Below are 55,500 nucleotides of genomic sequence, written 5' to 3'. Positions count from 1 at the left end.
TGCGAAAACGAAGAAGGCGGTCTCGGTCGGCCTGCTCGGCAATGCCGCGGAGATTTTTCCGGAGCTGGTGCGCCGTGGCGTCAAACCCGACATCGTCACCGATCAGACCAGCGCGCATGATCCGATCAATGGCTATTTGCCGAAGGGCTGGACATTAGCCGAATGGGAGACGAAGCGCGCCGCCGATCCGAAGGCGGTCGAGCGTGCGTCGAAGACATCCATGGTCGAGCACGTTCAGGCGATGCTGGACTTCCATGCGCAGGGCATTCCGACGCTCGACTACGGCAACAACATCCGCCAGATGGCGCAGGACATGGGCCTGAAGAACGCCTTCGATTTCCCGGGCTTCGTTCCCGCCTATATCCGCCCCTTGTTCTGCCGCGGCGTCGGGCCGTTCCGCTGGGCCGCGCTATCAGGTGATCCCGAGGACATCTTCAAGACCGACGCCAAGGTCAAGGAGTTGATGCCTGATGACAAGCATCTGCACAATTGGCTCGACATGGCCAAGGAGCGCATCAAGTTCCAGGGCCTGCCGGCGCGGATCTGCTGGGTCGGACTTGGCGATCGTGATCTTCTGGGTCTCGCTTTCAACGAGATGGTGGCGCGCGGTGAATTGAAAGCGCCCATCGTGATCGGCCGCGATCATCTCGACAGCGGCTCGGTGGCAAGCCCCAACCGTGAGACGGAGGCGATGAAGGACGGATCGGATGCGGTGTCCGACTGGCCGCTGCTCAATGCGCTGCTCAATTGCGCCAGCGGCGCGACCTGGGTGTCGCTGCACCATGGCGGCGGCGTCGGCATCGGCTATTCGCAGCACGCCGGCATGGTGATCGTCGCCGACGGCACGCCGGAAGCCGCAAAGCGCATCGCACGTGTGCTCTGGAACGATCCGGCCTCCGGCGTGATGCGCCATGCGGATGCGGGTTACGAGACCGCGATCGACTGCGCCCGCGATAAGGGGCTGGATCTGCCGAGCCTGCAGAAATAGCCGCGCCTCAGGCCACGACCTTGGCCCCGCGTGGAGAAGGCGTCGAACTGCGCGCGCGTCAGATCCGGGGCGACCGGCACGCGGAACAGCCGCATGGCCACGGCAAGGTGCGCTTTCAAATCGACGGCAGGCATAGCAATACGCGCCCCAAATCCCTTCAAAACGAAGGCGATCTCGCACGGCGGGGATAAAGAGCGCGTTAGATGGGCTTGACGCGGAACGGCCAGCGCAGGTTGCACGCTACCGCGGGATTTTCCACCCGCGTGCATTGGTGAGGGCCTGTTAAAGATGTGACGCGGAAGCGGGAAAGTCTCGCACAGTAGATCGTCCGAAATGACCTTGGTGGCGTTCTGCTAACCATAGGCATCCTCAACCGCGCGGCGCAACCGATTGCCGCGGCGGCCGTCGGTGACGACCGTCGCGCGCTTCATCTCAGGTACAGACGGCGTCCGTTTTGCGGGCTGAAGCGCGGCCGTCGACGGCACGCATCATCGCAGAGGAAAAGGATCAGGCGAGGGCGGCCTGGCGTTCCCGCACTGGCTCGCGGCTTCGATCGGCCCCACGCGGGTCGGCGAGCCGGGTAAAGCTTCGCTGGCTCGCATGCGCGGGCGCCTCGACGATCACGCCTTCGCAGATGATCTGCCCACCGAGCATTTTGAATTCGAGCTTGTCGTAGCGCGGCATCGTCTCGCCGGGCTCGGGCGGCAGTAACTCGATGCGCCCCTGGATGTTCAGCGTCGCATCGCCCGTGCCGTGAAGCCGCGGATTCCACATCCTGATGCCGGTCTCTGTCCAGCGCTGCCGGATCAGCGCGGCGCGGTTGACAGGCTCGGCGGCTTTCGCGCGCGGCTTCGCTGCGCTGCGGATCTCCGGAGCGGACGACGCGGGCGCCGGCTCGACCTCTGTCGCGACGCTGGGAGCGGGATCGCTGTGGGAGCTGGCCTCGATGACCGGTTCGATCTCCGCGGAAACGGCGGATGCGGGTTGGTCTTCAATGACGAGCTCGGAGAGCTCGACCGAAACCGTCTCAGCGTCGGTAGGCGCAATGAAGACCAGCTCTGCGGCGGCAGGTGCAATTTCCACAGGTGCATCCGGGCATGCATCTTTGCCGACGATGAGATCGGAGATTTCAACCGGGCTGCTTTCGTCCTCGATGGATGAGACCGCCGCCTCTTCCAGGAATTCGGGTTCGACATTCGTGAGGTGCTCCGCAGGCGTATCGCTGCTGAAGAATAGAGCATCAACCGGCTCGCTCTCGACCTCAAAAGAGATCGAACTCTCCTCCAGGACGACCGGCTCACCCTCTGCCGGAATCACCAAGGATGAGTCCTCGCTAAGGCCGATATCGGTCGGCGCCGCGGACGGACCCTTCGCGATGACGGAAGTAGCGGTATGGTCCTCGACAACAGGCGTTGCAGCCGTCTCGGCGTCGCGATGCGACGGTTCTGCGCTGATGCTGTTGAGCGCCGGAGCTGCGTCCGTGATGTCGACAATGACCGCAGGCTGCTCATCCGCGGCGATCGGCGCCACGTCGATGCTGCCGCCGTGCGGCGGAGGCCGAAGCCGGGTGAACGCCCATTTCACCGCAGGAATGCGGCTCAGCAACGATATCAGTCTCGAAAGCACTGGGAGTTGTCCAAGAGGTACTCAGGCCGTAGGCAATCGCTGATTCGCCAGCAATGTGAAAAACTGCCCCGGCCGTCACACCCCTGTCAATCTGGGCGGGACCAATTGCAGAACATCTGCACAGTCCCGCACGGCGGCTGCGTTCATTCGAAATGCATCGATGCGAGCGGGTCTTCCTCGCGATCGGGAAGGTGTGTCGGAGCAAGCGGGATGGCCGCGTGCTCCGTTCTGCGGATGTGCGGATGCGCGTGCTTGCGGACGAGCGTCGCGGTCAGCACATCGCATTCCATTTGTTCAATGCTCCCGGTGCAACCGATGCCTGACGACTGCCCAGGCCAGGCTTGCGCCGGGCCGGTGATTGCGAGAGAGAGGATCAGCCGCAGGGCTACAACGATGCTTGTCTTTGTCATGAGAGGCTCCAAACGGTCCTATGAAGGTATCGCGCGAGGCGGGCAATATTCCGCGCCGCCGCACGCTCTCGCGCCGGCTCACGCAGGGTTCAAAAGCCGTGAGGCGGGCGTGAGAGGTGTTCCGGCCACGCCCGCGCCGTTCCCGACGGACGACACACCTTGCCGCTGGCGCTGCCTCGAAAAGTCAAGGCTTGCTCACAAAAATATTCTTCTTTACCGAAATTCGGAATTGGCGTATGTGTCGTTGCATCTCACCCGGCACGAGGGACGGATCGCGAGTCGTCCGGTACGTGGGTGAGTTGCGGTGGACGCGGGCTTGCGTCGGCACGCAAGGGTCGGGAGCAGGGCGAGCGGAGGATTGAGCCGAACCTCGTGAGCTACCGGCCGCGTGTGACGAACGGCGCAAGCGGCGTACGGCAAAACCGTGTGGTCCTGACTGTCGTCGCTACAGTCAAACCTTGCGAAGACGGTATCGGGCCAACCGGCCCAGACCGCCAACTTTTCGCAAGGCCACGGAGGCCAAAGGAATTCGGCTCCGGGGAGGGCACGGCATAAGCCGTCAAACCACTCGCGCAGGGAAGGTCGGGATGTCTCGGCTGCCCTGTACGTCGCTGTGCAGTTCTTTACTGCGCTACACACGCACAGCGAACCGCGGGTGCCAGCCGGCGCCCGGCCTTCCCTGCGCCCTCGGCATTCCCGGGGGCGGAACGAGCCGCAAAACTCGGGCCGAAACGGCCGCGAGACCGCGAAATCGCGCCCCTGACGAGGGGAAGGCGACTTTATTCTCGCCACGGATGCGCTAAGGAAGAGCTTGATGCGGCGCAGCACTCGGGCGGCCGCGGATCGGAATTCAGGTCAAATCGGGCATGCCGCCGTCGCGGCCGGGCTCGCTCAACGAGAAGGACGTCAGGCCATGATCAATACTGTTGGCATCATCGGAGCAGGAACCATGGGCAACGGCATCGCTCAGATCTGTGCCGCGGCCGGGCTTTCGGTCGTCATGGTCGACATCTCCGATGCGGCGGTGAACCGCGGGATTTCGACCGTCGGCGGCAGCCTCGAGCGCCTGGTCAAGAAGGAGAAGATGTCGGCGGCCGATCGCGATGCGACGCTCAAGCGCATCACCGGCACGACCGATCGCGCCAAGCTTGTCGATTGCGATCTCGTCATCGAAGCCGCGACCGAGAACGAGGAGCTGAAGGTCAAGATCCTGAAGGATCTCTGCGCGACGCTGTCGCCGCGCACGCTGCTCGCGACCAACACCTCGTCGATCTCGATCACCAAGCTTGCGGCTGCGACCGATCGTCCCGATCGCTTTATCGGCATGCACTTCTTCAATCCGGTGCCGGTGATGGCGCTGCTGGAACTCATCCGCGGCCTGCAGACCTCCGACGATACCCATGCCAAGGCGCTCGAGTTCGCGCAGCGCGTCGGCAAGGTGGCGATCACGGCCAAGAACAGCCCGGGCTTCGCCGTCAACCGCATCCTGTGCCCGATGATCAACGAGGCGATCTTCGCACTCCAGGAGGGCATCGCGACCGCCGAGGAGATCGACGCCGGCATGAAGCTCGGCTGCAACCATCCGATCGGGCCGCTGGCGCTGGCCGATCTCGTCGGCCTCGACACCATGCTGTCGGTGATGGAGGTCTTTTACAAAGGCTTCAACGACCCCAAATACCGTCCGGCCCCCTTGCTCAGGGAAATGGTTGATGCCGGCCATCTCGGCCGCAAAACCGGGCAGGGCTTCTATACCTACGGCGCCTGATCATGGCGCAGGCGGCCGGCATGTAACGCCCGCCGCTCAATCCCGCAATTTGCGCTGCGACAAAGACGCCGCGCGCAATTGGCCCGACAATGTCGAACGGGCGGCTCGCGAGAACAACGGAACGGATAGCGAAGGATATGTCGGATCGACTGAAGGCCGAGCGGGAAGCTGCGGCCGAGCGGCGGAACCTGCTGACCCAGGATGCGATCGAGCGCACCGGGATCACCGAGGAGATGATCGGGGAACTCGTGACCCGCTTCTACGGACGCGTGCGCGAGGATGCGTTGCTCGGGCCGGTGTTCGCGATCGTGCAGAATTGGGACGAGCATCTCGCGAAGCTCAGGGATTTCTGGTCGTCGGTGGTGCTGATGAGCGGCCGCTATCATGGTTCGCCGATGCGGGCACATATGCCGCTCAACCTGGTCGGCGATCATTTCGACCGCTGGCTCGACCTGTTCGAGCAGACAGCGCGGGAAGTCTGCCCGCCGCCGGCAGCTAGCCTCTTCATCGACAAGGCGCGGCGCATCGCCGATAGTTTCGAGATGGCATCGGCCACCATCGCCGGCCGCATCGCCGCGCCGCGTCACGTGCTCAGATCCTGAACGCGGCCAACAGCGCGCTGCACCAATTCCCGCATCATCGGTCTGATCTGCAAAATCGTCATGCCGATCGCGCGCCATGACGTTGAAATGGCAAAAACGCGTTTGAACGCGTTCGATCGCGTTCGCTCACAGCGAGCAAAGCCATATTGATGCACTGCGGTGCCAATTCTTCGCCTTCATTTCGGCAGAGTTCCAGCGCCTGCTAGCATGCATGTCGCGCACATCGTTCAACATCGCATCGTCATCCTCCGACAACATTGCGGAAACTGAATCCTGCGCGGAGCAAACGCGGCGAACGCTATTGCTCGGTGCGCTCGCGACTACCGCCTGTGTCGGCTGTTCCACGCGCACACGCGCGGGCGAAGATCCGCCCGGCTCCGACGAGCGGCCGCAGAAGGGCGATCGGCTGGTCTTCTCCGAAGGCGACAGCGAAGGAAAGCTCATCACGGCGGCCGATCTGACGCCTGGTGGTCCGCCGGTGCACGCCTGGCCGCAGGATCCCAAGACGTCGGTGGTGCGTAGCGCCTCGCGGCTCAACGAGATCCTGATCATCCGGCTCGATCCCGCCGAGCTCGACGAGCAGACCAAAGCTCGTGCTGTCGACGGCATCGTCGCCTATTCGGCGATCTGCGCCCATGCCGGCTGTCCGGTCACCGCCTGGGTCAAGAGCGATGTCGGCGACAAGGAGGTCTTCAAGTGCATGTGCCACAACTCCGAATACGATCCCCGCGCCGGCGCGCAGGTGGTGTTCGGACCGGCGCCGCGGCGGCTCGCCGCGCTGCCGCTGGCGCTCGCTGACGGCTCGCTCAGTGTCGCGGGCGGCTTCATCGGAAAGGTAGGTGCCGTGCAGCAGGGATGACGGTGCGGGTGATGCCCGCGTCACGAGAGGCCGCATCCGCCGAGGGGCGGACCACGGGACGAACGACAAGAATTCAAAACAAGAATTCAAACGGATGAAAAAGGGGAACGTCCATGAAAACTTCCAAGAAAACGTCGCTCATGAAGCAATCGTACCTGTCCGGCTTCGTCGCCGTCACGTGTCTTGTCTCGACCGCCGCAATCGCTGGCCCGATCGAGAACTACGCGCCAGTTACCCAGCAACGCCTGGAAAATCCGGAACCAGGCAACTGGATGCTCTATCGCCGCACCTACGACGGGCAGGGCTATAGCCCGCTCGACCAGATCAACACCACCAACGTCAAGAATCTCACGCCGGTCTGGACGTTTGCCACCGGCGTGGTCGAAGGCCACGAGGCGCCGCCGATCGTCAACAACGGCGTGATGTTCGTGGCAACCCCGATGGGGCAGGTGATCGCGCTGAACGCGAAAACCGGCGACGAATACTGGCGCTACAAGCGGCAGCTCCCCGACGATCTGTTCCAGCTGCATCCGACCAGCCGCGGCGTCGGCCTGTGGGAGGACAAGCTCTATCTCGCCACCACCGACGACCATGTCGTCGCGCTCGACGCCAAGACCGGCAAGGTGGTGTGGGACACCAAGGTACAGGATTACAAGAAGGGTCAGTATATGACCCTGATGCCGCTGATCGTCGACGGCAAGGTCATCGTCGGCGGCTCCGGCGGCGAGTTCGGCGTGCGCGGCTATGTTGCCGCCTACGATGCCAAGGACGGCAAGGAGCTGTGGCGGACCTTCACCATTCCCGGCGAAGGCGAGCCCGGCCACGACACCTGGCAGGGCGACGACTGGAAGAACGGCGGCGGCTCGGCCTGGATGACGGGAACGTACGACAAGGACACCAAGACGGTCTATTGGGGCGTCGGCAACGCCGCGCCGTGGCCCGGAGAGATGCATCCCGGCGATAATCTCTACACCTCCTCGGTGCTCGCGCTCGATCCGGGCAACGGTAAGATCAAGACCTATCACCAGTACCACCAGAACGATTCCTGGGACTGGGACGAGGTCGACGCGCCGATGCTGGTCGATTTGCAGCGCGACGGCCGCAGCATCAAGAGCCTGATCCATCCCGGCCGCGACGCGATCTTTTGGGTGCTCGAGCGCACGCCGACCAAGATCAACTACATCGCCGGCTGGCCGTTCGTCGCAACCGACGTCTGGAAGGGCATTGACGAGAACGGCAAGCCGATCCTCGATCCCGCGCACAAGCCGGTCGTCGGCAAGCGCGTGGAGTTCTGCCCGTCACTGTGGGGCGGCAAGGATTGGCCGTCGGCGGCCTACAGCCAGAAGACCGGTCTCGTCTACGTGCCCGCCAACGAGAATTTCTGCGGCGGCTTCACCGGCGAGAAGATCCCGCTCAAACCCGGCGAGCTCTGGCTCGGCACCAAGCCGGAGGATATCGGCCTCAAGACGAAGCCGGGTGCCGATCATTTCGGCGAGCTCCAGGCCTGGGATCCCGCGACCGGCAAGAAGGTGTGGCAGCACAACTTCCCGAAGTCGCAGATGTTCGGCTCGGTCACGGCAACTGCGGGCGATCTCGTCTTCGCCGGCGGCACCAACGACCGCAACTTCCGCGCCTTCAATGCCAAGACCGGCGAGCTGTTGTGGGAGCAGAAGACCAACTCCGGCATCATGGGTATGCCGACGTCCTATGAGATCGACGGCACGCAATACATCGCGATCCAGTCGGGCTGGGGCGTCGATGCGCAGCGCATCCAGGACGCGCTCGCGACCAACAATATCGGCATCGAGTCCAACGTGCCGCAAGGCGGCGTGGTCTGGGTGTTCGCGCTGAAGAAATAAGCTCCGCGGCGGATCGAAGTAGGCGGAGCGTATGGGGGCAAATGCGGCGGACGCCAACGTCCGCCGCATTTTGCGTGCGGAGCCTACTTCCCCTCGCGCTCGACCTTGTCCTTCGCCTTCTGGTTCATCTCCCGAACCTTGGGATCTGTGTTGCCCTGCCCAGTGGTCTGGGTGGCCGAGGTGGGCGGAGCGTTGGCGTTGGGAAGCGAGCTCTGGTCCGGCGTGGTGGGACGCGTCGCCGTGGTCGGCGGCGTGGTGTTGTTGCTCTGGGCGAACGCGCAGTTGGTCGTCCAAAGACTGGTCGTCAAAAGAAAGGCGCTCGACAGCAGCGAGACTGCGAGCGCCCTTGGAATGTTGGTCATCGATCTGCTCCTGTCAGATCGAAGAGAAACGGCGCGAGGCCGCTTGCGTTCCGTTACGCCTCCAATTGCTTGCCGATCGGAAGCGCGCGGATGCGCTTGCCGGTCGCGGCGAAGATCGCGTTCATCAGCGCCGGTGCGAACGGCGGCACGCCGGGCTCGCCGACGCCGCTCGGCGGCGTGTCTGATGCGGGCGGCACGATGTAGACATTGGTCACCACGGGTGACTCGTCGATCCTGACGACCGGGAAGTCGCCAAAATTCTTCTGCTCCACCTTACCGTCCTTGAAGGTGACCTCGCCATATTTGGCGAGGCTCAAGCCCATGATCGCCGCGCCCTCGATCTGCGAGGCGATGCGCTCGGGGTTGACATAGGTGCCGCAGTCGATCGCGGTATCGACCCGCGGCAGCGTCAGCTTGCCCTTGTCATCGACGGCCACCTCGACGATGGTCGCGATGTAGCTGACGAAGCTCCGATGCACGGCGATGCCGAGGCCATGGCCCTTGGGGACCTGGCGGCCCCATTCGCCCTTCTCGGTAACCAGCTCGACCACCTTGCGCAGGCGCGCGGTGTCGATCGGGTAGCTGTCATAGGGCTCGCCGTAGTTCCAGAGGTCCTTGACCGCAGGCTTGACGATGCGCGGGCTGCCGATCAGCGCGAGCAGCGTCTCCTTTTGGTCGCGTCCCGTCGCCTGCGCGATCTCGCCGACCATCGACTGCACCGCGAAGGCGCGCGGGATGTTCGAGACCGAACGGAACCAGCCGATACGGGTGAACGCCGCGGCTTCAGGGTTCTCGCAAGAGATATTGGCGATCTCAAAGGGCATGTCGACGAGACCCATGCCGAGTTCGAACGCCGCCGCGTGCTTTGCACCGGCAGCGAAGGTCGAGGCGATGGTCGGCGCCACGCTGCGATGGCGCCAGGCAATCACCTTGCCGTCCTTATCGAGTCCCGCCTCGATGCGCTCGACCGACACGGTGTGCAGGAAGTCGTGGCGGACGTCGTCCTCGCGCGTCCATTGCACCTTCACCGGCGTGCCGAGCTCCTTGGACAAGAGCGCCGCCTCGAGCGCGAAATCGCATTTCGACTTGCGGCCGAAGCCGCCGCCGAGCAGCGTCACGTTGACGGTGACATTGTCCTCGGGAATGCCGAGCGTCTTGGCGACGTCCTCGCGGGTGCCGCCGGCGCTCTGCACCGGCGCCCAGATCTCCGCCTTGTCACCCTTGACGTCGGCGACCGCGACCGGCGGCTCCATGCTGACATGGGCGAGGTGCGGCAGATAATATTCGCCGACGACGACCTTGTCGGCCGCCTTCAGCGCGGCATCGGCGTCGCCCTCCTTGCGCACGACGAGGCCGGGCTTGCGCGAGGCCTCCTCGAGCTCCTTGCGGTAGGCGACCGAGTCGTATTTGCCGTTGGCGCCGTCGTCCCAGACCAGCTTCAGCGCATCGCGGCCCTTGATCGCGGCGCCGGTATTGCGCGCGATCACGGCAACGCCGCCGAGCGGCTGGAATTTCGACGGCCACGGCCAGCCGCGGACCTGCATCACCTTCTCGACGCCGGGCACCTTCAACGCCGCGTCCGGATCGAACGAGGTGAGCTTGCCGCCGGTCACCGGTGGGCGCGCGATCACCGCGTATTTCATATTGGGCAGACGCACGTCAGCGCCGTAACGCGCCTTGCCGGTGGTGATGTCATGGAGATCGACGATTCCGATCTGGCCCTTGCCGAGATAGCGGAAGTCCTTGGGGTCTTTCAGCTTGAGGCCTTCGATGCTCGGCACCGATTCCTTGGCAGCGTCGGCGGCGAGCTCGCCGAAGCCGAGCTTGCGTCCGCTCGCGCCATGGATCACCTCGTGATTGACCGCCTTCACCTCAGTCGCCGGCACGCCCCAACGCTTGGCGGCGGCTTGCTCCAGCATGGTGCGGGCGGAAGCACCGATCTGACGCATCGGGATCAGATAATGACGCGTGCTGCGCGAGCCGTCGGTATCCTGGTTGCCGTACTTGACCTCGTCGCCATGGGCCTGCTCCACCTTCACCTTCGACCAGTCGGCCTCCATCTCCTCGGCTACGATCAGCGGCAGACTGGTGCGCACGCCGGTGCCCATCTCCGCGCGATGTGCGAGGATGGTGACGGTGCCATCGGGCGCGACCGCGACGAACACGCGCGGATCGACCACGACGCCGTGCGGCATCTTTCCGGCGCCGGTCTCATAGGCAAAGGCCTGGCGCGACATCACGGGGGCGGCGAGCACGAAGCCGCCGGTGATTCCGAGCCCCTTGAGGATGCTGCGGCGCGAGACCTTCTCGACCTTCAGACTCTTTTCGAAGCCACGAAGCTTGCGGGGATTGTCGATGAAATTCATGTCACACTCCCGTCGATGCGAGGTGGATGGCGTTCTCGATGCGCTGGTAGCAGCCGCAGCGGCAGATGTTGCCGGACATCGCCTCGCGGATCTGGTCGTGCGACGGTTTTGGATTGTCCATCAGGAGTGCAGCGGCCTGCATGATCTGGCCGGCCTGGCAGAAGCCGCACTGGGGAACATTGACCTGGCGCCAAGCCTTCTGGACGGGGTGATCACCATCCGGATGCAGCCCCTCGATCGTGGTGACCTCGCGTCCGGCGACGTCGTTGATCGATGTGATGCAGGAGCGCACCGCCTCCTTGTCGACAATGACGGTGCAGGCGCCGCACAGGGCCTGGCCGCAGCCGAATTTGGTGCCGGTCAGCCCGGCTTCGTCGCGCAGGAACCAGAGTAGCGGGAGATCCGGGTCGCCGTCCCAGCTCTGTTCCTGGCCGTTGATCTTCACCTTGATCATGATCGTCCCTCGCTCTTCATAAGCTTTGCCGATTTTGAATTCGCCGACATTGGTCGGCACCGTCGTCCGTGCGTCGTCGCAACCGCACACAAACCTGTGGTTCTGCGCGGGCAGATCCGGCAGGGGGCAAGAGTGCGAATCGCAATGTCCGGATGTGCTCGATACCTCCCGTGTTGTTCTTATTTGTTTGAACTTCGCGCGGCATCGTGAGGCCGCGATCCTAACAGAGATCGGGCCGGCCCGGCATTCACAGCCGAGTGTTCTTAACCAGCTGTTCTCGACGTGAGCAGATTGCATCCGTGGTTTGTCAAAAGCAGGGCGCGGGCCAAGACGCCGCGCGTTGCACGACCACAAAATCGCAAGACGCGATGAAAAAAGCTTCGTCCGCCAGAGGGACTGCGCGGACGAAGCAGTATGCCTCAGTCGAGGGAGGGAGAAACGCAGGGCACGCTGACTTCAAGACGGAAGGGGCGGCACTGCGCAGTCATTCAGAGACCAGGACTGAGGGAGCGGAACGCGCTCGCATACGCAAGGTGCACGAGCGACTATGTGCCGCAATCGTTTGACCGCAGCTGTCCTGCTCGCTGGCAGTGGTTGGACGGCCAGCGAGCGGATAGGCGAAGAACGTTCGGCGGCCTTGCTCAGGCGGCTTTGGCTTTCGCCACGTGGGTCGCAATCGCGTCCATCAGCGCCGGCGACAGGCAGTCATAGGGCTCGAGGCCGATTTCCTTCAGCCGCGACCGGATGCCGGCCATCTGCTCGGGCTTCACGCCGGATTCGATCACCGAGGAAACGAAGGCGGCGAATTGCGGCGCCTGCGAGCCCTGCTCCTGGAACAGCTCTGGATGGACGAAATCGAGCCCGTAGAACGGATGGTTCTTGTTCTCGATGCGGCCGAACATGTGCGTTCCGCAGGCCTTGCAGGCGTGACGCTGGATCACCGCGGACGCGTCGACGATCTGGAGCTTGTCGCCGTTCTCGAGCACGGTGACGTTCTGGCGCGGCACCACCGCGACGACGGAGAAGTTCGCGCCTTCCGGCTTCCAGCACTTGGTGCAGCCGCAGGCGTGGTTGTGCGCCACGTCGCCCTTCACCGCGACCTTGACCGGGTGATCCGCGCATTTGCAGACGAGCGTGCCGCCGGCAAAGTGGCCGGTGCCCTGTTTGATGCCATTGTCGATCGAGGGATGGAGTGCAACAGTCATGGTCGATCCTCCTTGGGTGTGACGCTTGAGTTAGAACACGACGACTGAACGAATCGATTTGCCCTCATGCATCAGGTCGAAGCCCTTGTTGATGTCTTCGAGCTTGAGCGTGTGGGTGATCATCGGATCGATCTGGATCTTTCCGTTCATGTACCAGTCGACGATCTTCGGCACGTCGGTACGGCCGCGCGCGCCGCCAAAGGCGGTGCCGCGCCAGTTGCGGCCGGTGACGAGCTGGAACGGACGGGTGGCGATCTCCTTGCCGGCTTCGGCAACGCCGATGATGATCGAGGTGCCCCAGCCGCGATGGCAGGCTTCCAGCGCCTGACGCATGACCGTGGTGTTGCCGGTGCAGTCGAAGGTGTAGTCGGCGCCGCCGTCAGTCAGGGTGACGAGATGCGGGACGATGTCGCCGGTGATCTTCTTGGGGTTGACGAAGTCGGTCATGCCGAAGCGGCGGCCCCACTCCTCCTTGGAGTCGTTGAGGTCGACACCGATGATCTTGTCGGCGCCGGCCATCTTGGCGCCCTGGATGACGTTGAGACCGATGCCGCCGAGGCCGAACACGACGACGTTGGAGCCCGGCTCTACCTTGGCGGTGTTGACGACGGCGCCGACACCGGTGGTGACGCCGCAGCCGATGTAGCAGCTCTTGTCGAAGGGGGCGTCCTCGCGGATCTTCGCCACCGCGATCTCAGGCAGCACCGTGAAGTTGGAGAAGGTCGAGCAGCCCATATAGTGGTAGATCGGTCTGCCCTGGTAGGAGAAGCGGCTGGTGCCGTCGGGCATCACGCCTTTGCCCTGCGTCGCGCGAATCGCGGTGCAGAGATTGGTCTTCTGGCTCAGGCAGCTTTTGCACTGCCGGCATTCCGGCGTGTAGAGCGGAATGACGTGATCGCCCGGCTTCACCGAGGTCACGCCCGTGCCGATCTCGCGGATGATGCCGGCGCCCTCATGGCCGAGGATCGACGGGAAGATTCCCTCGCTGTCGAAGCCGTCGAGCGTATAGGCGTCGGTATGGCAGATGCCCGTTGCCTTGATCTCGACCAGGACTTCACCGGCCTTCGGTCCTTCCAGATCGACTTCGACGATCTCGAGCGGCTTCTTGGCTTCGAAAGCGACGGCGGCACGTGTCTTCATCGGTAGCTCCTCAATTCTCGCAGGGCGCCAAGAGTTAAGTCTCGGTCATGCCCCAAACGTTCACTTCTTGCCCATGCACGAGTCTTCGTTCTTGGTATAGGCGTCGTTCTTGTCCTCATGCTTGGCGGGGCGCGCGCGACCCCAGGCCTCGTTCGAGCGGGCGCGCAGATAGACGTAGAGATCGTCCATGTAGCAGGCGACGTTCGGGTTATCGCCGAACGCCGGCATCACGTTTTCTGACGCCGTCGAGATGTTCTTGCGGCCCGAGGCGACGACGCCCAGAAAATCGGCGTAGCTCATGGTCTTGAGCGAATCCTTCAGCGCCGGCGCATAGGTCGAGCCCATTCCATCGGGGCCGTGGCACACATGACACTCCGAGTGATAGCGGCGGTATCCGGAATAGGTGTACCAGTCCACATTGCCGTCAGCCGAGATCTTGTAGGTCGGATTACCATCCTTATCGAGCCATTCGCCAGTTTCATTCTGCTTGACGGCGGTCGGGTCGCCCGAACCGTCCGCAAGAGCAATTCCCCCGGACGCAACGAAGATCATCGCAGCAATGACAGAGCGGATTTTACGCAAGAGGTGTTCCTCGAAGGCATCAGGTGGAGACGAGCCGGCGCGTGGAGTCGATCCACGCGCCGGAGCGATACGGAGTCGAGGCTAGTTCGACGGCAGCGAGAACACGGTCAGCGTACCGCCGAGTGCCGTGTAGTTGCTGAGCGCCGCGTAGCCGCCGACTGCGCCGAGGCCTGCGGTCGGATCGGTCAGGCCCGCCGCCAGACCGATGCCGGCCCAGCCGCCCACGCCGGAGAGCACGGCAACGTATTGCTTGCCGCCGTTCTCATAGGTGGTGACGTTGCCGATGATGCCGGAGGGAGTCTTGAACTTGTAGAGCTCCTTGCCGGTCTTGGCGTCGACCGCCTTCAGGTAGCCTTCGAGCGTGCCGTAGAACACCACGCCGCCGGCGGTTGCGAGCGCACCCGACCAGACCGAGAACTGCTCTTTGTTCGACCAGACGATCTTGCCGGTCTTGCCGTCCCAGGCGATGAAGTTACCCATATTGGTATCGCCCTGCGGCGGATACATCGAGAGCGTCGCACCCACATAGGGCTGGCCCGCGGTGTAGCTCACCTTGAACGGTTCGTAGTCCATGCAGACGTGGTTGGTCGGAACGTAGAACAGTTGCGTGTCCGGCGAGTAGGCCGCCGGCTGCTCGTCCTTGGTGCCGAGCGCGGCCGGGCAGATACCTTTCACGTTGTGGTCCTCACCCGCCTTGTCGGTCGAAGCTGCGTCGAGCACCTTCGGACGGCCATAGGTCGCCGAGTTCTTGTCCATGTCGACGCCGGAGGTCCAGTTCACCTTCGGATCGTACTTTTCGGCAACCAGAAGCTCGCCGGTCGCGCGATCGAGCGTATAGCCGAGGCCGTTACGATCGAAATGCGTCAGCAGCTTGCGGGGCTGGCCGTTGATCGACTGGTCCGAGAGGATCATCTCGTTGACGCCGTCATAGTCCCATTCGTCATGCGGCGTCATTTGATAGACCCACTTGGCCACGCCGGTGTCCGGGTTGCGTGCCCAGATCGTCATCGACCATTTGTTGTCGCCCGGACGCTGCTTCGGGTTCCAGGTCGAGGGATTACCCGACCCGTAGTAAACGAGGTTCAGAGCGGGATCGTAGGAGATCCAGCCCCATGTGGCGCCGCCGCCGATCTTCCACTGATCGCCTTGCCAGGTCTTGAGGCTGGAATCCTTACCGATCGGTTTGCCGAGCGCTGTGGTCTTGTCGTCGACCAGGATTTGGTCATCCGGCCCTTCCGAATAGCCGCGCCAGGCGACCTTGCCCGTCTTGATGTCGTAGGCGGTCATGTGGGCCTGAACGCCGAACTCACCGCCGGAGATGCCGACCAGCACCTTGTCCTTGATGACCATCGGCGCCGACGTGCCGGTCTCGCCCTTGCTGGGATCGCCATTCTTGGCGGTCCATGCAACCTGACCGGTCTTGGCGTCGAGCGCGACCAGGGTTGTGTCGGCTTGGTGTAGGAATATCTTGCCATCGCCGTAAGCCAAGCCGCGGTTGACCGTATCGCAGCACATCACCGGGATGACGTTCGGATCCTGCTTCGGCTCGTACTTCCAGACGATCTTGTTCTCCTGCGAAAGGTCAATGGCATAGACCTTGTTCGGGAAGGGCGTATGGACGTACATCATGTTGCCGATGATCAGCGGGCCGCCTTCGTGGCCGCGCAGCACGCCAGTCGAGAAGGTCCAGGCAACCTGAAGCTTACCGACATTCTGTGCATTGATCTGATTCAGCTTGGAGTATCGGGTATTGGCATAGTCGCCGGTCGGCATCACCCAGTCTTTCGGGTTCTGCGACATCTTGTTCAGCTCGTCATTGGCTGAGGCGCTGCCGACGGCGAGAGCCGCCGCGGAGCCAAGTAAGGTCGCCAGTAGCACCTTGCGCATAGTCATTCCTCCGTTGGTCTCGTTTATTGTTTCCGAAGCATTGCTTATTCACCGGGCTCTTCGTCCGGCGTCTGCTCGTGCAGGTCGGTCGCGATTGGGATCAGAAACGATGCTGTGCTGTTCCTCCTCCGGATGAGCGCTACAGGTCCGCGTGCAGGAGCGGCCCGCTTTTTGTTCCTGCAGCAATTCGTAACGACTTCGCTATCGGGAAACTTGCCCAAGAGAGAAGCCGCTTTGCTCGACAGCGCACGAAGGCAAAGTATTTGATTTTGCAGTAGCGAATTCAGCGGCTTCCGCGCAGCTCGGCGCGGCGCTCAACGCTCAGGTTCCCCTTGACGGCGCTGCGACTAAGGCGGAGGATTAACTGTCAAGGGTGGCAGTGGAACGATGGCGCTCGTTTCAAAAGACCTCCCAAATTTGAGGTAAACGTCACGCAATCACGGCCGAGGGCTCCGGCAGCGTTGGTCGCGATTCGCATCGAATCCCGGGAAAACACCAGTGGCTGGATTAATGTCCGACACAATTCATACGCTCTCGACGACCGGGCTGACGCCGAAGCGGCAGATCCAGAGCTGGATCGATGGGCTGACAAGTTTGTGCGGCCATTTCGACGTCGATCCACTGGAGGCGTCCGCGCTCGAAGGGCGCATCGACTACACCTCCGTCTCGCGCCTGAAGCTTTGCCAGATCGAAGTCAGCCAGCATCGCATCGCGCACACGCTGGCGCGCGCCAAGGTCAATGAACACCCGTACATCAAGATTCACTTCCAGACCTACGGCGTGTCTTATTTCGAGCAGGAAGGCCGCCACATCGAGCTGAACCCGGGCGACATCATCGCCTATGACGTCTCCTGCCCGCATTTGATTGTCAGTCCCGCCTTCACGCGCCACGACGTGGTGATCGTGCCGAAGTCGCTGTTGCGCGATCGCGGCTTCCCGTCGCAACGCATGCCGGCCTGCAAGCTGTCGGCGAAGACGGGGACGGGACGAATCGCCCATGATTTCGTCCATGCCACTTTCGACGAGGCGGCGAAGCTGTCGGCCAACAGCGCGGTCGGTGTTGCCGATTCGCTGATCGATTTGTTGCTGCTGCCGCTGCGCGAAGCCGACACGATGTTCGATCGGGTCGGGCCCGAGGCGATGTATGTGCGCGCGCAATTCTTCATCCGCGAGCACCTGCGTGATCCCGATCTGTGCATCGACCAGATCTCCGCCGAACTCGGCTGCTCCAAGCGCTATCTGCACATGCTGTTCTCCGAGCGCGGCACCACTGTGAGTGACTACATCTGGCAGGCACGCCTTCAGAACTGCCGGCAGGAGCTCGAGGCACACGCCGGCAAGACCATCACCGACGTCGCGTTCTCCTGGGGCTTCTCCAGCTCATCGCATTTCAGCCGCGTGTTCCGGAAATATTTCGGCGTGGTGCCGTCCTCGATCCACAAGGCGCAGCAGGGCGCCGTCGCCGCGGGCGGGAATTAGGCTGGGCGCTACGCTGCGGCCGCGGCATTGTTGCCGGTCATCATTTTTTTCGAAGATGCTTCCTGGCGCGACCTCGCCGTCGCTGCGCCTCATCCCGACGACGGGGCCCTCCGCATCACGCGCTGCCAGACGATGCCGGTCAGGGCCACCGCGATGAGGCCGAACGCGCCCCCGATGATCACGTTGGCGACGCGCTCTTCGGCAATGCCGCTGGCGCCGCCGGCAAAGGATGCGGCGAGCGCAATGAAGAAGCAACGCAGGCCGAAGCCGACGATATAGCGGGAGAACGAGATCAGCGTGAGTGTGGCCGCGAGAACCGCAAGCGCATAGCAGACGCGGTTTAGCGGCAGCACCATGCCGGCGAGGAGGCCTAAGGGCACACCGACGAACGCGCCGAGGGCACGTTGCTTGAGCTTGTCGGTGGAAGCGGAGAGATCGCCGACCACGACGCTCGCGGCCGACCACATCACCCATTGCCCCTGCCCGAGGTCAAGGATCTCGACCAGGGCGGCTGCTGCGAAGACTGCCAAGGCGGTGGCCGCTGCGGGCAGCAGCCATTCACCCGCCGGCGGCCCGAAGGAGGTCGCGGCATTGAGGCTACGCCGCTGATCGTAAATCTGGATGGCGCAGACCAGTGCCAGCGCAACCGGAGAGGAGACAATGATGATGCCGGCATGCCGCAACGCCTCCGAAGTGTTCGCGCCCTCGCGCACCTCGCAGGCGAGATAGACGGCCGGGATGAACACCCAATTGCCGAGCGTGCGAAAATGTTCGCCATGGCGTGTCGCCGCCACCGCAAGGAAGCCAGTAAGCGCCGTCAGCATCACGAACAGCGGCTTGATCCAAGCCGCAAGGAAGAGCGCCGCGAACGCCACGAGGATCGCGACGTAGTGCCATGTGATCACTTTTGGCGGGAGGTGCAGCCGCAGCGCGGGAATGAGCAGCGACACCGCGATCAGTCCCAGATTGAGCAGGGCCATCTCGCGCGAGATGAAATAGGCCGCCACGAACGGGCCGACGACGATCAGCGCACGCAGGAGCTCGGCCGTCCTGATTTCGCGGGAAAGGACATCGCGCAGGCCGGTGGAGGGCGGGATGTTCGGGGTCTTCACAGGGCACCGAGGGGACGAATGAATGCGTGCATCATACGAGAGCCGCTGTTACCGAGCCAGCCAATGTCGCCGTGTTTGACTGCCAGCCGCCCCTCGGTCATTCCGGGCTCGCCCTGCGGGGCGCTTCGGAATGACAGTCGAATCAGCGCTGAATGATCTTGGTCCAGACGTCGCCGAGGATCGCGGGCTCGCGCGGCGGCAAATAGGTGAGGCCGGCTTGCTTGCCGAATTCGGCGATCTTGCCCTCGGTAGCAAGATCCGTCAGCGCCCTGTTGACGCCATCGACCAGCGCGCCGTCGCTGGCGAGCCCGACATAGCCGCGATTGGCGCCGATCGGATAATAGTAGCCGGAAGCTGATATCGCCGTGTCGGGATGCGCGGCGCGGTGGGCGTCGAAGCGGGCGAGATCGATCAAGGTGGCGTCATAATCGCCGCGATCGAGCGCGCCCAGGAGGTCGTCGCGGCCGGGCACAAGATGGGTGATGTCGTCGATCAGCCGTCCCTTGTCGAAGGTCATCAGGATGGCGTCGCCGAGCGACCCGCTTTCGATCGCGAGGCGAAGACCGGCGAGATTGCCGATAGCGTTGATCTTGCGCTCGCGCACCTTAGGCCCAAGCACGACCGTCATAGGCGAATAGACATAAGGCCGGCTCGGCGCGAGCACGCCGAGCGCAACGCGGCGGCGCCGATCATCGCGCGTGGCGCCCGCGAAATCGGGCAAGCGCGCCGTCTTCAGGCCGGGCGCGACAAGCGAATCCGTCGTCAGCGCGTATCCGCCGACCAGCGAGCAGCGGCCGTCCGAGAGCAACGCATTGGCCTCGAGCTGCGGGCTCGAATCCTCATCCAGCTTGCTCTCGAACCACTGAATCCTGAGCGGTCGTCCCATCCGCTCCGCGATCGCCTGCGCCAGCAGCACGTCGAAGCCTGTGTCCGGCTTGCCTTTCTGATGCATCGAGAGCGGCGGACGGTCCTCGTCGAGACAGATGCTCAGGGGATCGGCAGCCCAAGCTGCCGATCCCGGCGCAACGAGCATCGCAGCGAGACCGAGTGCGGCCAGCCGGCTCCTCATGGTTTCCTCCGGCTCGAGATGAACGCCCAGAGATCGCTGATCTCGTCGTCGTTGAGAACGTCGCCCCAGGGCGGCATCTTGTTGTTCTTGCCGTTCTTCACGGTGGTGACGAAACGCGTCTTGTCGTCCGGAAAGGCGCGCAAGTCCGGCGTGATAGTGCCGGAGTTCATCATGTTGGGGCCGTGGCAGTGCGAGCATTTCTGGGCATAGGTCAACTTGCCGTCGTCGATTTGGGCCTGAATGCTCGCAGTCGATTCCTCTGCGAGGCCGGGGTTCGCAACTGCCGCGACGGCAGCCATCGCGACGGCGGCGAAGATCGCCGCCGTCCTGACAGTCGGTCTCATGAACATGCGTGACCTGCGATCACTGCTTAATCGCAAACACCCAAAGCGAACCGCCGGCCGGCACGCTCGCAAGCCGTTCGTCACCCGAGAAGATCGAGTAGACGCCGCCGTAACCGCTGTTGACGGCAACGTACTGAACGCCATCCTGCTGCCAGGTGACGGGCTGTCCTTCGATCCCCGAGCCGGTCTGGAACTGCCAGAGCTTCTTGCCGCTGTCCGCATCGAAAGCCTCGAACTCACCGGTGAGCGCACCCGTGAACACGACGCCGCCCGCCGTCGACAGCACGCCGGAGAAGCGTGGAATGTCGCTGGCCGCCTCCCATTTCGCCTTGCCCGTCATGGGATCGATGGCCTTGAGATGGCCGCGCGGTCCGGTGCCCCATTCCCAGAGGTCGGTGAGGTCCATGCCGAGATACCATTCGCCCGCCTTGTACGTCGCTGGCTCCGTCTTGTAGTGGCCGCCGAACGCCAGCGTGTTGGCGTAGGCGAGCCCGGTCTGCGGGTTGAAGGACATTGGCTCCCAGTTCTTGCCGCCCAGCAACGACGGGAAGACGACCACCTTCTTGCCTTCGCGGGCATCCTTGCTGACATCGGTCTCGATCGGCTTGCCCGTCTGCATGTCGATGCCCGTCGCCCAATTCACCTTGACGTAAGGATTGGCCGCAAGGAGCTTTCCGTTGGTGCGATCGAGCACGTAGAAGAAGCCGTTGCGGTTGGCATCCATCAGCACCTTGGTCGGCTTGCCCTCGACATTCATGTCGGCAAGGACCATCTCGGCCACCGCGTCATAGTCGAACGGATTGTTCGGCGAGAACTGGTAGTGCCACTTGATCTTGCCGGTCTTGGGATCCATCGCCAGCACGGAGCAGGTGTAGAGATTGTCGCCGGGGCGCACGGCCGCGTTGAACGGGCCGGGATTGCCGATACCCCAATATACCGTGTTCAGCTCGGGATCGTAAGACCCCGTGATCCAGGTCGAGCCGCCGCCGAGCTTCCAGGTGTCGCCCTTCCAGGTGTCGCCGCCGGGCTCGTCCGGCGAGGGGACAGAATGGGTGCGCCAGAGATGCTTGCCGGTTGCCGGATCCCAGCCGTCGATGAAGCCGCGGGTGCCAAACTCTGCGCCGGAGATGCCGGTGATGACGACACCGTCGGCGACCAGCGGGGCCACCGTCATCGAATAGCCTTCCTTGATGTCGGCCGCCTTCTGCCGCCACAGCTCCTTGCCGTCCTTGGCGTCGAGCGCGATCACGTTGGCGTCGAGCGTGGTGCGGAACAGCTTGCCGTCGAAGAGCGCGGCGCCGCGGTTGATGATGCCGCAGCAGACGATGCGCGGCGTCTCGGCCGGATATTCGATCTTGGATTTCCAGATCTGCTTGCCGGTCTTGGCGTCGACCGCCATGGTCGCATTGTGGGAGGTCACGTAGATCACGCCCTGGTACACCAGCGGCTGCGATTCCTCGCTGCGATCGTCGTTGAAACTGTAGTTCCAGACCGGGACGAGGTTCTTGACGGTGTCCTTGTTGACCTGGTTCAGCGTCGAGAAACGCTGGAGATTGTAGCCCATCCCGTAGTTGAGAACGTTCGACGTATCGGCTGCGCCCTTGACCAGTTGATCGGTCGTCTGTGCGCTCGCAACCGAGCATGCGGATATGACGAGGCTCGCGGCCATCGCAAAGCGTTTCATCCGTTCCTCCCAATATGCGCGCCTTTTGACGCTGCGAGAGCAACACTCGTCTCGAATGCAAAACCCGTCAATACGAAAGTCGAAAGTGCGCTGCCGATATGTTGGACGCCCGATGCCAAGCTTCGCACGGTAATCTTCGAGAAATCTTACGCGTCTTGCGCGAATGCGCTGCACCAATTTCCATGGCGCGAAGATTGGCGCAACGCGAAAATTTTGGCGCGGCCCCGGTTTCCGGTACGGGCAGCATGGTTATTCGGCTTGAACCGGGGCCAGCTTGCGGACTTATGGTGTCGCGATCCCGCGCGAATCGCGGGTTCATGATCAGGGAGGTCTGAATGATAACGCGTCGCTCAGTTGCACTTGCGTTCGCGCTTGCCGTGCTCTCCGGGCCGGCCTGGGCGGCATCCGGCAGCGCCACCAAGATGTTCGATACCGACAACGACGGCACGGTCGATCTTGCCGAGGTGAAGAAGGCCGCGAGCGCACTATTCGCAAAGCTCGATCCCGACCATGATGGTACGCTCGATGCACGCGAATTGCGCGGACGGCTGACGGCGAAAGAACGCGCCGCAGGCGACCCTGATCACGACGGAACGTTGACGCTCGATGAATATCTGTCAGTGGTCGAGCAACGCTTCAAAGCGGCGGACCCCGACAATGACGGGACGCTCGACGCCAACGAGTTGAAGTCGCGCGCGGGTCGCGCTCTGCTGCGATTGTTGCGCTGAGATCAACTGCGCTTGACTGGGAGCGAAGGCGGTTTGTCCGAGAGTGAACTGTACGCGTGTCACGCGCCGGTTCGCTGTGTTCGCGGTTCGATTCCAGACTTGCACCGCGCCTGACGCAGCCTTAGGTTTTGCCCGGCGCGATGTCGCGCTCAATCCCTTGGGAGAGCCCGAATGGCTTGGAAAGCTCCGAAGATCGTGGAAGTGCCGGTCGGCATGGAAATCAACATGTACGTCTGCGCTACGCGCAAGTAAGGCTGACGACCTGCCGCGGCTTCGATGGCGAACACCGTCGAAGCCGTGGTAGTGTTCGTGATGCGCATTGGAGCTCCCACAATTTGGACGGCGGTCGCGTGCGCGCTGGCGCTCATGCCGGGGTGCGCTAATGCCGAGGAGGGCTTCGACACCGAGCACATCTTCGGCTTCATGATCGGCAGCGATATCGGCAATCCCGGTGAGCGCGAATTCCAGACCCAGACGACGGGACGCTTCGGCAAGGGCGGCGGTACCTATCGCGCCCTCGGTCAGGAGATCGAGATCGAAATCGTGCCGTTGCCGAATTTTCGCATCGAGGTCGGCGGCACCGCGACCCTGCACGACATCACCGGCGTTCCCGACATCGACGATCGCCGCCAATTCAATTTCCAGGGCGCCTCGCTCGATCTGCGCTATCGCCTGCTCGACCGCGAGCGCGCCCCGTTCGGGATGACGATCGCCTCCGAGACCCACGGGGACCGCATCGACGAGATCAGCGGCGCGAAGGGACGGATGTACGGCACCGATTTCACGCTCGCCTTCGATCGCGAGCTGATCCCTAACTTCGCGATCGGCGCGCTCAATCTGATCTACCAGCCGGAATGGGCGCGCTTCGAGGTGACCGGGCTGTCCGAGAAAAGCTCCACCATTGGTGCGGCCTTCGCCGGCATGGTGCGCGTGAACCCAAACGTGCTGCTCGGCGGGGAGATGCGCTACTTCCGCCAATATGAAGGGATCGGCCTCGGCGAGCTCTCGGGCCAGGCCCTGTTCGTCGGGCCGACCGCCTATGTCCAGCTCTCGGAGCAATCGCGGCTCACCTTGAGCTGGAGCATGCAGGCTTGGGGCCGTCCCGCCGGATCGGGCGCCAATCTCGATCTCGTCAATTTCGAGCGGCATCAGGCGCGGCTGGTGTTCGGGATTAACTTCTAACAAAACGGGTTCCGTGCCCGCCCTCACGCTGGATTGAAACTTCCGGCCGCTTCTCGCGTATCCTTTCGTGCTAATCTCTAGCGGCCTTGCGCGAGGATTCCGGCATGAACCCGATCGACCTGGTGGTGACTGTATGTGCGGTGCTCTCGCCTGCGACCTGCGAGGAGCAGCATCTTGTGTTCAACTATGCGGGGTCGCCGATGCAATGCGCGATGGCCGCGCCGCCCTACATCGCGCAATGGGTCGGCGAGCATCCGAAGTGGCAGGCGGTGCGCTGGCGCTGCGAATATCCGCACCCGAACGACAAGGCGTAGGCCTCCGCGCTACTTGGTGCAGTCCTTCAAATCCTTGTCGGCGATCGAAAACACCGCATCCGCCTTGATCTCGATGTCGCGCACGACGCATTGCCGCGAATTGGGATAGCTGACCTTGGCGTCGTAGTGGCCGGGCTCGACGCCGGTGATGCGCAGCCGCTCGTCGTGATCGACCTCCTTGTCCTTGTCGTTCAAGCACTGGTTCGGGCCCCAATCGGTCTTGCCGGCCGGTGCGAGCTGGAAGCCGGAGATCGTCTCACTCGTCAAATTCCAGAGCCGGATGCCTTTGCCTTTGGCTTGCGCGAGCGCCGCGCCCGGCATCGCAACCAACAGGATGCCGATCACAATCAGCGTGCGCCGCATCATGAACCTCCCTCGTGACATCGTTTTGGTCAGTTGACCACGAGTTGTCACTTCGATTCAAGCTGCAACGCCGCGAGCTCCGCTCTGATCCTGCCGAGCTCTGCTTCGCCGCGCTTCGCACGCGGAGTGGAAATCGGTACTTCCTGAACAATGCGGGCTGGGCGCGGCGACAGGACAAACAGGCGGTCGCCGAGACGGATGGCGTCGTCCAGGCTATGGGTGACGAGCAAGGTCATCACTGAGCGGCTCGCCACCAGCGTCGCGATCTCGTCGCGTAGGCGGCCGGCGAGCGCATCGTCGAGCGAGGCGAGGGGCTCGTCGAGCACGAGCAGGTCGGGCTCGACCGCAAACGCGCGGGCGAGCGCCACGCGGCGGGCGAGGCCGAGCGACAATTCGCCGGGAAAGTGGCTGCGGTGCGCGTCGAGCTCCAAAATCCTAAACAGCTCGGCGAGCTTTGCATCGGTGACGTCAGGCGCAGCCAGCCGCACGTTCTGCTCGACCGAGCGCCACGGCAACAGCCGCGGCTCCTGGAACACCATGCCGATCCGCGCTTCGGGCGGACGCGCGACATGGCCGTCGAAGTCGCGGTCGAGCCCGAGGATGATCCGCAGCATCGTGCTCTTGCCGCAGCCGGACGGGCCGATCAACACGCCGACCTCGCCGGACTGCAGCGCGAACTTCACCGGCGCCAGCACCTCGTGGGTTCCGCCCGCGGCATTCCTGAATGTCTTGCCTGATATGTCGACCTCAAGCCGCACGGGGCCGCCACCGCGTTGCGCGGGCCTCGAACGGTTGCACCAGCAGGGTTTCAATGACGAGCACGACTGCGGCGAATGTCAGGGAGTAGGCGAGCAGCCGCGGCGTGTCGAACAGCTGGAAGGCGACGCCGATCTCGAAGCCGACGCCGTTCGGCCGTCCCAGCAGCTCGGCGACTAGCACGATCTTCCACACCAGCGACAGGCCGGAGCGGGCGGAGGCTGCGATATAGGGGGCGAGCTGCGGTAGCACCACGTGGCGGAACGCGCGCCAGCGCGGCATCGCGAACACGCTCGCCATCTCGTCGAGCGAGCGGTCGAGCGCGCGCGTGCCCTCGCGCAGGGTGACGACCGCAGTCGGCAGCTTGTTAATGGCGATGGCCGCGATGGCTGCCGCCTCAGTCAGCCCGGCCCAGATATAGGCCAGCACGATCACGACCAGCGCCGGTAGGTTGAGCAGCAGGATCAGCCAGGGATCGCCGAGCCGGTCGGCGAGCTTGACCCGTCCCATCAAATAGCCGATGGCGCTGCCGAGCGACATCGCCAGCACGAAGGATAATGCGACACGCGCGAGCGTGGCACCGAGATGCAGGAACAGCGCACCGCTCGCGGCTTCCGCGATGATGACGTCGAGCACGGCAGGCGGGGAGGGCAGCTTTGGGCCACCGACGAACAGCGCTGCGATCCACCAGACCGCCAGAAACAGGGCAAAGGACAGAAGGCGCAGCACCTCAATCTCCGGGGACTGCGTGATAGAAGGTGCCGGGGTCGAGCTCGGCCGCAGGCCCGACCAGGTCGCGGCCGCCGATTTCGGCCAGCACGCGATAGAGCACCCGCGCATCCGCCTCCTCGTCCGTGATGCTCCGGCGCGGAATGCCGTCGCGATAGCGGTTCCGGTAAGTTTTGAGCATCATGGGATCGGTCGCGCCGGTGAGCGGAGCGATCTTGTCCCAGGCCGCATCCGAGGTGACCAGCAATTGCTTGGCCTTGCGGGTCATCGCAATGAAGCGGGCCACGGCGTCGCGATGGCCCGCGGCCCAGCTCTCGTCGAAGACGTAACCGACCGCGGAGACCGCGCCCTTGGCGCCCAGCTTCGGCAGGATCTCCTCGATATCGGCGAGCCGGCGAAAGCCTTTCGCCTCGAGTTGCGCGCAAAAATTCCAGAAATTCAGGCTCGCATCCATCTCGCCGTGGAGTGCCTTGGCGGCGATCAGAGGCGGGGCGCCATAGACGATGGTTGCATCCGACTTCAGGTCGATGCCGTCCTGCTTCATCCGCGCCTGCAGCAGCAGCCAGCTCTTGTCGATCGGACCGCCGCCGACGGCGAGCTTGCGGCCCTTCAGATCGGCGAGCGACTTGATTGGTGACGCTGCCGGCACCATCACTGCACCGAGCGCGCTGGAATAGGGATAGAAGGTCAGTTTGGCGCCGAGCGCACGCTCGCGCGACACCCACAGCCAGTCCGACAGCATGATGTCGGCATTGCCGGAACGGAGCGCGATCTTGCCGGCCTCCGGGCTCGCGAGCTCGGTGACCTCCAGCGACAAATTGGCCGCCTTGTCGAGCCCGGCTTCGCGGATGGTCGCCAGTTCCCAGGAGAATGTTCCGGTCTTCTGCACCGCAAGGCGGATGGTATCCGCGGCATGGCCCGGCGTGCCCAGCATCAGCGCCAGCATCATCGCGAGCGCCGATGTTCGTCCCGGAACTCTCATCACCTTGTGAGCCATTTCCTCAGATAGAGTGCTTTTCAGGACAATACGCATAGCATAGCTTCCATCGCAACCAGCGGGAGGACGCTCATGAGTTTGACGGGACAGGTACGACCGATTGTCGCCGCTGTGGTCGTCCTCGCGACGACGGTCTACGCGGCCCGGGCCGAGGAGGCCAATGATTATCCGACCTCGGCGCGCGCGGAATATGTCTATGGCTGCATGAAAGCCAATGGCGAGACCCGGCAGTCGATCGAGCAATGCTCCTGCTCGGTCGACGTGGTCGCCTCGATCGTCTCCTATGAGCGCTATGTCACCGCCGAGACTGCGCTCAGCATGTCGCAGGTCCGCGGCAATCTCGGCACCCAGTTTCGGACATCAGAACAGGCGAACGCGGCGGTGAATGATTTGAGGCGCGCGCAGGCTGAGGCCGAGGTGAGGTGCTTCTAGCTGACTCGCGGCGTGCCTATCGTAGTCGTCATGCCCTTGTCCCGGGCATCCACGTTCTAGCTCGGCATGACGAAGGCCGTGGATGGCCGGGACAAGCCCGGCCATGACGAGAGAAATGGCTAGCCACTCACGTCCCCGGCTTCTCCACATCCCACTCGTTCCTGAACACGTGCCCGTCCGTGTCCTGCGCTTCCGCGCGGAAGCGCCTTGCGCCGTTCGACACATAGGTAAAGCGCAGATTGGGATCTTCCGAGATCGAGATGCCGCCTTCCATCGACAGCACGGGGCTGCCGTCCTGGGTCAGCTTCAGCTGATTGATGAAGAAGGCGGGAATATAAAGCTGGGTGACCTGGTCCATTTGCAGGCCGGAATTGTTGGGGTGGCCGATCATGATCTGCGCTTCGCGGACGCGGCTCGCGGGCGCGTCCTCGCGCGCGAATTGCCGGTAGCGCATCTGACCGAGGTGGTTCTGCGCCTCTTCCGCATTCTTCCCCGCCGGAGCCGAGCAGCCGCCTGAGGCCTTCACGTAGGTCTTGGAGACGTAGAGCTGGCCGTCGCTGAGCTCGGCCACTGCGTGGACATCAGTGTAGTTGTTGACGCGCACGCGTGTGGAAATCTCCGAGACATTGGCGTCCGGCCCGAGCTCGAACTTTGCGGCCATCGGCGCCGGGTTACGATCGATCACCAGCGTGATCGAGCGGATGCGGCGGGCATCGCCCGGCGACAGCTTGGTGCGCAGGGTCACCGGCACGATCGCGGCGTCTTCGGCGCGATACGGCATCTCGATGCCGATGACGTCGTTGCCGTCGTTCATCGGACGGTTGTTGAAGATGTCCTGCACCAGGCCGGGCCAGGGATCGTAGGCCTCCTCGGCGCGCAACGGCACCGCAAAGCTGATGCCGGCCAAAGTCGCGATCAAGGTCAGGCGGAGCCTATGTCCCATCATGGTCGTGATCCCGCGCGGACGAAGCAGTTATCTGACGAACCTAGCGCGTCCGCTACTCCCATTCAATTTCCGAAAATGCTGCGGTCGCGTTGCGGGCGTTGTAATCGTCGAACAGTTCCCACTGCGATCGCTCCGTCGCGGCTGCCTTCTCGGCCGCGGTTCGGATCGATTCACCCTTCTTGTTCGAGGCACGGACGTCCGACAGCAGCGTCGAGAGATAACACCGTTCATCGGCGAGTGCCGCAGGCCAGTCGCTCACAGGGCCGTGACCGGGCACGACGCGCCTCGCGGGAACGATCTCCAGCTCTTTCAGCAGGCCAAACCAGCCGCGAATGCTGCCGTCTATCACCGGGATGTGGCGGAGAAAAACCAGATCGCCCGCGAACAGCGTCTTCGTTGTCTCATCGAATATTGTGAGATCATTGTCGCTGTGCGCGGCCGGCCATGCCCGCAAGGTCAGGCGGCGCGATCCGAGGTCGAGCGTCAGCGTGTCCGTGACGAGCAGCGTGGGCGGCACGATCTTGACGGGATCGATCAATTCGCCGCCCATAATGCGGCGAAAGTTGTCGAGATAATACGGCCCGCGCGTCGCCAGCGCTTGCGGCAACTTGCTGTGGCCGACGAAGCTGGTTCCCTCCGCGGCAAAGGCCGCATTGCCGAAAACATGATCGGGATGGCCGTGGGTGTTGATGACGTAGCGGATCGGCTTGTCGGTGCTAGCTCGTACGGCCGCCAGCAGCGCCTCGCCTTCACGAAGGCTGCCGCCGGTGTCGATCACGGCCACCGCGTCCGCGCCGACAATGAACCCGACATTGGCGATATCGCCCTCGTTCTCGCGCGTCATCAGGGCGATAGTCCCGGAGTGTACGAAGATTCCCGGTGCGACTTCGCTCACAGGCAATTCGGTCGCTTCAGCGCGTGCTAGCGTGGTCAGGCCCAGCAGGGCGAATGCAGTAATCATCGACGCGAGGTGAGACACTTTTCCGCCTCAGTTCACAGGGTTCGCCGCATTGCACTGCAGCACAACAAGGCCAACACCAAGCTTGGCGAAACATGGTGCGTCCTGCGTTGCAAGGATAGCATTCAGACAAAAGATGGAGGAAGCGCGATGACGGAGACCGGGCGACATCGTCGCTGGTTGTTCTTGCTGTGTGTGATGGCGACCTCTTGCATGGTCGGCGATGTCGCCGTGGCGCAAACGAGCGAAACGGGCGACCTTTCGTTCGAGCTGATCGATCCGAAGGTGCTGCGTGTCTGCGCCGACCCGCGCAATCTGCCGTTCTCCAACGAGAAGGGCGAGGGGATCGAGAACAAGCTCGCCGAGTTGTTCGCCGACAAGCTCCATAAGAAACTCGACTATGTCTTCTTTCCGCAAGCCACCGGCTTCGTGCGGATGACTCTGGGCGCGCATCGCTGCGACGTCATCATGGGCTTTCCCCAGGGCGACGAGCTCGTGCAGGGCACCAATCCCTACTACCGCACGTCCTATGCGCTTGTCGCGAAGGCCGGCAGCGGGCTCGAGGACGTCGATACGCTCGAAGATGCCAGGTTGAAGGGCAAGCATGTCGGCATCATCGCCGGCACGCCGCCCGCGACCAACATGGCGATCGCGGGCCTGATGGGCGATGCAAAGCCGTATCCGTTGATGATCGATACGCGCTACGACAATTCGGCCCAGGCGATGATCGACGATCTCACGGCCGGCAAGATCGACGCCGGCGTGCTGTGGGGACCGATGGCGGGCTTCTACGCGAAGAAGGCGGGCTCGCTGCACGTGACGCCGCTGGTGAAGGAAACCACCGGGCCAAAATTAGTCTATCGCATCGGCATGGGCGTGCGCGCCGCCGACCAGAACTGGAAGCGGCAGCTCAACAAGCTGATCCAGGAGAACCAGGGCGAGATCAACAAGATCCTGCTCGATTTCGGCGTCCCGCTGCTCGACGAGAGCGACCGGCCGCTCGGTGCGGAGACGGTCAAGAAAACACCATGAGCCGGCCCCTTGCCGCTGCGCTCGTGGCCGCCACCCTTTTGGCGCCGGTCTTTGCGCAGCAAGATTCGGCGCAGCAGCAGGAGCCGTTCGAACCCGAGGGCTTTCGCACCGACAATTACCGCGCGCCGGTGCCGGCGTCGCTGGAAGGCGCGCGCGTTCTCACAACGGCGGAAGCGGAAGCCATCTGGCGCGCGAAGAGCGGTGCCTTCATTGACGTGCTGCCGCGCGCGCCGAAGCCGAAGAACCTTCCCGCAGGCACGGTGTGGCGGGATACGCCGCGGAAAGACATCCCGGGCAGCATCTGGCTCCCAGATACAGGCTACGGCGCATTGGCGCCGCCTATGGACGATTATCTCCAGCGGGGCCTCGCGCGCGCGTCGCGTGGCGACAAGGCCGCGCTGCTCGTGATTTATTGCCTCGCAGATTGCTGGATGTCCTGGAACGCCGCCAAGCGCGCGCTGGCCTACGGCTATTCCAACATCGCCTGGTATCCGGACGGCACCGACGGCTGGGAGCGGGCAAAACTCCCAACAGAAGAGGCGCAGCCGGAGCCGCGCCCCAATCAGTAAGCGCTACTGCTTCTGCAACTTCGTCAGCGTGCCCGTACCATCCGTGTCGGTCGCGGAGTAGCTCACCCTGTCGCCGGCATGAACGGCATCCAGCATCGCGGCATCCTTGGCCTTGTACTGCTGCAGCGCGCCGGCGCCGCCGGCACTGCCGCCGACCGTCCCCTTCTGCGTCTGCTGGATCGAGATCGTGTTGTTGAGCCGATCAATCCTGGTGACCATTCCGGTCATGTCGTCAGCGAAAGCGCTTGATGCAAGCATGGTGACGGCTGCAGCGCCTGCGAGGATGAATCGTTTTGTTCCCATCGAGGCCTCCCGGCGTTCGAGCTTCACATCGACAAGACATCCTAGATCGATTTGGTTCCGGCAGATAGCGCGGCAAACATTAACGATCGCATTGATATCGCGGGAACTTTATGAAAGCTGTCAGCAAGCCTGACGCTATTCCATTTCTTGCTGGATCACGCGCCCCAGCGCGAACAGGCGCTGGTCGATCGTGGTCGGAACCTCGCACACGAATCGCACCACCTTGCGGCGGTCCTCGAAGATGCGGGTCTCCCAGATCAGCTGGTTGCTCATGGCATCGACCTTGGTGTCGTCGCGCGGCGTTGCGTCCTGCAGCGCCTGGAGCTGGATGGTGTCCTCGCGGATCTTGTCGGCGGCCTCACGCTGCTTGCGGCTGACCCGCTCGAGCCCGCCCATGACCTGGGAACGCTGCGCATTGAGCGTGTCGAACAGGCCGGCAAACAGCAGTTTTGCGTTCGCGGTCTTGTCGGAGGCGGAGCCCGCCAGAAATTCCTTCACCGACTTTTCGGCTTCGTCCATCGGCGTCTTGCGCGCCGCGAGCTTCGAAACCAGCGCGCTGACCTTGCTGTCGTCCTTCCATTTGGTCTCGGCATCGTCGAGCGCCGGCCCGGCCCAGACAGCGGCGAGCGAAATCTCCGGAACCTTGGCCTGCGCGCAGGGCCAATTGGGATAGCGCGGATCGGCTGCACGTGCGGCCGTGCCCGAGACAGCGAACGCAAGGGCCGCAATGGCAAGTGTCCGAACCATCATCCTTCGCCTCCCGCCGGCCCGCGACGTGCCAGCCCGCGTGACGGATCATAGGCGAAAATCGCCCCGGTCATGAAGACGATTGTACAGGTCGCAACCACCGCCAGCGAGATCCAGTTGATCTGCCCATACAATGCGAAGCGGATCAGCTCGACCGCATGGGTGAATGGATTGGCCTCGCAGACATAATAGAGATAGGGGCTGCCTTCCTGCACGCGCCAGAGCGGATAGAGTGCGGAGGACGCGAAGAACATCGGGAAGATGACAAAATTCATCACGCCGGCAAAGCTCTCGAGTTGCTTGATGCCGGAGGAGATCAGCATGCCGAGCGAGCCCAGCATCAGCCCGGACAGGATCAGCGCCGGAAGCACGGTGAGATAGCCGATCGGGGGAGGCGTGATGTCCCAGAACCAGGCGATCAGCAGGAACGCGTAGACCTGGAGCAGCGACACCGCTGTGCCCGCGAGCAGCTTGCAAAACAGCAGAAAGCCGCGCGGGAGCGGGCTCACCAGCAGCGTGCGCATATTGCCCATCTCGCGGTCATAGACCATCGAGAGCGAGGATTGCATGCCGTTGAAGAGCTGGATCATCGCCATCAGCCCGGGCGCGATGAAGACCTCGTAGAGGATGTAGGTCTCGTAAGGCGGGATGATGGAGATGCCGAGCACCTGCCGGAAGCCGGCTGCGAAGATGAACAGCCACACCAATGGGCGCACCAGTGCCGAGACGAAGCGCTCGCGCTGATGCAGGAAGCGCAGGCCTTCGCGCCAGACGATGCCGGTGAGGCAGGTCATGTACTCGGCGGCCGAGAAGCCGCGCGGCGCATCGCGCGTGGTGATGCTGCTCATGCGCCACCTCCCGGCATGGTCTGCGCACCTGTCAGGCGCATGAAGGCGGTGTTGACGTCCTGCGCGCCGGCCTCCGCGATGACGCGGCTCATCGGCCCCTGTGCCAGCACCTTGCCTTGGTGCAGCACGACGAGATCGTCGCCGGCCATGATCTCATCGAACAGATGCGTGGCCCAGAGCACGCCGATGCCTTGTTCCGTCACCAGCTGACGAACATGGCTGATGATGTCGGCGCGCGCCTTGACGTCGAGGCCGACGGTCGGCTCGTCCAGCAGTAAAAGGCGCGGCCGGTGCAGCAGTGCGCGCGCGATCTCAAGCCGGCGCATCTGCCCGCCGGAGAGATCGCGCACCTTGCTGCCGGCACGGTCGGCAAGCCCGATGCGCGCGAGCAGTTCGGCGGCTCGCGCGCGCGCCTCGCGCCGGCTGATGCCGTGGAGGGCTGCGTGATAGAGCAGGTTCTGGGTCAGCGACAGATCGAGATCGAGCGTGCGCGGCTGGAATACCACGCCGAGCAGCCGCAGCGCCTCGCCGGGGCTGTTGCTGATGTCGTGGCCGAAAATGCCGATACGGCCGGTCTGGATGCCGAACAGCCGCGTGATCAGCGAGAACAGCGTGCTCTTGCCCGCGCCGTTGAGGCCGAGCAGCGCCGTAAAGCTCGCGGGCTGCACGTTGAAGGAGACGTCGATCAGCGCGCGCCGCGGGCCGTAGCAATGGCTGACGCCGTCGATCGACAGCGCCGGCAGAGCGGCCGGATCAGGCCTTGGTGTTTCGCGTGACTCGGCAATGGGAGCGGGGCTGGTCATGGCGCGATCGTGATGCCCCAGGGCAGTTCGCCCACTTGAATGGTCTTGATCACCTTTTGCGCGGCGACGTCGATCACCGAGACATCGTTGGAGACCCCGTTGGTCACCAGCAGATATTTCTCGTCCGGTGTGAACGCCATGTGCCAGACGCGCTGGCCGACCAGCAGATATTTCGTCACCTTGCGCGTGGCGGTGTCGACCACGGCGACGCGGTTGGCGGGGCCGAGCGCGACGAAGGCGGTCTTGTCGTCCTTGGTCATGCCGATTCCGACCGGCTGGATCGCCTCTTTCCTCAACCCCGGAATCTCGAAATTGACCTTGCCGATCACCTCATGCTTGTTCGGATCGATGATCGACACCGTGCCGCCGATTTCGGAGGAGACCCACAGTTCCGAACTGTCATGCTTGAACTCGGCAAAGCGCGGCCGTGGGTCCACCAGCACATTGGCGACGATCTGGCGCGACGCGGTGTCGATGAAATGCGCCATGTTGGTCGTTTCCGACGTGTTGATCAGAATCTTGCCGTCGGGGCTGATGGTCATGCCCTCGGGCTCGACGCCAACCTGGATGTCGCCGAGGCGGGCGCGCTTCTCGAGGTCGATCACGGTCACCGTGTTGTCGTTCTCGTTGGCGACATAGAGCGTCTTGCCAGCGGCATCCTGGGTGAACAATTCCGGGTCGGGCCCGGAGGGCAGGGTGTCCACCACGGCTTGGGTCTTGGCGTCGATGACCTGGATGGTGTCGTCGTCGCCGACGGCAACCATCACGAATTTGCCGTCACGGGTGAACTCGATGCCGCGTGGGCGCTGGCCGACTTTGATGGTTTTGCCCACCGTCCAGCTGTCGGTGTCGATCACGGAGACCGTGTTGCTCTTCTCGTTCGAGACATAGGCGACGAAGGCATGCGCGGGCGTAGCCGCCAGCACCAATCCGGCGAGAAGCCCCTCGCGCAACATCCGCATCCTCATTTCAGCTTGCATTTGCTCTCCGGGCGATCGTAGCCGAGCGTATCGAGCTCGGAGACCTGGTGCAGAAAACCCTCCTGTGGCGACACCGAGACCACCATGCGGCCGTCGACCAGCAGGATCGGCTGACGGAGCTGCAGATTCCAGTCGCGCACGGTGAGCCGGGTGCCCTTGAAAGCGGCGACCTCGAAGTTGGGCCCCTTGATGAAGTCAGTGACCTTCTTGACGTCGCCGGAATTGGTGCGCGAGGTGGCCTCGCCAATCATCCGCACCGCCGTCCAGGCCTGCATGTCGAGCGCGGTCATCCGTCGCGAGTTCAGCTTCATGAAGCGGTTCTGCATCTGCGTCGCGCCCCACTGGTCCTGCGCCGCGTCCCAGCTGCGCGGCACGAGTCCGGCCGAGCCGGCGACGGGTCGCGGATCCCAGGTGCGATAGGGCAGATAGGCGCCGAACACCTCGCTTTCATCGGCGGCGACCAGCACATCATAGGCGGGCGCCTGTTGCGTGAACACCGGCATTTGGCGCTGGATCAGCGTCACGCCGGAGTCCGTGCGGCGCGCGCCGCCGGTGTCTTCGAAGGTGCGCTCCTGCACGATCTTGGCGCCGAACCGCTTCGCGGCGCGCCGCAGCGCATCGGCGTAGAGCTTGTCCTCGTCATGCGAGCCGACCACCAGCAGCCAGCGCGACCATCGCTTCCACACCAGATACTGGCCGAGCGCATCCGCGAGCATCGACCGCGTCGGCGCGGTGTGGATCACGTTGGCGCGGCAATCGGCCTCGCGCAGCCGCTCGTCGATCGCGCCGGCGTTGAACAGCAGCGTGCCGCGATCGCGCAGGGCGTCGGCGACTTTCAGCAGCGCATCGGCCGGCATGTCGGCGACGACAAAGCCATTGTGCTCGGCAAGGGCGGTTGCGGCCTGGACCGGATCTTCGCCTTGCTTGATGCGGCGCTCCTCCAGCGCAAAACGCTGGTTGAGGAATTTCCCGGTGGTGTTGTTGTCGTCGATCGCGAGGCGCGCGCCGGCAACGCCGTCATTCTCCGCGGGCTGCTCGACCAGCGACAGCGTCGATCTGGTGCCGGCGATTCCGAGATAGCCGACGCCGATCGTGACCGGGTCGGCCGCGAGCGCTTGCGCTGCTGCCAGACACAGGCCGATCGGACCGAGCAACCATCGGATCATGCTTCCTCCTGAAATCCTCCCCGGCTTGACCGCCGGTGGAGAATTGTCTCTCTTGAAGCATGACCGATTTGGCCGGGCTTGCAACCCCACATTTTGTCGTCGCGACACCACGGGCGGAATCACGTTCATGCGAGCGCTGATATGTTTCGCAGCTTTGCTGTTGATGGGTTCGACCGCGTTCGCAGGTCCGCCGAAACTTGCGGTGTTCGATTTCGAGCTGATCGACACCAGCCTGCCGGGCGAGTTCTACGGCTCCAAGCCGGAAGAGGCGCGGCTCGCGCATATCAGCGAGCAGTTGCGCAAGGAACTGACCGATTCAGGCCGGTTCCAGCTGCTCGATATCGGGCCGGTCAGGGACGCCGCCCATCACAGCAATTTGCAGGCCTGCGGCGGCTGCGACCTCAAGCTGGCTAGGCAGCTGGGCGCCGACTTGGAGATTACCGGCATGGTGCAGAAGGTCTCGAACCTGATCATCAATCTGAACATCTATTTGCGCGACGTGAAGACCGGCAACATGATCACAGCGGCGAGCGCCGACATGCGTGGCAACACCGATGAATCCTGGTCGCGGACGATGAGCTACCTGATCCGCAATCGATTGCTGGCGCCGAATTACGGGCGGCCGGAATAGGGGAGAGTGAGAGCGCTCACCCCTTCAGCCGCTCCGCATGCCAGTACAGATGATCACCCATGAACGTGGAGATGAAATAGTAGCTGTGGTCATAGCCCGGCTGACGTCGCAGCGTCAGGGGGATGTTGGCCCTGGTGCAGGCGGCTTCAAGCAACTCGGGCCTGAGTTGCTCCTTCAGGAAATTATCGGCCTCGCCGACGTCGACGAGGAAGCCGGAATATTTCGCGCCATCCTCGATCAGTGCCGCCGTGTCGTGGCTGCGCCACGCTTCCTTGTTCGCTCCGAGATAGCCGGTCAGGGCCTTAATGCCCCAGGGCACCTGCGACGGCGCGACGATCGGCGCAAACGCGCTTGCCGCGCGATAGCGGTGCGGGTTGCGCAGCGCCACCGTCAGCGCGCCGTGGCCGCCCATCGAATGCCCCATGATAGATTGCCGCTTGGCGTCGACCGGAAAATTCTCGGCGACCAGCTTCGGCAGCTCGTCGGTGACATAACTCCACATGCGATAATTACGCGCGAAAGGCGCTTCCGTTGCGTCGACGTAGAAGCCGGCGCCGAGGCCAAAATCATAGGCATTGTTGGCGTCGCCCGGCACGTCGGGCCCGCGCGGTGAGGTGTCGGGAGCGACGAAGATCAGGCCGAGCTCGGCGCAGGCTTTGCGAAATTCGCCCTTCTCGGTGACGTTGGCATGGGTGCAGGTGAGGCCGGAGAGATACCAGACGACGGGCAGCTTGGCGCCGTCGGCATGCGGGGGAACATAGACCGAGAACACCATGTCCGTTCCGGTCGCCTGGCTTGCATGGCGGTACACGCCCTGCACGCCGCCATAAGAAGTATTGGTCGAGACAGTTTGGATCGTCATGCCGTTGTGCTCCGTGGCATCTCACCACATCGAGAATGCAAATGCTTGTATGACCAAAATTTGTGGCGGCGTCAGGCCACGCCGCTGTCGATCGCCAGCCGCACCAGCTCGACCGAGGTCTTGACCCCAAGCTTCTGGCGCATGATCGAGGAGGTGTTGGCGACCGTCTTGTAGGACGATTGCACCAGCCAGGCGATCTCGGACAGGCTTTTTCCCGCGCTGAGCAGCCGCAAAATCTCCATCTCGCGCGCGTTCAGCTTCGACAGCGGGCTTTGCGCCAGCGTCGGTCCTGCGAAGGCGATGCTGCGCGCGATCGCGCTCGGCAGATAAGTGCCGCCGCCGCCGACGGTGCGGATCGCCTCGACGAGGTCGTCGGGATCGCCGGTCTTGGAGACGTAACCCTTGGCGCCGCATTCGATCGCGCGTGCGGCGAAAGCCGGGTCGTCGTTCATGCTGAACATGATGATGCGGGCATCAGCCGCGCGCTCGAGGATGCGGCGCGCGAGTTCGAAGCCGGAAACGGTCGGCAGGTTGATGTCGATCACGCAGAGGTCGGGGCGCTCGACGATGAAGACGCACTCGCCGTCCTCGGCGTCGGCGGCTTCCAGAATCTCGATCTCGCCTTCGTCGGCCAGCACGGCACGGCAGCCGGAGGCGACAATGGGATGATCGTCGACGATCAGAATGCGCATGGGCGTTCCCCGCGACAGCGCCGGACTCTTTATTTCGCGCCGCATGATGCCGAACGAGGAGGCGTGTCGGGTCATGCAACCCGGCCGGGATTGCTGTACGCTTCCGATTAGATATCGGGCGCTTCGCCTCTGTCAACGTCATCGGACAGGCGCGGGTGATGCATCGTGGGGCACGGGCGACAGGCATGTGGCAAAATCTATCCTTGCGCGGGCGCATCAACCTTCTGCTGGCGCTGCTGCTTGCGCTCGGGCTCGCCGTCAACATCGCCCGCCAGGTCGCAGAGGCCGGTCCCCGCGTACAGGCCGAAGACCAGAGCGTGATCCGGCTGGCGCGTGAGTTCATCGAGATGATCGTGACCGACCTCAACGAGGCGCCGGATCCGGACGCGACGCTGAACCGGATTGCGCGCGATCTGAACCGCCTGCGCCATGTCAGCATTGCGCTGAGCGACGCCAGCGGGAACCCGCTGACGTCGCCGCGGCCGGATGCCGGTGACGACACGCCCGGGCCGCCAGCCTGGTTCGTCAGCCTGGTTCATCCCGAGCAGACCGCCGTCAGCGTGCCGGTCTCGGTCCATGGCAAGCCCGGCTCGCTGGTGATCATTTCGCATCCCAATGACGAGATCGCGGAGATCTGGGACGCCATCGTCACGCAGCTCGAGGTCGGCTCAGTCATCGCGCTGGCGCTGTTCCTGGTGATGATGGCGGTCGTCGGCCGGGCGCTCGCGCCACTCCAGTCGTTGACACAGACGATGGGCGAGCTCGAGGGCGGCCGTTACGACGCGCGCACGGCGCCCGGCGGCGCGCCCGAGTTGGCCGCGATTTGCACCAAGCTCAATCATCTCGCGGCGACCCTGGGCGAGGCGGTCGAGGACAAGCGGCGTCTTGCCGAGCGCGCAGTGTCGCTCCAGGACGTCGAGCGCAAGGAGATCGCGCGCGAGCTGCATGATGAATTCGGACCGTATCTGTTCTCGCTGCGCGCGCATGCCAGCGCGCTCGCAAAGCTCGCCGACGGGCGCGCGCCGAGTGCGGACGCGGTGCGAAAACACGGCGGCGCGCTGCTGGAGCAGATCAACGCGCTGCAGCAATTCACCCGCCGTGTGCTGGAGCGCTTGAGGCCCGTCGGCCTCGCCGAGCTTGGCCTCGGCAAGGCCCTGGAATCGCTGTCGCGGTTGTGGCGGGAATCCCATCCCGATGTGACGATCGAAACCACGATCTCGCCGGCGCTCGGGGCGGTCGGCGAAACCGCCGACCTCACCATCTATCGCGTCGTGCAGGAGGCGCTCACCAATGCGTTCCGCCACGCCGGCGCGACCGCGATCAAAGTGGTCATCGAGCCGGCGGAGCAGCCGGGCCGCGACGGTCGCTTCTGCACCCGCGTGCGGGTCAGCGACAACGGCCACGGCATGGAGCCGGGCCAGAAGCTCGGCTTCGGCCTCGTCGGCATGCGCGAGCGTATTCTGGCGCTCGGTGGCACGCTCAACGTTTCGTCGGGCGAGGGCGGCGTCACCGTCGAAGCGCTGGTTCCGACCGCGGCGGCCTGATCCCGCCCGGCTCAAGCGGGAAAATTCCCGATCGGGAAAAATTCCCGATTTCGTCGGGAAAATTGGTGCGGAGAGTGCCCGACCTTTTGTGGCTGGTCCAGGAGCCGCCGCCGATTACACTCGTCTCGACCAAACGGCGCAAACAGAACGGCCGAAGGTTACGGGCGGGACAATGGGAATGCGCAAGTCGCGACACATGCGACGCCTGCTGATGGCTTCGGTATCGACCGGGCTGGTGTCCGGACTCCTTTTCGGGACCAACGCGCGTGCCGCGCAGGACGAGGAGACCAACGTCCAGAACCTGCCTGCCGTCGAGGTGGTGGCGCCGCGGCCGACCACGCGACGCGCGCCGTCGCGGCCGGTTGCGCGGACGGCTGCGAGCTCCGGCAAGCCCAAGGCCGGCCGGATCTACGTCTATCCGACGGTACCCGGCACGGGCAGAGGTCTCGAGGTCGACAAGGTTCCGTCGGCGATCAACGCCGTTGATGCCAACCAGATCAAGCGCACAGGCTCGCTCAACGTGACGGATGCGCTGCGCGACAACATCGCCGGGGTTAGCATCAGCGAGGTCACCGGCAACCCGTTCCAGCCAAATGTCGAATTTCGCGGCTTTGTTGCCTCGCCCATAACAGGGACGCCGCAAGGACTCGCGGTGTACCAGAACGGCGTACGCATCAATGAAGCCTTCTCGGACGCCGTCAACTGGGACCTGATCCCGACCGCGGCGATCAGGTCGGTGACGCTGGTGACCAACAACCCGGTCTTCGGCCTTAACGCGCTCGGGGGCGCGATCAACCTGCAAATGAAGGACGGCTTTACCTATCAAGGCGCAGAGCTTGATGTCATGGGCGGTTCGTTCGGCCGCATCCAGGGCTCGGCGCAATGGGGCAAGCAGGTCGACCAGAACTACGGCATCTACGCCGCGCTCGAAGGTCTGCACGATAACGGTTTCCGCAACTTCTCCCAATCGGACGTGCGGCGCTTCTACAGCGACGTCGGCTACAAGGCCGGCGATAGCGAATTCCACGTCAATATGGGGGTCGCCAAGAACGACTTCGGCGCCAACGCCACCGTTCCGGCCGAGCTTCTGGATAAATACTGGGGCGCGACCTACACGACACCGCAGACCAGCTCCAACCGCGTCGGTTATCTCAACCTGACCGCCAAGGCCGACGCGACGCCGACCTGGACGCTCGAAGCCACCGCGCATGTGCGCAGGTACGAGCAGAAGATCGTCGACGGCAATCCAACTGACGTCGGCGTGTGCACGGCGGACGCGACGCTGCTGTGCTTTGGTGACGGCGCGACGCCTGCGAATGGCACGAACGGCGTGCAGCTTGGCAATCCCTTTGCATCGGGAACGATCCTTGGTGAGATCGACCACAGTTCGATACGGTCGACCAGCTTCGGCGTATCGGGGCAGGCCACCAACACCGATCAGTTGTTCGGGCACGAGAACCGCTTCGTGATGGGCACGAGCTATGATGCCAGCGTCACACGCTACGATGCCACCGCCGAGATCGGTTCGATCGGAGAGAACTATCTCGTGAGCGGCGGCGGCATCTTCCTGGGGCCGACCGGCACGATCGCGACCGGGTTTGCCGGCCCCGTCTCACTGCGGACCGTCAATCAATATAACGGCCTGTATGCGATGGATACATTCAACGTCACGGATGCCTTCGCGATATCAGGCGGAGGCCGCTTCAACGTGGCGCGCATCTCTCTGGAGGACCAGCTCGGCACCGCGCTCAACGGCGACTACACCTATACCCGGTTCAATCCGGTGATTGGCGGCACCTACAAGATCACGCCGGAGTTGACTGCCTATGCCGGCTATTCCGAGGCCAACCGCGTGCCGACACCGCTCGAGCTCGGCTGCGCCGATCCGAACAATCCCTGTCTCATCGCGGCATTTCTCGTCTCCGACCCGCCGTTGAAGCAGGTCGTGTCCAAGACCGTGGAAGCGGGCCTGCGCGGCACCAAGGAGCTGAACATCGGCACGCTCGGATGGAAGATCGGCGGCTTCCGCGCCACCAACTATGATGACATCCTGGCCGTCCCCGTTCCCGACCGGACCGGCTTTGGCTATTTCACCAATGTCGGCAGGACCCGGCGGCAGGGGCTTGAGGCCGAGGTCAACGTCAAATCACCGACGCTTCAGTTCCAGGCGAGCTACACCTTCGTCGATGCCCGCTTCCTCGACGCATTGACGCTCGGCTCGAACAGCCCGTTCGCCGATGCCGACGGCAACATCCAGGTCTTGCCCGGCGACCAGATCCCTGCGATCCCGCGCCACCGCGTCAAGGTCGGCGTCGATTACGCCGTCACCGACGACTGGAAGGTCGGCGGCAATGCGCTGTTCGTCTCCAGCCAATACCTGGTCGGCGACGAATCCAACCAATATTCGAAGCTGCCGTCCTACACGGTCTTCAGCCTGCACACCTCCTACCAGGTCACCAAGAACCTCCAGCTCTACGGCAAGGTCGACAACATCTTCGACAACCGCTACGCGACCTACGGACAGTTCTTCGACACCGGCGCTCTGCCGAATTTCACCAACGGCGGAAACCCGTTCACCGACCCGCGCTCGCTGAGCCCGGCGCGGCCGCGGGCGTTCTATGCGGGGGCGCGGGCGACGTTCTGAGGCGGGGCAGAGGAGCGGGCGAGCGACCAACGTTTGTTTCTCGCTCACCACCGGAATGACACGGGCCGCGCGATTAACCGTTCCTTAGTGCTCACCGTGCGGATGATCAGCGCGGAAAGACCAAGGGAGACTGCTCCCATGCTCAAGGACGGTACCTACGCGGCGTGGTACAAGACGCCACTCGATCAGGGCACCGGCATCGTCCATGTCGCAGACGGCCAGATTTGGGGCCGCGACAGCCTGATGACGTACCATGGCTCCTGCAAGGTCGATGGCGATCGCTTCACCGCGACCGTGTTGACGAAGCGTCATACCGAGGGACGCGTCACGGTCTTCGGTGTCTATGATGACCTGACGCTGGACATTGAGGGCACGTGCCCTGGCAAGGTCGCGACCTACACGGCGACGGCCGGGCAGGCAGGAGGAATCGTCCTCCAGGGAACGCTCATTCTGACGGAACAGCCGGCGGCGGCGCCTGAACGAACCGGACAGCTACCGCCGTTTAATCCCGGCAAGCTTCCAAAGCTGCCGAAACGCTCGCGCTGATCGCGGCGGTCATCGCAGCCCGCCGCTTCGCCTGCATCGACATGTCGCGCCCCGGGGCAGCGCAATTCCGTATCCTCAAACTTCGGTGCCGGCGCTTCCCAAACCGCCTGCGCCCCGTCATTGTGCCGCCGCATCAATCATCTCAGGGGCCCATTAATGACGGACAAGGTCTCGCGTCGCCAGTTCGCGAAAATCGCGGGGTTGTCCGCAGCCGGCATGGCAAGTCCCCTGGAGGTCGAGGCCAGGCCGGCGTCAACACCACGCGGCACGAGCAGCTTCCCGCAAAACTTCCTCTGGGGCACCGCGACCTCGTCCTATCAGGTCGAGGGCGCCGTCAACGAGGACGGGCGAGGGGCCTCGATCTGGGACAAGTTCGTCCGCATCCCCGGCAAGATCGAGGACGGCACCAATGGCGACCGCGCCAATGAGCACTATCACCGCTACAAGGAGGACATTGCGCTCATCAAGGAGCTCGGCTGCAAGGCCTATCGCTTTTCGGTGGCCTGGCCGCGGGTTTTTCCGGATGGCGACGGCAAGCCGAACCCGAAGGGGCTCGACTTCTACAATCGCCTGGTTGACGAGCTCCTGAAGAACGGCATCGAGCCGTGGCTGACGCTCTATCACTGGGACCTGCCGCAATCGCTGCAGGACCGCTTCGGCGGCTGGCGCTCGACCGAGACCTGCAAGATCTTTGGCGACTATTCGGCCTATGTCGCCCAGCACCTGACCGATCGTGTCAAGAACGTCTTCACGCTGAACGAGAGCGGCCGCTTCGTCTATTTCGGCTACGGCACCGGTATCGATGCGCCGGGCCTCACTTTGCCGCAGGCCGAAGTCAACCAGATCAGGCATAACAGTGCGCTCGCGCACGGGCTCGCGGTGCAGGCGGTGCGCGCCCATGGCCGCCGCGGCACGCGGGTGGGGCCAGCCGAGAATATCGACGCCTGCATTCCCGCGATCGATGCGCCCGAGCATGTCCGCGCCGCCGAAATCGCGCTGCGTGAGATGAATGGCGGCTATCTCAACGTCATCATGACGGGCCGCTACACCGAGGCGTTCCTGAAATACGCAGGCAGCGACGCGCCGAAATACACCGACGCCGAGTTGAAGACCATCTCCTCGCCGGTCGATTTCCTCGGCCTCAACATCTATGCGCCGCAGCACTACATCGTGCCGTCCGACCAGGGCGCGGGCTTCATGCCGCTGCCGATCCCAAAAGCCTTTCCGCACATGAACTCGGACTGGCTGCGCGTCGGCCCCGAGACGATCTATTGGGTGCCGAAGCTCGCGGCCAAGATCTGGAAGACGGATGCGATCTATATCAGCGAGAACGGCACCTCCGGCGACGACCAGGTGAGGCCCGACGGCAAGATCTACGATACCGACCGGATCATGTATCTGCGCAACTATCTCGCCCAGCTCCAGCGCGCCACCGCCGAGGGCGTGCCGGTGCGCGGCTATTTCCTCTGGAGCCTGATGGACAATTTCGAATGGGTGTTCGGGCTCAACAAGCGTTTTGGGCTCTACCACGTCAATTTTGACACGCAGGTGCGCACGCCAAAACTCAGCGCAAGCTTTTACCGAAACGTGATCGCGAAGAACGCGGCCGGGGCGTGATGGCTTGAGGCCGGATTTTACGTGCAGCGGAAAATGCGGGTGAGGGGCGTAACGCCGCTCATTGACTCCGCTCTCCCTCTGATTCAAAACCGCCTCAACACACACAACAAGAGGACAACGCCAATGGCTGACGCGCTGATCATCGATGCCTGCCGTACCCCGCGCGGCGTCGGCAAGGCCGGCAAGGGAGCACTCTCAGGCATTCATCCGCAGCAGCTCGGTGCCACCGTGCTGCGCGCGCTGGCGGATCGCACCGGCATCAACACCGCCGATGTCGACGACATTGTCTGGGGTTGCAGCGCGCAGGTCGCAACGCAAGGCGGCGATCTCGGCCGCATGTCGGCGCTCGATGCCGGCTATGACGTGCGCGCCAGCGCCGTGACGCTGGATCGTTTTTGTGGCTCCGGCATCACCAGCGTCAACATGGCGGCATCCTCGATCATGGCGGGCGCGGAAGACCTCGTCGTCGCCGGCGGCTGCGAGATGATGTCGATGGAGGGTCGCCGTGGCGGCGGTCCGATGATGATGGACTCTGGCAATCTGCGCCTGCGGGCGCGGCATCCGCAGTCACATCAGGGCGTCTGCGCCGATGCGATCGCGACGCTGGAAGGCATCACGCGGCAGGATGTCGACGCGCTCGGGCTCGAAAGCCAGAAACGTGCAGCGCAAGCGATCGCCGGCGGTCACTTCAAGAAGAGCCTCGTGCCCGTCCATCGCGAGGACGGCAGCCTCGCGCTGGACCACGAAGAATATCCGCGGCCGCAGACCACGATGGAGGGCCTCAGCGCGCTGAAGCCCGCATTCCCCGCGATTGCCGACTATGCGCTCGACGACAAGGGCACGACGTATCGTGGTCTTATCCTCCAGCAATATCCGGACCTCGACATCGATTTCATGCATCACGCCGGCAATTCGTCCGGCGTCGTCGACGGCGCCGCCGCCATCCTGTTGGCATCACCTGCTTACGCGAAGGCGCATGGCCTCAAGCCGCGCGCCCGCGTGGTCGCGATGGCCAACATGGGGGACTCGCCGACGCTGATGCTGAACGCGCCGGTGCCGGCCACGCGCAAGGTGCTGGCGAAGGCGGGGCTGACCATCGACGACATCGACCTGTTCGAGATCAACGAGGCCTTTGCGGTGGTGGCGGAAAAATACATCCGCGACCTCAAGCTCGACCGCGCCAAGGTCAACGTCAATGGCGGCTCGATCGCGCTCGGCCATCCCATCGGCGCCACCGGCTCGATCCTGATCGGCACCGTGCTCGACGAGCTGGAACGGCGCGACCTCAAGCGTGGTCTCGTCACCATGTGCGCCGCCGGCGGCATGGCGCCGGCCGTCATCATCGAGCGTATCTAGCGCGAGCTAAGCTCGTCGCGGCCCCGTAAGAGAGCACCCGCAATCGCGGCAATGCGATGATCTAGCCCTATTTTTCAGGGTGAATCGCGCTCCGTCTCCGACAAAGAGGCCGGTCGTCGCTTGTCGAAAGCGTCGAATCAGCTTTAGCAAGGCTGCTTGCGGGCCTTTGAAACAAGGCAAAAACCGCTGCCCAAGGTGCCTCCCGCTCAGGAAGCCGCTAAAATGCAGGGTTTTTTGCCACAGGGGGCCAAAAAAGCCCGTAAAACCGCGACAAAACTGTGCAGAAGGCTATAGGCCTTCGCCGGTTGGTCTAATATGCAACCGGCAACGAATCAGAGGAGACACGATGCCAGCCCAAATGTCCAAATCGCAGTTGATTGAAAAGATTGCGACCGCCACCGAGCTTTCCAAGCGCGACGTCAAGAGCGTCATGGAGACGCTGACGGATGTCGGCCATAAGGAGCTCAAGAAGAACGGCCTGTTCCTGGTGCCGGGCTTCGCCAAGTTCGTGGTGATCAAGAAGCCCGCGACCAAGGCGCGCAAGGGCACCAACCCGTTCACGGGTGAAGAGATGATGTTCAAGGCCAAGCCGGCCCGGAAGATCGTCCGCGCTCGTCCGGTCAAGGCTGCCAAGGACGCCGTGTCCTAAGAACGCAAAGGCCCCCTCGTGCGAGGGGGCCTTTTGTCTTCGACGATCGCAAGGGCTGAGGCGGAGGGGCTCAGTCCCTGCGACGTTTGACCCGGACCGGGATCGGCTGAAGCCGCGGCTCGGGTCCTGCGAGCGCTTCGCGCACCCGGTCGATAGCACGATCAAGCAGCTGGCGCAGTCGCTGCGTCTTGCGTGATCTCTTCGCCCCTTCCAGCAGTTTCTTCATCGTCTTCACTCCGCCGCTTCGACCTTGACGTCGACCTTGGCCTCAACCGGCTCCAGCGCCGCGGCGATGGCCTCGTCGACGCGCTCCAGCCAGATGAATTCCAGGTTGTCCCGTGCGCTCTTCGGGATGTCGTCGTAGTCCCGCCTGTTGCGCGCCGGCAGCATCACCCGCTTCAAGCCTGCGGCCGCCGCTGCCACCACCTTCTCCTTGATGCCGCCGACCGGCAGCACCAGGCCGCGCAGCGAGATCTCGCCGGTCATCGCGGTGTCGCTCCGCACCGTGCGGTTGGTGAGCAGTGACGTCAGCGCCGTGAACATCGCCACGCCCGCGCTCGGTCCGTCCTTCGGGGTGGCCCCTGCCGGCACATGAACGTGGATGTCGCTCTTCTCGAACAGCGACGGATCAATGCCGAGCTGCGTGGCACGGCTCTTCACCAGCGTCAGCGCCGCCTGCACGCTCTCGCGCATGACCTCGCCGAGCTGGCCGGTCAGGATCATCCCGCCCCGGCCGGGCACGCGCGAGGCTTCGATAAACAGGATGTCGCCGCCGACCGGCGTCCAGGCAAGGCCGGTGGCCACGCCCGGAATGCTGGTGCGCTGCGCGATCTCGCCTTCGAAGCGCGGCTGTCCCAGAACATCGGCGATGTCCTTCGCGCTCACCACGACCTTCGCAGCCGTACCTTCGGCGACCTGCACCGCGGCATGCCTGAACACCTTGCCGATCTCGCGCTCGAGGTTGCGCACGCCGGCCTCGCGGGTGTAACCCTTGACGATCAACTTCAGCGCCTCCGGCTCGATCTCGGCCTGCTCGGCCGTCAGGCCGTTGGCCTCCAGCTGCCGCCGCACCAGATAGCGCTGCGCGATCTCCAGCTTCTCTTCCTGGGTATAACCGGCGAGGCTGATCAGCTCCATGCGGTCCAGCAGCGGACCCGGAATCTGGTCCAGCATGTTGGCGGTCGCGATGAACACCACGCGCGACAGATCGAAGGGCACGCCCAGGTAATTGTCCCGGAACGTCCCGTTCTGCTCGGGGTCGAGCACCTCCAGCATGGCGGCCGAGGGATCGCCCTGCACGCCACGCCCCATCTTGTCGATCTCGTCCAGCATCATGACGCAGTTGCGGCTACCCGCCTTCTTGATGCCCTGGATGATGTTGCCGGGCAGCGCGCCGATATAGGTGCGCCGATGACCGCGGATCTCGGCCTCGTCATGCACGCCGCCAAGGCTAACGCGCACGAAGGGGCGATCCATCGCGCGTGCGATGGATTGTCCCAGCGAGGTCTTGCCGACACCGGGCGGACCGACAAAGCACAGGATCGGTGCCTTGCCCTGCGGGGCGAGCTTGCGCACCGCCAGATATTCGATGATCCGGCTCTTGATCTTCTCCAGGCCAAAATGATCCGCATCCAGGATGCGACGCGCTTCCTTGATATCGATCGGCTTCTCCGCAGGCAGCGCCCAGGGCAGCTCGATCAGCCAGTCGAGATAAGTGCGGACCATGCCGGCTTCACCGGCGGCCTCGGGCATGCGCTCGTAGCGGCGCAGCTCTTTCCTGGCATGTGCGTCCGCTTCCGGCGGCATGTTAGCCTTGGCGATGGCAGAAGTCAGCTCGGCGACCTCGGCCGCCTTGCCGTCGCCTTCGCCGAGCTGGCGCTGAATGGTCGCCATCTGCTCGCGCAGGATCGCCTCGCGCTGCCGCTCGTCGAAGGACGCCTTGGTCTTTTGGCCGATCTCGTTGGAAATGCGCAGCACCTCCAGCCGTTCGGCCAGGTGCTTCGACACCTTCTCGACCCGCAAGGTCAGGTCGATGGTCTCCAGCACCTCCTGCTTGTCCTGCGGCTTGATGTCCATGAACGAGGTCGCCAGATCGGCCAGCGCGCCGGGCGCGGTGGTGCTCTGGAACATCGCGACCAGCTCGGGCGGCGCCTGCGGCAGCAGCTCGATCGCCTCGATCGCCTGGCGTTGCAGATTCAGCGCCCGCGCCTCGATCTCGGGCGAGCTCGTGGTCGGCTCCGGAATCTGCTGGAAGCGCACAGCCGGGAATGGCGTCCCCGGCAGGAAATCGAGGATGCGCGCGCGCTGCACGCCCTGGCAGACGATGTGGTGGGTGCCGTCGGGCGCAGTGATGTAGCGCACGATGTTGGCGATGGTTGCGACCCGATAGAGATCGTCCGGCCCGGGCTCCTCGGTTTCGGGGCTGCGTTGCAGGACGATGCCGATCGGCCGCTGCTCGCGCAGCGCCTGCTGCGCGGCGGCGACCGACTTCGGCCGCGCGATCGCGATCGGCGCGATGGCGCCGGGGAACAGCACCATCTCGCGCACGGGGATGATGATCAGTGCGTCTTCGGGGATCTTCACGTCAGTATTGGTCTGTGCGGTATTCATCTGTTCGGTGGCCATGATCGACCTCAGGATTTGGCGAGGCGCAGTGCGACGCAGCCGTCCATCACGAAGCGGCTGATGGCGTAGCGGCCAAGGGGCAATGCAATGCGGCGCTCAAAACGCCCCTGCGGCAGCTCCAGCCGGTGGATGCGGGCGTTGCGAAGCTCCGGCGGAAGGGTGCGCTGGCCGGAGATGACGAGCACGCCGTCATGGATCACCGTCTCGACATTGTCCGGATTGACGCCGGGAAGTGCCACCAGGATCAAGAGCTCATGCTCGGTCTCGAGCACGTCGATCGGCGGCTCCCAGCAGGCCTCCTGACGGCCGAACTGCTGCCGCATCCGTTCGGCGCGGTTGAGTTGGTCCACGGCTTCGGACAGCATCCAGTCGAAGGGATTTTTGGGTTGCATGGCAAGACTCGGGGAAGGCGCTGCGGTGGGAAAACGAGGATATGGGGATGGTTCCTGCAAATTCCAGCATCGCGCGTTTGGAGCATGGCTGGCCCGTCGGAGGGGAGAATGCCCTTGCGGTCAGACGCGCCGACGCCGCGGAGATCTTCCGCGGCGCCGGAGGCAACAATTGGGCGAGATGCGCGGGATCAGGCGGCTTCGCGGTACTCTTCCTCCGCTTCGAGGTTGATGACCGAGGTGGCGAGCTCGGACAGCGTATGGTCGGTCGCCTCTTCCTCCTCCAGCGTCGCCTGGAGCAGTTGGGCTGCTTCCGACATGCCGAGCTCCTCGGCCCAGGTGCGCAGCGTGCCATAACGGGAAATCTCGTAGTGCTCGACGGCTTGCGCCGCGGCGAGCAGGCCGGCGTCGAGGGCAGGGGCGTTCTTGAAGTCCTTCATGATCTCGGCGCCCTCATCCGTGATGCCGTTGATGGCTTCGCAGGGCTTGCCGCGCGCAGGCTTGCCCAGCATCTTGAAGATCTGATCGAGCCGTTTGACCTGGCCCTGCGTCTCCCGCAGATGCTTGTTGAAGGCCGCCGCGAGGTCCTTCGAATGGGCGGCCTTGGCCATCTTGGGCAGCGTCTTGATGATCTTGTTCTCAGCGAAATAGATGTCTTTCAATGTCTCCAGAAACAAGTCGCTCAGCATCTTCGGAGCCTGACGCGGACGGCGTGCCGCGGTCTTCTTGGTAGTGCGTTTCTTCGCTTGCTTAGCCATAAATCCTCCTCATGAGGCGACACGGGAAGGCATGCCCTTCCTCAATCCTCACGCGATCAAGAGCCGGCGTCCGCAAATGTTCCTCGCGAAGGTCCTCGCGAGCCGCTATGGCTGGCCATCTGATCCACGTCCGGCCGAGACGCCTAACCCATGCTCGACTTCGCTCTGTCCGCCTTCGTCACGCTGCTGCTGGTGGTCGATCCCGTCGGCCTTGCGCCGGCTTTCCTGGCCGCGACCGGGGGCATGCCCGATACGATCAAGCGGACGGTCGCGCTGCGCGCCCCGTTCATCGCGGCGTCGATCCTGGTCGTGATCGCGCTGGTCGGAAACTGGCTGCTGCGCCAGCTCGGGATCGGCATTCCCGCCTTCCAGATCGCTGGCGGGCTGCTGCTGTTCGGCGTCTCCTACCAGATGATCTTCGGCGACCGTCCGCATCGCGAGGCGCGGGAGGCCGACAAGGCGACCGCGGAGCATGCCTCCGATATCGCGGTGTTTCCGCTCGCCATCCCCATGATGGCCGGTCCCGGGGCGATCGCGACCACGCTGCTCCTGACGGGGAATGCCGGCTACGGGGCGAGGCTCGCGGTCATTATCGCGGTGGTCCTCGCGGTCTGCCTGCTCTGCATGCTCTGCTTTGTCTCAGCTCAGCTGATCGCGCGGACACTGGGGCGTACCGGAAATGCCGTGCTGTCGCGCGTGCTCGGCATGCTGCTCGCGGCCTATTCTGTGCAATTCGTGATCAACGGCATCGTGGCTGTTCGGGCCAGCCTGTCATAGCGTCGCGGTAATCCGTTAGCTTGTTGATTTTACGGGATATTTACTGGTATCCCGGCAGACTTGGCGATCCGGATCCGCTTTTCCTTGCACTGCCGCATTGCTTTGACGTACTTCCGATCTAACAAACGTCCATCGCCAAGAAGTCGAGATGAAGTCGAGATGAATTCGGGATGTCGATGACAGCGGACGAGCTCGACAAGAGACAGGCCATCATCGACGCCTGCCGCCGCATGAACGCGCTCGGCATCAACCAGGGCACCTCGGGCAATATCAGCGCGCGTTTCGGCAATGGGCTGCTGATTACGCCGACCGGCGTGCCCTATGAGGTCATGACGCCCGGCCAGATCGTGTTCATGGCGATGGACGGCTCGCACGCCCCCAACCAGAAGCCCTCCAGCGAGTGGCGCTTCCACCTGGACATCCTGAAGGCGCGCGGCGACGTCAATGCCGTCGTGCACGCCCACCCGACCTATTGCACCATCCTGGCGATCATGGGCATGGACATTCCGCCGGTGCATTACATGATCGCGGCTGCCGGGGGCGACAGCATCCGTTGCGCGCCCTATGCGACGTTCGGCACGGCGGAGCTGTCCGAATACGCCGTGCGGGCGCTGGCGGGGCGGTTCGCCTGCCTGCTCGACCATCACGGCATGATCGCGGTCGGCAAGACGCTCGACAAGGCGATGTGGCTCGCTGTCGAGGTCGAGACGCTGGCGCGGCAATATCATGGCTGTCTCCAGATCGGCAAACCGCCGCTATTGTCGAGCGCCGAGATCGAGCGGGTCCGCCAGCGCATGGCCGGCTACGGCATGTCGGAAGGGTAGGACGGGCCAGCGGTGTTCGCACGGATCAGATATTTCGTCGACGGCAAGGGCACGAACCGCACCATGGTTCGGCTGCGCGCGCTGTTGCGCAGCAACGAGTTCTACCTGATCCCGCTCTCGCTCGTGATCGGCACGCTCGCCGGCGCGATCGTGACGCTGATGGCCGAGATCGCGCAGATCGCCCATGTCGTGATCTACGGCATTCCCATCGACGTGCGCCTCTCGGCCAACACATATGTGAGTCCGTGGGCGGCGCTGATCGCGCCCGCGCTCGGCGGCCTGGCGCTCGGCATCATGGAATGGTGGCGGCGGCGATGGAAGATTTCCAGCGCGGTCGACCCGATCGAAGCCAATGCGCTGCGCGGCGGCAATCTGTCGATGCGCGACAGCGTGGTGGTGTCGAGCCAGACGCTGATCTCGAACGGCTGCGGCGCCTCCGTCGGTCTCGAAGCCGGCTACACCCAGATCGGCTCGGGCATCGCCTCGCTGTTGGGAAAATTCTTCAATCTCCGCCGTAACGACCTCCGGCTGATCGTCGGCTGCGGCGCTGCGGCTGCGATCGCAGCGGCCTTCGGCGCGCCGATCACCGGCGCGTTCTACGCCTGCGAGCTGATCGTCGGCGTCTATTCGGTCGGCAGCGCCGCGCCGATCCTGGCGGCCTCGCTCGCGGGTGCGCTCACCGCGCAATGGCTCGGCGGCGCGCCTTACTCGATCGAAATACCGAAAGTCAGCGCCGTCGGCGTCGAGCAATATCTGGCCCTGATCGGGCTCGCGCTCGTCACCAGCGGCGTTGGCATCGCGGTGATGCGCTCGTCCTCGATGTTCGAGCGGCTGTTCAAGTGGTTACCGGTCTGGCTGCGCCCCGTGATCGGCGGCCTCATCGTCGGCAGCTTCGCCATCGTCACGCCGCAAGTGCTGGCGGCCGGCCACGGCGCCATGATACTCGATCTCTTTCACGACATGACGATCGGCCTGATCGCGATCATCATCGCCCTGAAGGTGACGGCCTGCCTGATCTCGCTGGCTTCGGGCTTCCGCGGCGGTCTCTTTTTTGCCTCGCTGTTCGTCGGCAGCCTGATCGGAAAGTTCTTCGCCGCGGTGCTGCTGCTGATCAGTCCCCACTTCGTGATCGATCCGCTGGTGGCGATGCTGACCGGCATGGCCACCCTCGGCGTCGCCATCGTCGGCGGCCCCCTGACGATGTCGTTCCTTGTGCTCGAGATGACCCGCAATGTCGACGTCACCGCCGTGGTGCTGGCCGGCTGCATCGTCACCTCGATCAGCGTCCGCTTCATGTTCGGCCACTCCTTCTCGACCTGGCGCCTGCATCTGCGCGGCGAGACCATCCGCAGCGCCAATGATGTCGGCTGGCTGCGCAATCTCACCGTCGAGCGCCTGATGCGCTCCGACGTCGGCAAGGTGCCGTCGACCACGACGATCGCTGCGACCCGGAGCGAATTTCCGCTGGGGTCGCGCCCCGGAATCGTCATCGTCAACAATGCGGACGAATATGTCGGTCTCGTTCTGCTGCACGATTTGTTCTCCAGCGATCTCGATACCATCGCCGACGATATCCAGATCATCGAGCTCGCGCGCCTGACCGACATCGTGCTGATCCCGGAAATGAACGTGAAATCGGCGATGGCGGTGTTCGACGAGGCGGAGGCCGAAATGCTGGCGGTGGTCGATTCCACCGACAGCCGCAAGGTGGTTGGCTTCCTGACCGAGACCACCGCCCGCCGCCGCTATGTCGAGGAAATCGACAAGGCCACGCGCGGCGTGCTGGGGGCGCTGTCTTAGGCACCCGGCAAGTCGACGCTGGCACGCGCAGCGGACTTGCCAGATCGTTCACAACCTCTAGGCTAGGGACGAACGGCTGGGCTGGTGCCCTGGCCGCAGTCAGCGACGAGGGACGTGCGATGTCGGACACGCTTCGCCTGTTGCTTGCCTTGCTCGAACTCGCGCCCCGGTTGAAGGATCTGCTGGGCGATAAATGGCCTCCTTATGGCGAGGAGTTGATGGAGCTGGCCGGGCGCGCCGGCCACGGCGACGATCCGGATGAGCTTCGCCGGGCGCTCGACCTGTTGGTCGTGCGGCTGCTCGCGGAGCCGCCGGCGATGGAATTCGTGGAGCAGGTGATGGCGGAGACGGCGCCCACGGCCGCCGTGGAGACCGTGACCCGGCGCGGCCAGGTTTCGCCGCTTGTGGTCCCGGATGCCGTCCAGCCGAGCACGGATGAGGCGACAGGTGTCGTCACCATCCCCGTCTTCTACGGCACCGACCGCGCCCGGGGTGACGACACGCCGGCGAACTATTTTCGCGGCGAGCGCGGGGCGCCTGTATTCGGGGTCGCGGAGGTCAGCGTGCCCACGCGCGGCCGTGATCTCGGCGCGCTGACCAGCCCAAGCTGGTGGCGTCTCGAGTTCTCGGCCAATCCGGAAAAACATGTGATCCTCAAAACCATCGGGGCACTTGACCGGGACGTCTTCGTCACGAGCCTGAAGGACTCGGTTGCGGCGGCAGGCGAACACGACGTCCTGATCTTCGTGCACGGCTACAACGTGAGGTTCGAGGATGCGGCGCGGCGGGCCGGGCAGCTTGCGGTGGATCTGAAATTCGCAGGCAGGACGCTGCTGTATAGCTGGGCGTCGGCGGCGGACACCAAGAAATACACGGTCGATGAGAGTACGATCGACTGGTCGCGCGATCATTTCGAGGCGTTTCTCCAGCTTGCGCTCGGCGAGATCGATGCCGGCAAGGTTCACATCATCGCCCACAGCATGGGCAACCGTGCAGTGATCAACTCGCTCGAACGCGCCACGTCCTGGCAGCTGCCGGCCGGCGCCGCGAAGCTCGGTCAAATCATCTTTGCCGCGCCCGACATCGATCGCGACCGCTTCGTCCAGCTCGCCGCAAAATTCAGGGGCTGCGCCGCGCGCGTCACGCTCTATGCCTCGTCCCGCGACGTCGCGCTGCTGGCCTCGAAATTCGTGCACGGCTATCCCCGGGCGGGTGAGGCCGGCGAGGCACTGCTGGTGGTCGATGGCGTCGATACGATCGATGCGTCGCTGGTCGACACCAGTCTGGTCGGCTTGCGCCATTCCTATTTCGGCGAAAAGCGCTCGATCCTGAACGACATGTTCAACCTGATCGCACAGCAACTCGCACCCGACCAGCGCTTCGACCTCCAGGCCGCAGGCGATGCGCTCCGGAGATACTGGAGTTACCGCGCCTAGACTTGGCAGTTCGGTTTACAATGGTTCGAAGCGCGGCAGATTGCCGCGATCATGAAACCATTTCGGTGCTTTGCGCATTGTGCGTTGTCTCCATATTCTCTGTCTTGAGCGAGAAACGAGGACGTTAAGATGAGTGACAGGTCCGTGAATTCGAGAATTGTCCGAAGCACTACGCTGGCCGCGTTGGCTAGTGTCGTCCTGGTTGCAGCTTCCATCTCGCCTTCGGCCGCCGCTTCCGCGACGCCCGCCAAGGCGCCGGCCGCGGTGGCCTCATCAAATGCGACCGATTTCAGCGCCGCGCGACGTCATCGCCATTATCGGCGCGGACCGAGCGCTGCGGGCCTTGCCTTTATGGGTGCCGCGGCCGGTTTGATCGGGGGCGCGATCGCCGAAAGCCGGCGCCAGGAGTACTACGACAATTATTACCATGGCGGCCCGCGCTATTATGGTCCCGGCTATGGCTACTATGGCGGTCCGCGCTACTACTACGATCCGTATTGATGTTGCCGTAGCCCGGATGGAGCGAAGCGAAATCCGGGACCGCTGGAGCTTGTGGCAAGACCCGGATTGCGCTTCCGCCGTCGCTCTTCGAGCTACGGCGGACAAGCCGCTCCATCCGGGCTACGGGATCGGGGCGTGCCTGTGTCGCCTGTCTGTCAATCCCGCCGCACAAAAATATTTCACTTTACCGAAATTCGGAAATA

General features: G+C 63.8%; 56 protein-coding genes (1 of these 56 only partly in view). 25 read left to right on the top strand and 31 right to left on the bottom strand.

Annotation, left to right across the window (positions count from 1 at the left end):
• Positions 1-988, top strand: the 3' portion of a protein-coding gene (gene hutU, locus JJE66_RS00280) for a urocanate hydratase (RefSeq protein ID WP_200512143.1). Its footprint begins 683 nt before the window's first position; 988 of the gene's 1,671 nt are visible here — the last part of the coding sequence; the start codon falls outside the window, past its left edge; its stop codon occupies positions 986-988.
• Between the two features lie 507 nt (positions 989-1,495).
• On the opposite strand, the gene JJE66_RS00275 is transcribed toward hutU, so the two are convergent.
• Together JJE66_RS00275 and JJE66_RS00270 are read right to left on the bottom strand one after the other, a co-directional pair.
• Positions 1,496-2,593 (bottom strand): hypothetical protein, encoded by a 1,098-nt coding sequence (locus tag JJE66_RS00275; protein ID WP_200512142.1) that lies wholly within the window; start codon positions 2,591-2,593, stop codon positions 1,496-1,498.
• 164 nt (positions 2,594-2,757) lie between these two features.
• Entirely contained in the window at positions 2,758-3,024 is a 267-nt protein-coding gene (locus JJE66_RS00270; RefSeq protein ID WP_200512141.1) for a hypothetical protein, read from the bottom strand.
• A 913-nt stretch (positions 3,025-3,937) separates the two neighbouring features.
• Here JJE66_RS00270 and JJE66_RS00265 point away from each other — a divergent pair.
• From JJE66_RS00265 to JJE66_RS00250, 4 genes are all read left to right on the top strand, one after another.
• Complete coding sequence (locus JJE66_RS00265) at positions 3,938-4,789, top strand: 3-hydroxybutyryl-CoA dehydrogenase (RefSeq protein WP_200512140.1); 852 nt, start codon at positions 3,938-3,940, stop codon at positions 4,787-4,789.
• 137 nt (positions 4,790-4,926) lie between these two features.
• Positions 4,927-5,391 carry a group III truncated hemoglobin gene (locus JJE66_RS00260; RefSeq protein WP_200512139.1) on the top strand — a complete coding sequence of 155 codons (465 nt, stop codon included), beginning with the start codon at positions 4,927-4,929 and terminating at the stop codon, positions 5,389-5,391.
• A gap of 211 nt (positions 5,392-5,602) precedes the next feature.
• Entirely contained in the window at positions 5,603-6,250 is a 648-nt protein-coding gene (locus JJE66_RS00255; protein ID WP_200512138.1) for a ubiquinol-cytochrome c reductase iron-sulfur subunit, read from the top strand.
• A gap of 140 nt (positions 6,251-6,390) precedes the next feature.
• Complete coding sequence (locus tag JJE66_RS00250; protein WP_409362786.1) at positions 6,391-8,109, top strand: methanol/ethanol family PQQ-dependent dehydrogenase; 1,719 nt, start codon at positions 6,391-6,393, stop codon at positions 8,107-8,109.
• Between the two features lie 83 nt (positions 8,110-8,192).
• Here the strand turns inward: JJE66_RS00250 and JJE66_RS00245 are convergent, their stop codons facing one another.
• From JJE66_RS00245 to xoxF5, 7 genes are all read right to left on the bottom strand, one after another.
• The gene (locus JJE66_RS00245) at positions 8,193-8,471 is read right to left on the bottom strand and encodes a hypothetical protein (RefSeq protein WP_200512136.1); all 279 of its coding nucleotides are present in this window, start codon (positions 8,469-8,471) and stop codon (positions 8,193-8,195) included.
• Between the two features lie 53 nt (positions 8,472-8,524).
• Complete coding sequence (locus JJE66_RS00240) at positions 8,525-10,837, bottom strand: molybdopterin cofactor-binding domain-containing protein (RefSeq protein WP_200512135.1); 2,313 nt, start codon at positions 10,835-10,837, stop codon at positions 8,525-8,527.
• Between the two features lies 1 nt (position 10,838).
• Entirely contained in the window at positions 10,839-11,291 is a 453-nt protein-coding gene (locus JJE66_RS00235) for a (2Fe-2S)-binding protein (protein ID WP_200512134.1), read from the bottom strand.
• Positions 11,292-11,932: 641 nt separating this feature from the next.
• Positions 11,933-12,496 (bottom strand): S-(hydroxymethyl)glutathione synthase, encoded by a 564-nt coding sequence (gene gfa / locus JJE66_RS00230; RefSeq protein WP_200512133.1) that lies wholly within the window; start codon positions 12,494-12,496, stop codon positions 11,933-11,935.
• A gap of 30 nt (positions 12,497-12,526) precedes the next feature.
• Entirely contained in the window at positions 12,527-13,636 is a 1,110-nt protein-coding gene (locus JJE66_RS00225; protein ID WP_200512132.1) for an S-(hydroxymethyl)glutathione dehydrogenase/class III alcohol dehydrogenase, read from the bottom strand.
• A gap of 60 nt (positions 13,637-13,696) precedes the next feature.
• The gene (locus JJE66_RS00220; protein ID WP_200515232.1) at positions 13,697-14,188 is read right to left on the bottom strand and encodes a c-type cytochrome, methanol metabolism-related; all 492 of its coding nucleotides are present in this window, start codon (positions 14,186-14,188) and stop codon (positions 13,697-13,699) included.
• A gap of 111 nt (positions 14,189-14,299) precedes the next feature.
• Complete coding sequence (gene xoxF5, locus JJE66_RS00215) at positions 14,300-16,105, bottom strand: lanthanide-dependent methanol dehydrogenase XoxF5 (RefSeq protein ID WP_200512131.1); 1,806 nt, start codon at positions 16,103-16,105, stop codon at positions 14,300-14,302.
• Positions 16,106-16,615: 510 nt separating this feature from the next.
• Between xoxF5 and JJE66_RS00210 the strand changes: the two genes are divergently transcribed.
• Positions 16,616-17,584, top strand: a complete 969-nt coding sequence (locus JJE66_RS00210) for a helix-turn-helix domain-containing protein (RefSeq protein ID WP_200512130.1) — start codon at positions 16,616-16,618, stop codon at positions 17,582-17,584.
• 89 nt (positions 17,585-17,673) lie between these two features.
• Here the strand turns inward: JJE66_RS00210 and JJE66_RS00205 are convergent, their stop codons facing one another.
• From JJE66_RS00205 to JJE66_RS00190, 4 genes are all read right to left on the bottom strand, one after another.
• Complete coding sequence (locus tag JJE66_RS00205) at positions 17,674-18,696, bottom strand: FUSC family protein (RefSeq protein WP_200512129.1); 1,023 nt, start codon at positions 18,694-18,696, stop codon at positions 17,674-17,676.
• A 142-nt stretch (positions 18,697-18,838) separates the two neighbouring features.
• A complete protein-coding gene (locus JJE66_RS00200; protein ID WP_200512128.1) occupies positions 18,839-19,765 on the bottom strand; it encodes an ABC transporter substrate-binding protein in 927 nt (308 codons plus the stop codon).
• Positions 19,762-20,115 (bottom strand): cytochrome c, encoded by a 354-nt coding sequence (locus JJE66_RS00195; protein WP_200512127.1) that lies wholly within the window; start codon positions 20,113-20,115, stop codon positions 19,762-19,764. Before JJE66_RS00195 ends, JJE66_RS00200 begins: the two co-directional genes overlap by 4 nt.
• A 13-nt stretch (positions 20,116-20,128) precedes the next feature.
• Positions 20,129-21,793, bottom strand: coding sequence for a methanol/ethanol family PQQ-dependent dehydrogenase (locus JJE66_RS00190; RefSeq protein WP_200512126.1), 1,665 nt, complete (start codon positions 21,791-21,793; stop codon positions 20,129-20,131).
• A gap of 335 nt (positions 21,794-22,128) precedes the next feature.
• Between JJE66_RS00190 and JJE66_RS00185 the strand changes: the two genes are divergently transcribed.
• The 4 genes from JJE66_RS00185 to JJE66_RS00170 all read left to right on the top strand — a co-directional run bounded on the left by JJE66_RS00185 (position 22,129) and on the right by JJE66_RS00170 (position 24,017).
• Positions 22,129-22,521: an EF-hand domain-containing protein gene (locus JJE66_RS00185; RefSeq protein ID WP_200512125.1), complete on the top strand. Its 393-nt coding sequence runs from the start codon at positions 22,129-22,131 to the stop codon at positions 22,519-22,521.
• A 171-nt stretch (positions 22,522-22,692) separates the two neighbouring features.
• Positions 22,693-22,773, top strand: coding sequence for a pyrroloquinoline quinone precursor peptide PqqA (gene pqqA, locus JJE66_RS00180; RefSeq protein ID WP_200474103.1), 81 nt, complete (start codon positions 22,693-22,695; stop codon positions 22,771-22,773).
• Between the two features lie 24 nt (positions 22,774-22,797).
• Positions 22,798-23,703 (top strand): hypothetical protein, encoded by a 906-nt coding sequence (locus tag JJE66_RS00175; RefSeq protein WP_200512124.1) that lies wholly within the window; start codon positions 22,798-22,800, stop codon positions 23,701-23,703.
• Between the two features lie 104 nt (positions 23,704-23,807).
• Positions 23,808-24,017, top strand: coding sequence for a hypothetical protein (locus JJE66_RS00170; protein ID WP_200472910.1), 210 nt, complete (start codon positions 23,808-23,810; stop codon positions 24,015-24,017).
• A gap of 9 nt (positions 24,018-24,026) precedes the next feature.
• On the opposite strand, the gene JJE66_RS00165 is transcribed toward JJE66_RS00170, so the two are convergent.
• Genes JJE66_RS00165 through JJE66_RS00150 form a run of 4 tightly spaced genes read right to left on the bottom strand, consistent with a single transcriptional unit; the run spans position 24,027 to position 26,847 of the window.
• Positions 24,027-24,380, bottom strand: coding sequence for a hypothetical protein (locus JJE66_RS00165; protein ID WP_200515231.1), 354 nt, complete (start codon positions 24,378-24,380; stop codon positions 24,027-24,029).
• A gap of 47 nt (positions 24,381-24,427) precedes the next feature.
• Positions 24,428-25,138 carry an ATP-binding cassette domain-containing protein gene (locus JJE66_RS00160; RefSeq protein WP_200512123.1) on the bottom strand — a complete coding sequence of 237 codons (711 nt, stop codon included), beginning with the start codon at positions 25,136-25,138 and terminating at the stop codon, positions 24,428-24,430.
• Positions 25,128-25,865, bottom strand: coding sequence for an ABC transporter permease subunit (locus JJE66_RS00155; RefSeq protein WP_200512122.1), 738 nt, complete (start codon positions 25,863-25,865; stop codon positions 25,128-25,130). Before JJE66_RS00155 ends, JJE66_RS00160 begins: the two co-directional genes overlap by 11 nt.
• A gap of 1 nt (position 25,866) precedes the next feature.
• A complete protein-coding gene (locus tag JJE66_RS00150) occupies positions 25,867-26,847 on the bottom strand; it encodes an ABC transporter substrate-binding protein (protein ID WP_200512121.1) in 981 nt (326 codons plus the stop codon).
• Positions 26,848-26,934: 87 nt separating this feature from the next.
• On the opposite strand from JJE66_RS00150, the gene JJE66_RS00145 reads away from it, so the two are divergent.
• A complete protein-coding gene (locus tag JJE66_RS00145) occupies positions 26,935-27,294 on the top strand; it encodes a hypothetical protein (protein WP_200512120.1) in 360 nt (119 codons plus the stop codon).
• Between the two features lie 127 nt (positions 27,295-27,421).
• Here the strand turns inward: JJE66_RS00145 and JJE66_RS00140 are convergent, their stop codons facing one another.
• On the bottom strand, positions 27,422-28,240 hold the full coding sequence (locus JJE66_RS00140; protein ID WP_200512119.1) for a quinoprotein dehydrogenase-associated SoxYZ-like carrier: 819 nt from the start codon (positions 28,238-28,240) through the stop codon (positions 27,422-27,424).
• A 52-nt stretch (positions 28,241-28,292) separates the two neighbouring features.
• Positions 28,293-29,201, bottom strand: a complete 909-nt coding sequence (locus tag JJE66_RS00135; RefSeq protein ID WP_210349685.1) for a quinoprotein relay system zinc metallohydrolase 2 — start codon at positions 29,199-29,201, stop codon at positions 28,293-28,295.
• A 147-nt stretch (positions 29,202-29,348) separates the two neighbouring features.
• Between JJE66_RS00135 and JJE66_RS00130 the strand changes: the two genes are divergently transcribed.
• On the top strand, positions 29,349-30,230 hold the full coding sequence (locus JJE66_RS00130) for a substrate-binding domain-containing protein (RefSeq protein WP_200512117.1): 882 nt from the start codon (positions 29,349-29,351) through the stop codon (positions 30,228-30,230).
• A complete protein-coding gene (locus JJE66_RS00125; protein ID WP_200512116.1) occupies positions 30,227-30,799 on the top strand; it encodes a PQQ-dependent catabolism-associated CXXCW motif protein in 573 nt (190 codons plus the stop codon). The genes JJE66_RS00130 and JJE66_RS00125 overlap by 4 nt, the downstream gene beginning before the upstream one ends.
• Positions 30,800-30,802: 3 nt before the next feature.
• Here JJE66_RS00125 and JJE66_RS00120 read toward each other — a convergent pair whose 3' ends face one another.
• The 6 genes from JJE66_RS00120 to JJE66_RS00095 all read right to left on the bottom strand — a co-directional run bounded on the left by JJE66_RS00120 (position 30,803) and on the right by JJE66_RS00095 (position 35,646).
• Positions 30,803-31,102: a copper-binding protein gene (locus JJE66_RS00120; protein WP_200512115.1), complete on the bottom strand. Its 300-nt coding sequence runs from the start codon at positions 31,100-31,102 to the stop codon at positions 30,803-30,805.
• A 135-nt stretch (positions 31,103-31,237) separates the two neighbouring features.
• Entirely contained in the window at positions 31,238-31,852 is a 615-nt protein-coding gene (locus tag JJE66_RS00115; RefSeq protein WP_200512114.1) for a hypothetical protein, read from the bottom strand.
• Entirely contained in the window at positions 31,849-32,697 is an 849-nt protein-coding gene (locus JJE66_RS00110) for an ABC transporter permease (RefSeq protein ID WP_200512113.1), read from the bottom strand. Before JJE66_RS00110 ends, JJE66_RS00115 begins: the two co-directional genes overlap by 4 nt.
• Positions 32,694-33,500 carry an ABC transporter ATP-binding protein gene (locus JJE66_RS00105; protein WP_200512112.1) on the bottom strand — a complete coding sequence of 269 codons (807 nt, stop codon included), beginning with the start codon at positions 33,498-33,500 and terminating at the stop codon, positions 32,694-32,696. The genes JJE66_RS00110 and JJE66_RS00105 overlap by 4 nt, the downstream gene beginning before the upstream one ends.
• A complete protein-coding gene (locus tag JJE66_RS00100; RefSeq protein ID WP_200512111.1) occupies positions 33,497-34,480 on the bottom strand; it encodes a YVTN family beta-propeller repeat protein in 984 nt (327 codons plus the stop codon). Before JJE66_RS00100 ends, JJE66_RS00105 begins: the two co-directional genes overlap by 4 nt.
• Complete coding sequence (locus JJE66_RS00095; protein ID WP_200512110.1) at positions 34,465-35,646, bottom strand: ABC transporter substrate-binding protein; 1,182 nt, start codon at positions 35,644-35,646, stop codon at positions 34,465-34,467. Before JJE66_RS00095 ends, JJE66_RS00100 begins: the two co-directional genes overlap by 16 nt.
• Positions 35,647-35,773: 127 nt before the next feature.
• Between JJE66_RS00095 and JJE66_RS00090 the strand changes: the two genes are divergently transcribed.
• Positions 35,774-36,277, top strand: a complete 504-nt coding sequence (locus tag JJE66_RS00090) for a DUF3280 domain-containing protein (RefSeq protein ID WP_200512109.1) — start codon at positions 35,774-35,776, stop codon at positions 36,275-36,277.
• 16 nt (positions 36,278-36,293) lie between these two features.
• On the opposite strand, the gene fghA is transcribed toward JJE66_RS00090, so the two are convergent.
• Entirely contained in the window at positions 36,294-37,139 is an 846-nt protein-coding gene (fghA, locus tag JJE66_RS00085) for an S-formylglutathione hydrolase (RefSeq protein ID WP_200512108.1), read from the bottom strand.
• 71 nt (positions 37,140-37,210) lie between these two features.
• Positions 37,211-37,831: a response regulator transcription factor gene (locus JJE66_RS00080; protein ID WP_027534106.1), complete on the bottom strand. Its 621-nt coding sequence runs from the start codon at positions 37,829-37,831 to the stop codon at positions 37,211-37,213.
• Positions 37,832-38,016: 185 nt separating this feature from the next.
• Here JJE66_RS00080 and JJE66_RS00075 point away from each other — a divergent pair, with 185 nt between their 5' ends.
• The 6 genes from JJE66_RS00075 (at position 38,017) to JJE66_RS00050 (ending at position 46,187) form a co-directional block, all read left to right on the top strand.
• Positions 38,017-39,375, top strand: coding sequence for a histidine kinase (locus tag JJE66_RS00075; RefSeq protein ID WP_200512107.1), 1,359 nt, complete (start codon positions 38,017-38,019; stop codon positions 39,373-39,375).
• A 178-nt stretch (positions 39,376-39,553) separates the two neighbouring features.
• Positions 39,554-42,019 carry a TonB-dependent receptor gene (locus JJE66_RS00070; RefSeq protein ID WP_200512106.1) on the top strand — a complete coding sequence of 822 codons (2,466 nt, stop codon included), beginning with the start codon at positions 39,554-39,556 and terminating at the stop codon, positions 42,017-42,019.
• A 138-nt stretch (positions 42,020-42,157) separates the two neighbouring features.
• Entirely contained in the window at positions 42,158-42,565 is a 408-nt protein-coding gene (locus JJE66_RS00065) for a hypothetical protein (RefSeq protein ID WP_200512105.1), read from the top strand.
• 156 nt (positions 42,566-42,721) lie between these two features.
• Entirely contained in the window at positions 42,722-44,182 is a 1,461-nt protein-coding gene (locus tag JJE66_RS00060; RefSeq protein WP_200512104.1) for a GH1 family beta-glucosidase, read from the top strand.
• A 123-nt stretch (positions 44,183-44,305) separates the two neighbouring features.
• Positions 44,306-45,538, top strand: a complete 1,233-nt coding sequence (locus JJE66_RS00055; protein ID WP_200512103.1) for an acetyl-CoA C-acetyltransferase — start codon at positions 44,306-44,308, stop codon at positions 45,536-45,538.
• A gap of 346 nt (positions 45,539-45,884) precedes the next feature.
• Positions 45,885-46,187 carry an HU family DNA-binding protein gene (locus JJE66_RS00050; RefSeq protein ID WP_200512102.1) on the top strand — a complete coding sequence of 101 codons (303 nt, stop codon included), beginning with the start codon at positions 45,885-45,887 and terminating at the stop codon, positions 46,185-46,187.
• A gap of 70 nt (positions 46,188-46,257) precedes the next feature.
• On the opposite strand, the gene JJE66_RS00045 is transcribed toward JJE66_RS00050, so the two are convergent.
• From JJE66_RS00045 to JJE66_RS00030, 4 genes are all read right to left on the bottom strand, one after another.
• Positions 46,258-46,413 carry a hypothetical protein gene (locus tag JJE66_RS00045; protein WP_200512101.1) on the bottom strand — a complete coding sequence of 52 codons (156 nt, stop codon included), beginning with the start codon at positions 46,411-46,413 and terminating at the stop codon, positions 46,258-46,260.
• 5 nt (positions 46,414-46,418) lie between these two features.
• Positions 46,419-48,812, bottom strand: a complete 2,394-nt coding sequence (lon, locus tag JJE66_RS00040; RefSeq protein WP_200512100.1) for an endopeptidase La — start codon at positions 48,810-48,812, stop codon at positions 46,419-46,421.
• An 8-nt stretch (positions 48,813-48,820) separates the two neighbouring features.
• Entirely contained in the window at positions 48,821-49,204 is a 384-nt protein-coding gene (locus JJE66_RS00035; protein ID WP_200512099.1) for an Hsp20/alpha crystallin family protein, read from the bottom strand.
• A 188-nt stretch (positions 49,205-49,392) separates the two neighbouring features.
• Entirely contained in the window at positions 49,393-49,959 is a 567-nt protein-coding gene (locus JJE66_RS00030) for a ferritin-like domain-containing protein (RefSeq protein WP_200512098.1), read from the bottom strand.
• Between the two features lie 150 nt (positions 49,960-50,109).
• Between JJE66_RS00030 and JJE66_RS00025 the strand changes: the two genes are divergently transcribed.
• From JJE66_RS00025 to JJE66_RS00005, 5 genes are all read left to right on the top strand, one after another.
• On the top strand, positions 50,110-50,736 hold the full coding sequence (locus JJE66_RS00025; protein WP_200512097.1) for a MarC family protein: 627 nt from the start codon (positions 50,110-50,112) through the stop codon (positions 50,734-50,736).
• Positions 50,737-50,906: 170 nt separating this feature from the next.
• A complete protein-coding gene (locus JJE66_RS00020; protein ID WP_200512096.1) occupies positions 50,907-51,560 on the top strand; it encodes an L-fuculose-phosphate aldolase in 654 nt (217 codons plus the stop codon).
• A 12-nt stretch (positions 51,561-51,572) separates the two neighbouring features.
• A complete protein-coding gene (locus JJE66_RS00015; protein WP_200512095.1) occupies positions 51,573-53,360 on the top strand; it encodes a chloride channel protein in 1,788 nt (595 codons plus the stop codon).
• Positions 53,361-53,479: 119 nt separating this feature from the next.
• Positions 53,480-54,796: an alpha/beta hydrolase gene (locus tag JJE66_RS00010; protein WP_200512094.1), complete on the top strand. Its 1,317-nt coding sequence runs from the start codon at positions 53,480-53,482 to the stop codon at positions 54,794-54,796.
• 129 nt (positions 54,797-54,925) lie between these two features.
• Positions 54,926-55,297, top strand: a complete 372-nt coding sequence (locus JJE66_RS00005; protein WP_200512093.1) for a hypothetical protein — start codon at positions 54,926-54,928, stop codon at positions 55,295-55,297.
• The last annotated feature ends 203 nt before the right edge of the window (positions 55,298-55,500 follow it).

The sequence above is a fragment of the Bradyrhizobium diazoefficiens genome, assembly GCF_016612535.1.
Lineage (GTDB): Bacteria > Pseudomonadota > Alphaproteobacteria > Rhizobiales > Xanthobacteraceae > Bradyrhizobium > Bradyrhizobium diazoefficiens_C.
The sequence above is the reverse complement of the archived record's forward strand: the minus strand, read 5'-3'. Positions and strand labels throughout refer to the sequence as shown.

What these genes read in the sequence shown, in the direction of transcription:
- JJE66_RS00270 (WP_200512141.1), bottom strand. Translation starts at nt 3,024, where the DNA reads ATGACAAAGACAAGCATCGTTGTAGCCCTGCGGCTGATCCTCTCTCTC.
- JJE66_RS00265 (WP_200512140.1), top strand. Translation starts at nt 3,938, where the DNA reads ATGATCAATACTGTTGGCATCATCGGAGCAGGAACCATGGGCAACGGC.
- JJE66_RS00260 (WP_200512139.1), top strand. Translation starts at nt 4,927, where the DNA reads ATGTCGGATCGACTGAAGGCCGAGCGGGAAGCTGCGGCCGAGCGGCGG.
- JJE66_RS00255 (WP_200512138.1), top strand. Translation starts at nt 5,603, where the DNA reads ATGTCGCGCACATCGTTCAACATCGCATCGTCATCCTCCGACAACATT.
- JJE66_RS00250 (WP_409362786.1), top strand. Translation starts at nt 6,391, where the DNA reads ATGAAGCAATCGTACCTGTCCGGCTTCGTCGCCGTCACGTGTCTTGTC.
- JJE66_RS00245 (WP_200512136.1), bottom strand. Translation starts at nt 8,471, where the DNA reads ATGACCAACATTCCAAGGGCGCTCGCAGTCTCGCTGCTGTCGAGCGCC.
- JJE66_RS00240 (WP_200512135.1), bottom strand. Translation starts at nt 10,837, where the DNA reads ATGAATTTCATCGACAATCCCCGCAAGCTTCGTGGCTTCGAAAAGAGT.
- JJE66_RS00235 (WP_200512134.1), bottom strand. Translation starts at nt 11,291, where the DNA reads ATGATCAAGGTGAAGATCAACGGCCAGGAACAGAGCTGGGACGGCGAC.
- gfa (WP_200512133.1), bottom strand. Translation starts at nt 12,496, where the DNA reads ATGACTGTTGCACTCCATCCCTCGATCGACAATGGCATCAAACAGGGC.
- JJE66_RS00225 (WP_200512132.1), bottom strand. Translation starts at nt 13,636, where the DNA reads ATGAAGACACGTGCCGCCGTCGCTTTCGAAGCCAAGAAGCCGCTCGAG.
- JJE66_RS00220 (WP_200515232.1), bottom strand. Translation starts at nt 14,188, where the DNA reads ATGATCTTCGTTGCGTCCGGGGGAATTGCTCTTGCGGACGGTTCGGGC.
- xoxF5 (WP_200512131.1), bottom strand. Translation starts at nt 16,105, where the DNA reads ATGCGCAAGGTGCTACTGGCGACCTTACTTGGCTCCGCGGCGGCTCTC.
- JJE66_RS00210 (WP_200512130.1), top strand. Translation starts at nt 16,616, where the DNA reads ATGTCCGACACAATTCATACGCTCTCGACGACCGGGCTGACGCCGAAG.
- JJE66_RS00200 (WP_200512128.1), bottom strand. Translation starts at nt 19,765, where the DNA reads ATGAGGAGCCGGCTGGCCGCACTCGGTCTCGCTGCGATGCTCGTTGCG.
- JJE66_RS00195 (WP_200512127.1), bottom strand. Translation starts at nt 20,115, where the DNA reads ATGTTCATGAGACCGACTGTCAGGACGGCGGCGATCTTCGCCGCCGTC.
- JJE66_RS00190 (WP_200512126.1), bottom strand. Translation starts at nt 21,793, where the DNA reads ATGAAACGCTTTGCGATGGCCGCGAGCCTCGTCATATCCGCATGCTCG.
- JJE66_RS00185 (WP_200512125.1), top strand. Translation starts at nt 22,129, where the DNA reads ATGATAACGCGTCGCTCAGTTGCACTTGCGTTCGCGCTTGCCGTGCTC.
- pqqA (WP_200474103.1), top strand. Translation starts at nt 22,693, where the DNA reads ATGGCTTGGAAAGCTCCGAAGATCGTGGAAGTGCCGGTCGGCATGGAA.
- JJE66_RS00175 (WP_200512124.1), top strand. Translation starts at nt 22,798, where the DNA reads ATGGCGAACACCGTCGAAGCCGTGGTAGTGTTCGTGATGCGCATTGGA.
- JJE66_RS00170 (WP_200472910.1), top strand. Translation starts at nt 23,808, where the DNA reads ATGAACCCGATCGACCTGGTGGTGACTGTATGTGCGGTGCTCTCGCCT.
- JJE66_RS00165 (WP_200515231.1), bottom strand. Translation starts at nt 24,380, where the DNA reads ATGCGGCGCACGCTGATTGTGATCGGCATCCTGTTGGTTGCGATGCCG.
- JJE66_RS00150 (WP_200512121.1), bottom strand. Translation starts at nt 26,847, where the DNA reads ATGAGAGTTCCGGGACGAACATCGGCGCTCGCGATGATGCTGGCGCTG.
- JJE66_RS00145 (WP_200512120.1), top strand. Translation starts at nt 26,935, where the DNA reads ATGAGTTTGACGGGACAGGTACGACCGATTGTCGCCGCTGTGGTCGTC.
- JJE66_RS00140 (WP_200512119.1), bottom strand. Translation starts at nt 28,240, where the DNA reads ATGATGGGACATAGGCTCCGCCTGACCTTGATCGCGACTTTGGCCGGC.
- JJE66_RS00135 (WP_210349685.1), bottom strand. Translation starts at nt 29,201, where the DNA reads ATGATTACTGCATTCGCCCTGCTGGGCCTGACCACGCTAGCACGCGCT.
- JJE66_RS00130 (WP_200512117.1), top strand. Translation starts at nt 29,349, where the DNA reads ATGACGGAGACCGGGCGACATCGTCGCTGGTTGTTCTTGCTGTGTGTG.
- JJE66_RS00125 (WP_200512116.1), top strand. Translation starts at nt 30,227, where the DNA reads ATGAGCCGGCCCCTTGCCGCTGCGCTCGTGGCCGCCACCCTTTTGGCG.
- JJE66_RS00120 (WP_200512115.1), bottom strand. Translation starts at nt 31,102, where the DNA reads ATGGGAACAAAACGATTCATCCTCGCAGGCGCTGCAGCCGTCACCATG.
- JJE66_RS00115 (WP_200512114.1), bottom strand. Translation starts at nt 31,852, where the DNA reads ATGATGGTTCGGACACTTGCCATTGCGGCCCTTGCGTTCGCTGTCTCG.
- JJE66_RS00110 (WP_200512113.1), bottom strand. Translation starts at nt 32,697, where the DNA reads ATGAGCAGCATCACCACGCGCGATGCGCCGCGCGGCTTCTCGGCCGCC.
- JJE66_RS00105 (WP_200512112.1), bottom strand. Translation starts at nt 33,500, where the DNA reads ATGACCAGCCCCGCTCCCATTGCCGAGTCACGCGAAACACCAAGGCCT.
- JJE66_RS00100 (WP_200512111.1), bottom strand. Translation starts at nt 34,480, where the DNA reads ATGCAAGCTGAAATGAGGATGCGGATGTTGCGCGAGGGGCTTCTCGCC.
- JJE66_RS00095 (WP_200512110.1), bottom strand. Translation starts at nt 35,646, where the DNA reads ATGATCCGATGGTTGCTCGGTCCGATCGGCCTGTGTCTGGCAGCAGCG.
- JJE66_RS00090 (WP_200512109.1), top strand. Translation starts at nt 35,774, where the DNA reads ATGCGAGCGCTGATATGTTTCGCAGCTTTGCTGTTGATGGGTTCGACC.
- fghA (WP_200512108.1), bottom strand. Translation starts at nt 37,139, where the DNA reads ATGACGATCCAAACTGTCTCGACCAATACTTCTTATGGCGGCGTGCAG.
- JJE66_RS00080 (WP_027534106.1), bottom strand. Translation starts at nt 37,831, where the DNA reads ATGCGCATTCTGATCGTCGACGATCATCCCATTGTCGCCTCCGGCTGC.
- JJE66_RS00075 (WP_200512107.1), top strand. Translation starts at nt 38,017, where the DNA reads ATGTGGCAAAATCTATCCTTGCGCGGGCGCATCAACCTTCTGCTGGCG.
- JJE66_RS00070 (WP_200512106.1), top strand. Translation starts at nt 39,554, where the DNA reads ATGCGCAAGTCGCGACACATGCGACGCCTGCTGATGGCTTCGGTATCG.
- JJE66_RS00065 (WP_200512105.1), top strand. Translation starts at nt 42,158, where the DNA reads ATGCTCAAGGACGGTACCTACGCGGCGTGGTACAAGACGCCACTCGAT.
- JJE66_RS00060 (WP_200512104.1), top strand. Translation starts at nt 42,722, where the DNA reads ATGACGGACAAGGTCTCGCGTCGCCAGTTCGCGAAAATCGCGGGGTTG.
- JJE66_RS00055 (WP_200512103.1), top strand. Translation starts at nt 44,306, where the DNA reads ATGGCTGACGCGCTGATCATCGATGCCTGCCGTACCCCGCGCGGCGTC.
- JJE66_RS00050 (WP_200512102.1), top strand. Translation starts at nt 45,885, where the DNA reads ATGCCAGCCCAAATGTCCAAATCGCAGTTGATTGAAAAGATTGCGACC.
- JJE66_RS00045 (WP_200512101.1), bottom strand. Translation starts at nt 46,413, where the DNA reads ATGAAGAAACTGCTGGAAGGGGCGAAGAGATCACGCAAGACGCAGCGA.
- lon (WP_200512100.1), bottom strand. Translation starts at nt 48,812, where the DNA reads ATGGCCACCGAACAGATGAATACCGCACAGACCAATACTGACGTGAAG.
- JJE66_RS00035 (WP_200512099.1), bottom strand. Translation starts at nt 49,204, where the DNA reads ATGCAACCCAAAAATCCCTTCGACTGGATGCTGTCCGAAGCCGTGGAC.
- JJE66_RS00030 (WP_200512098.1), bottom strand. Translation starts at nt 49,959, where the DNA reads ATGGCTAAGCAAGCGAAGAAACGCACTACCAAGAAGACCGCGGCACGC.
- JJE66_RS00025 (WP_200512097.1), top strand. Translation starts at nt 50,110, where the DNA reads ATGCTCGACTTCGCTCTGTCCGCCTTCGTCACGCTGCTGCTGGTGGTC.
- JJE66_RS00020 (WP_200512096.1), top strand. Translation starts at nt 50,907, where the DNA reads ATGTCGATGACAGCGGACGAGCTCGACAAGAGACAGGCCATCATCGAC.
- JJE66_RS00010 (WP_200512094.1), top strand. Translation starts at nt 53,480, where the DNA reads ATGTCGGACACGCTTCGCCTGTTGCTTGCCTTGCTCGAACTCGCGCCC.
- JJE66_RS00005 (WP_200512093.1), top strand. Translation starts at nt 54,926, where the DNA reads ATGAGTGACAGGTCCGTGAATTCGAGAATTGTCCGAAGCACTACGCTG.